The sequence below is a fragment of the Flavobacterium zepuense genome, assembly GCF_007097145.1.
Classification (GTDB): domain Bacteria; phylum Bacteroidota; class Bacteroidia; order Flavobacteriales; family Flavobacteriaceae; genus Flavobacterium; species Flavobacterium zepuense.
This window is the reverse complement of record NZ_VJVZ01000010.1, coordinates 1-57,671: the sequence shown is the minus strand read 5'-3', so window position 1 is coordinate 57,671 and position 57,671 is coordinate 1. Positions and strand designations below refer to the sequence as shown.

44 protein-coding genes (1 of these 44 running past the window's edge) are annotated in these 57,671 nt (G+C 41.5%); 35 read left to right on the top strand and 9 right to left on the bottom strand.

The annotated features are described in order from the left end of the window. On the bottom strand, positions 1-851 hold the start of the coding sequence (locus FMM05_RS14910) for a T9SS type B sorting domain-containing protein (RefSeq protein ID WP_143374200.1). The gene continues 2,239 nt to the left of window position 1, outside the view; the window shows 851 of its 3,090 coding nt (coding positions 1-851); the start codon lies at positions 849-851; the stop codon falls past the left edge of the window. 145 nt (positions 852-996) lie between these two features. Between FMM05_RS14910 and FMM05_RS14905 the strand changes: the two genes are divergently transcribed. The 7 genes from FMM05_RS14905 to FMM05_RS14875 all read left to right on the top strand — a co-directional run bounded on the left by FMM05_RS14905 (position 997) and on the right by FMM05_RS14875 (position 8,650). After that, a complete protein-coding gene (locus tag FMM05_RS14905; RefSeq protein ID WP_143374199.1) occupies positions 997-1,197 on the top strand; it encodes a hypothetical protein in 201 nt (66 codons plus the stop codon). Beyond that, positions 1,178-2,560, top strand: a complete 1,383-nt coding sequence (locus FMM05_RS14900; RefSeq protein ID WP_143374198.1) for a methyltransferase domain-containing protein — start codon at positions 1,178-1,180, stop codon at positions 2,558-2,560. The genes FMM05_RS14905 and FMM05_RS14900 overlap by 20 nt, the downstream gene beginning before the upstream one ends. A gap of 3 nt (positions 2,561-2,563) precedes the next feature. Continuing rightward, entirely contained in the window at positions 2,564-4,036 is a 1,473-nt protein-coding gene (locus FMM05_RS14895) for a hypothetical protein (RefSeq protein ID WP_143374197.1), read from the top strand. 18 nt (positions 4,037-4,054) lie between these two features. Then, complete coding sequence (locus FMM05_RS14890) at positions 4,055-5,026, top strand: GNAT family N-acetyltransferase (RefSeq protein WP_143374196.1); 972 nt, start codon at positions 4,055-4,057, stop codon at positions 5,024-5,026. Positions 5,027-5,049: 23 nt separating this feature from the next. Next, complete coding sequence (locus FMM05_RS14885; protein WP_143374195.1) at positions 5,050-6,321, top strand: O-antigen translocase; 1,272 nt, start codon at positions 5,050-5,052, stop codon at positions 6,319-6,321. 319 nt (positions 6,322-6,640) lie between these two features. Beyond that, positions 6,641-7,729, top strand: coding sequence for an MBOAT family O-acyltransferase (locus FMM05_RS14880; RefSeq protein WP_235894417.1), 1,089 nt, complete (start codon positions 6,641-6,643; stop codon positions 7,727-7,729). Beyond that, entirely contained in the window at positions 7,730-8,650 is a 921-nt protein-coding gene (locus tag FMM05_RS14875) for a hypothetical protein (protein ID WP_143374193.1), read from the top strand. Here FMM05_RS14875 and FMM05_RS14870 read toward each other — a convergent pair. Next, the gene (locus tag FMM05_RS14870) at positions 8,647-9,798 is read right to left on the bottom strand and encodes a glycosyltransferase family protein (protein WP_143374192.1); all 1,152 of its coding nucleotides are present in this window, start codon (positions 9,796-9,798) and stop codon (positions 8,647-8,649) included. The two genes, FMM05_RS14875 and FMM05_RS14870, sit on opposite strands and share 4 nt — an antisense overlap. Before the next feature lie 47 nt (positions 9,799-9,845). Between FMM05_RS14870 and FMM05_RS14865 the strand changes: the two genes are divergently transcribed. Genes FMM05_RS14865 through FMM05_RS14855 form a run of 3 tightly spaced genes read left to right on the top strand, consistent with a single transcriptional unit; the run spans position 9,846 to position 12,162 of the window. Beyond that, complete coding sequence (locus tag FMM05_RS14865; RefSeq protein ID WP_143374191.1) at positions 9,846-10,667, top strand: glycosyltransferase family 2 protein; 822 nt, start codon at positions 9,846-9,848, stop codon at positions 10,665-10,667. Further along, the gene (locus FMM05_RS14860) at positions 10,664-11,071 is read left to right on the top strand and encodes a sugar 3,4-ketoisomerase (RefSeq protein WP_143374190.1); all 408 of its coding nucleotides are present in this window, start codon (positions 10,664-10,666) and stop codon (positions 11,069-11,071) included. The genes FMM05_RS14865 and FMM05_RS14860 overlap by 4 nt, the downstream gene beginning before the upstream one ends. Further along, positions 11,068-12,162 (top strand): glycosyltransferase family 4 protein, encoded by a 1,095-nt coding sequence (locus tag FMM05_RS14855; RefSeq protein WP_143374189.1) that lies wholly within the window; start codon positions 11,068-11,070, stop codon positions 12,160-12,162. Before FMM05_RS14860 ends, FMM05_RS14855 begins: the two co-directional genes overlap by 4 nt. Here FMM05_RS14855 and FMM05_RS14850 read toward each other — a convergent pair. Genes FMM05_RS14850 through FMM05_RS14840 form a run of 3 tightly spaced genes read right to left on the bottom strand, consistent with a single transcriptional unit; the run spans position 12,154 to position 15,074 of the window. Further along, entirely contained in the window at positions 12,154-13,032 is an 879-nt protein-coding gene (locus FMM05_RS14850; RefSeq protein ID WP_143374188.1) for a glycosyltransferase family 2 protein, read from the bottom strand. The two genes, FMM05_RS14855 and FMM05_RS14850, sit on opposite strands and share 9 nt — an antisense overlap. A 29-nt stretch (positions 13,033-13,061) precedes the next feature. Beyond that, the gene (locus tag FMM05_RS14845; RefSeq protein ID WP_143374187.1) at positions 13,062-14,378 is read right to left on the bottom strand and encodes a phospholipid carrier-dependent glycosyltransferase; all 1,317 of its coding nucleotides are present in this window, start codon (positions 14,376-14,378) and stop codon (positions 13,062-13,064) included. Positions 14,379-14,390: 12 nt separating this feature from the next. Continuing rightward, positions 14,391-15,074, bottom strand: a complete 684-nt coding sequence (locus tag FMM05_RS14840) for a cell division ATP-binding protein FtsE (RefSeq protein WP_143374186.1) — start codon at positions 15,072-15,074, stop codon at positions 14,391-14,393. 261 nt (positions 15,075-15,335) lie between these two features. Here FMM05_RS14840 and FMM05_RS14835 point away from each other — a divergent pair, with 261 nt between their 5' ends. The 12 genes from FMM05_RS14835 (at position 15,336) to FMM05_RS14780 (ending at position 33,838) form a co-directional block, all read left to right on the top strand. Beyond that, entirely contained in the window at positions 15,336-18,350 is a 3,015-nt protein-coding gene (locus tag FMM05_RS14835) for a tetratricopeptide repeat protein (protein ID WP_143374185.1), read from the top strand. Between the two features lie 14 nt (positions 18,351-18,364). Further along, positions 18,365-20,104: a porin family protein gene (locus FMM05_RS14830; RefSeq protein ID WP_143374184.1), complete on the top strand. Its 1,740-nt coding sequence runs from the start codon at positions 18,365-18,367 to the stop codon at positions 20,102-20,104. A 146-nt stretch (positions 20,105-20,250) separates the two neighbouring features. After that, positions 20,251-20,703 carry a hypothetical protein gene (locus tag FMM05_RS14825; protein WP_143374183.1) on the top strand — a complete coding sequence of 151 codons (453 nt, stop codon included), beginning with the start codon at positions 20,251-20,253 and terminating at the stop codon, positions 20,701-20,703. Positions 20,704-20,729: 26 nt separating this feature from the next. After that, positions 20,730-22,217 carry a hypothetical protein gene (locus tag FMM05_RS14820; RefSeq protein ID WP_143374182.1) on the top strand — a complete coding sequence of 496 codons (1,488 nt, stop codon included), beginning with the start codon at positions 20,730-20,732 and terminating at the stop codon, positions 22,215-22,217. Positions 22,218-22,624: 407 nt separating this feature from the next. Beyond that, entirely contained in the window at positions 22,625-24,244 is a 1,620-nt protein-coding gene (asnB, locus tag FMM05_RS14815) for an asparagine synthase B (protein WP_143374181.1), read from the top strand. 235 nt (positions 24,245-24,479) lie between these two features. Beyond that, positions 24,480-26,420 carry a DNA topoisomerase (ATP-hydrolyzing) subunit B gene (gyrB, locus tag FMM05_RS14810; RefSeq protein WP_143374180.1) on the top strand — a complete coding sequence of 647 codons (1,941 nt, stop codon included), beginning with the start codon at positions 24,480-24,482 and terminating at the stop codon, positions 26,418-26,420. Further along, a complete protein-coding gene (locus FMM05_RS14805) occupies positions 26,401-27,420 on the top strand; it encodes a DUF6588 family protein (RefSeq protein WP_143374179.1) in 1,020 nt (339 codons plus the stop codon). Before gyrB ends, FMM05_RS14805 begins: the two co-directional genes overlap by 20 nt. 18 nt (positions 27,421-27,438) lie before the next feature. Then, positions 27,439-28,374, top strand: coding sequence for a malate dehydrogenase (locus FMM05_RS14800; RefSeq protein WP_143374178.1), 936 nt, complete (start codon positions 27,439-27,441; stop codon positions 28,372-28,374). A gap of 351 nt (positions 28,375-28,725) precedes the next feature. Then, a complete protein-coding gene (gene secDF / locus FMM05_RS14795; RefSeq protein WP_143374177.1) occupies positions 28,726-31,680 on the top strand; it encodes a protein translocase subunit SecDF in 2,955 nt (984 codons plus the stop codon). Between the two features lie 136 nt (positions 31,681-31,816). Then, on the top strand, positions 31,817-32,524 hold the full coding sequence (locus FMM05_RS14790) for a MotA/TolQ/ExbB proton channel family protein (RefSeq protein WP_143374176.1): 708 nt from the start codon (positions 31,817-31,819) through the stop codon (positions 32,522-32,524). After that, complete coding sequence (locus tag FMM05_RS14785) at positions 32,524-32,934, top strand: ExbD/TolR family protein (protein ID WP_143374175.1); 411 nt, start codon at positions 32,524-32,526, stop codon at positions 32,932-32,934. The genes FMM05_RS14790 and FMM05_RS14785 overlap by 1 nt, the downstream gene beginning before the upstream one ends. Before the next feature lies 1 nt (position 32,935). Further along, positions 32,936-33,838 (top strand): energy transducer TonB, encoded by a 903-nt coding sequence (locus tag FMM05_RS14780; protein ID WP_143374174.1) that lies wholly within the window; start codon positions 32,936-32,938, stop codon positions 33,836-33,838. Positions 33,839-33,890: 52 nt separating this feature from the next. On the opposite strand, the gene FMM05_RS14775 is transcribed toward FMM05_RS14780, so the two are convergent. After that, positions 33,891-34,889, bottom strand: coding sequence for a GntR family transcriptional regulator (locus tag FMM05_RS14775; RefSeq protein WP_143374173.1), 999 nt, complete (start codon positions 34,887-34,889; stop codon positions 33,891-33,893). A gap of 290 nt (positions 34,890-35,179) precedes the next feature. On the opposite strand from FMM05_RS14775, the gene FMM05_RS14770 reads away from it, so the two are divergent. From FMM05_RS14770 to FMM05_RS14730, 9 genes are all read left to right on the top strand, one after another. Next, a complete protein-coding gene (locus tag FMM05_RS14770) occupies positions 35,180-36,451 on the top strand; it encodes a DUF2264 domain-containing protein (protein ID WP_143374172.1) in 1,272 nt (423 codons plus the stop codon). Between the two features lie 8 nt (positions 36,452-36,459). Next, positions 36,460-37,767: a BNR repeat-containing protein gene (locus tag FMM05_RS14765; RefSeq protein WP_143374171.1), complete on the top strand. Its 1,308-nt coding sequence runs from the start codon at positions 36,460-36,462 to the stop codon at positions 37,765-37,767. A 28-nt stretch (positions 37,768-37,795) separates the two neighbouring features. Then, the gene (locus tag FMM05_RS14760) at positions 37,796-39,010 is read left to right on the top strand and encodes a glycoside hydrolase family 88 protein (RefSeq protein WP_143374170.1); all 1,215 of its coding nucleotides are present in this window, start codon (positions 37,796-37,798) and stop codon (positions 39,008-39,010) included. Positions 39,011-39,028: 18 nt separating this feature from the next. Beyond that, entirely contained in the window at positions 39,029-42,139 is a 3,111-nt protein-coding gene (locus FMM05_RS14755) for a glycoside hydrolase family 2 TIM barrel-domain containing protein (RefSeq protein ID WP_143374169.1), read from the top strand. 35 nt (positions 42,140-42,174) lie between these two features. Next, a complete protein-coding gene (locus FMM05_RS14750) occupies positions 42,175-44,043 on the top strand; it encodes a glycoside hydrolase family 2 protein (RefSeq protein ID WP_143374168.1) in 1,869 nt (622 codons plus the stop codon). Positions 44,044-44,207: 164 nt separating this feature from the next. Further along, positions 44,208-45,578 carry a glycoside hydrolase family 27 protein gene (locus FMM05_RS14745; RefSeq protein WP_221932281.1) on the top strand — a complete coding sequence of 457 codons (1,371 nt, stop codon included), beginning with the start codon at positions 44,208-44,210 and terminating at the stop codon, positions 45,576-45,578. A 2-nt stretch (positions 45,579-45,580) separates the two neighbouring features. After that, positions 45,581-48,163, top strand: a complete 2,583-nt coding sequence (locus FMM05_RS14740; protein WP_221932280.1) for an alpha-L-arabinofuranosidase C-terminal domain-containing protein — start codon at positions 45,581-45,583, stop codon at positions 48,161-48,163. Positions 48,164-48,172: 9 nt separating this feature from the next. Then, complete coding sequence (locus FMM05_RS14735) at positions 48,173-50,110, top strand: family 43 glycosylhydrolase (RefSeq protein ID WP_143374167.1); 1,938 nt, start codon at positions 48,173-48,175, stop codon at positions 50,108-50,110. Positions 50,111-50,252: 142 nt separating this feature from the next. Further along, positions 50,253-51,257: a sugar kinase gene (locus FMM05_RS14730; protein WP_143374166.1), complete on the top strand. Its 1,005-nt coding sequence runs from the start codon at positions 50,253-50,255 to the stop codon at positions 51,255-51,257. A gap of 69 nt (positions 51,258-51,326) precedes the next feature. Here FMM05_RS14730 and rplS read toward each other — a convergent pair whose 3' ends face one another. The 3 genes from rplS to FMM05_RS14715 form a co-directional block, all read right to left on the bottom strand. Continuing rightward, positions 51,327-51,680, bottom strand: a complete 354-nt coding sequence (gene rplS, locus FMM05_RS14725) for a 50S ribosomal protein L19 (RefSeq protein WP_143374165.1) — start codon at positions 51,678-51,680, stop codon at positions 51,327-51,329. A gap of 203 nt (positions 51,681-51,883) precedes the next feature. Continuing rightward, complete coding sequence (gene trmD, locus FMM05_RS14720; RefSeq protein ID WP_143374164.1) at positions 51,884-52,558, bottom strand: tRNA (guanosine(37)-N1)-methyltransferase TrmD; 675 nt, start codon at positions 52,556-52,558, stop codon at positions 51,884-51,886. Between the two features lie 155 nt (positions 52,559-52,713). Next, a complete protein-coding gene (locus tag FMM05_RS14715; protein WP_143374163.1) occupies positions 52,714-53,163 on the bottom strand; it encodes a DUF1569 domain-containing protein in 450 nt (149 codons plus the stop codon). Positions 53,164-53,407: 244 nt separating this feature from the next. On the opposite strand from FMM05_RS14715, the gene FMM05_RS14710 reads away from it, so the two are divergent. From FMM05_RS14710 to FMM05_RS14695, 4 genes are all read left to right on the top strand, one after another. Then, positions 53,408-54,340, top strand: a complete 933-nt coding sequence (locus tag FMM05_RS14710; protein WP_143374162.1) for a peptidylprolyl isomerase — start codon at positions 53,408-53,410, stop codon at positions 54,338-54,340. A gap of 156 nt (positions 54,341-54,496) precedes the next feature. After that, a complete protein-coding gene (locus tag FMM05_RS14705) occupies positions 54,497-55,780 on the top strand; it encodes an MFS transporter (protein ID WP_143374161.1) in 1,284 nt (427 codons plus the stop codon). Between the two features lie 56 nt (positions 55,781-55,836). Then, positions 55,837-56,619 carry a hypothetical protein gene (locus FMM05_RS14700; protein ID WP_143374160.1) on the top strand — a complete coding sequence of 261 codons (783 nt, stop codon included), beginning with the start codon at positions 55,837-55,839 and terminating at the stop codon, positions 56,617-56,619. 98 nt (positions 56,620-56,717) lie between these two features. Continuing rightward, complete coding sequence (locus FMM05_RS14695) at positions 56,718-57,614, top strand: DUF6252 family protein (RefSeq protein ID WP_143374159.1); 897 nt, start codon at positions 56,718-56,720, stop codon at positions 57,612-57,614. The last annotated feature ends 57 nt before the right edge of the window (positions 57,615-57,671 follow it).

Here is a 57,671-nt window from a genome sequence, read left to right as displayed (position 1 = left end):
ATCTCGGCGGTGTCATCGCCCACCTGAATGAAATTCTGAATGTCGTATACATCCACATCCATGTTATACAGTTGGTTAGAACCCGTCTCGGTATTGGTACCGTTAAAAGCATTATTCGCAGGGTTTAACGTATTACTAAGCACCGACCCATTAATGGTAAGGCTTTCATTAACCTGAATAACAGCATCGCCTTCCCATGCTAAAAACCCTATTTTCGCCCCTAAATTATCTACCACATTAAGGCTGGGCAGTGTAATGTTTATAAACGAAGGCACAAACTGTAGCCCATCATATAAATTTAGCTGGTTTAGCGGCAGCGAAGGTTTTTCGTATACCACAATTATAGCCCATCCGCCAAAGTTAGTGGCTATCTGGCAATACAGGTTTTCTTCGTTAGGAACATCATCGTTTATAAGGTCGGTAAGGTCAAGGTCGGCAAGAGTATAGGTTCCGTTCCCTGTAGTTTGCAGTATGGATGTAACATCGGCAAAAGCGCTAAAATAGGGGCGCGTGTTGCCATCGGTATTACTGGCCTGTACGTTAAAAGTACGCTCGGCAGCAATAGCATTTCCGTTAAGGGTAACGTTAAAATCGCCGGTACCGCTACCGGCCCAGTACATATAGGCCTTTATAAGGGTTTCATCAGGATCTAAATTTAAAGTAGCCGATGATGAGGTTAGTATTTCGCAGGGCGTGGTAGTACCATTGTTGCCTATAGTGTTTAAGGTATTGCCTACAAAAGTAAAATCGTACTTACCGTTAAACTGCTCATATAAGGTAACATCTATCTGGCTGTGCGCTGCAAAGCAACAAAATAGCAGTAAGGTAAGGCATTGTAATTTTTGTTTCACGGCAATTTAATTTTTCCTAAAATTAACAAAAATAAGGTTATAGCAAATTTTTTATGCAAAAACAACATCAAAGCATGCTAAAGTTATTAATAAACAGCATTAGCGAATATTTTTTTTTATTTTTACCGATTAAAATTAACGCGTTATGAAACTTCCGTTTTTATATTTCGATCCGGGTACAGGGGCACTTATTGTGCAGCTGGTTGTAGCAGGAGCAGCATCGGTAGCTTTATTCTATAAAAAGATCACTACAAAGGTAAAATCTATGTTTGGAAAAAAAGAAGAGCAGGACCTGATGGGCAACATTGATATAGAAGATAAAACAGATGGCGGAGACAACAAATAGGCATGCATCGTCTTTTCGTGACCCATCGGGTTATATACAGGTTAACGACGGGCAGTTATACAGGATAATTAACCCTGTTTATTTTAGCCAGTACCAATCGTTAACCAACAGCGGCTTTTACAAAAAGCTTTTTGATAGCGGCCTTTTAATTAAGCACGAAGAGGTTGCGGCAACCGAAAGCCACATACAGATAAAGCCGGAAAATATACCGTTTTTTTCTTACCCTTACGAGTGGAGTTTTACGCAATACAAGCACGCCGCGCTCCATACCCTAAAATTACAAAAGTACTGCCTGCAACACGATTATACCCTTAAGGATGCCACGGCTTTTAATATTACATTTCATAACGGGGCACCTGTATTTGTAGATACCCTGTCGTTTGATGCCTACACCCCCGGCGAACCCTGGAGGGCATATAAGCAGTTCCTAATGCACTTTTTTGGGCCATTATTACTTGCCAAATATTATGGCAACGATATGCTTAAAACACTGCAACAATACATAGATGGCATGCCGTTGCAAAAAGTGGCAAAGCTGTTGCCGTTTTCGGCACGTTTTAGCCCAACGGTGTACACCAATATATTTTTAACGGCAAAGTATGATGCTAAATACAGCAGCGACGAAAATACTACCGAGAAAAAGGTAAATGTGCCCAAAGAGAGCCAGATAAAAATTATCGACTCACTTTACAATTTTATAAAAGACCTTACCCTTAACGAAAAAACCGAGTGGAAAGACTACTACGCCATTACCAATTATGATGACGCTGCCTTTGAGCATAAAAAGCAACTGGTAAAAAAATGGTCGGGTACAATTAACGCACAAAAGGTGGTAGACCTGGGAGGTAATGATGGCACATTTTCGCGCGTTTTAAAAGATAGCGCCAAAGAAATACTGGTTACCGATATAGACCCTAACGCGGTTGATTACAACTACAAACAGGTACTTAAAAACAAAGAGCACAACATACTGCCGCTGGTTAGCGATTTGCTTAATCCTGCACCCGGCATTGGCTTTAATAATAAGGAGCGCGCACCATTGCAGGAGCGTATTGCCAATAATAGTTTTGATGTTGCACTGGCGCTGGCGCTAATACACCACATATCATTATCGGGCAATGTACCGTTTGCAATGTCGGCACAAATGTTTGCTTCGCTAACGCCATACCTTATTATAGAGTTCCCCGACAGGGAAGACTCCTGGGTTAGTTTTCTGCTAAAAAGCAAACGCGAATTTGCCGGATACTTTGACTACTATAACCGTGACAATTTTGAGAGAGACTATTCAGACTTTTATACTGTTATAGAAAAAGAAAAGATACCTAATACTCACCGTACCCTGTACTTGCTAAAAAGAAAGTAAACCATGATAGAAAGGCTAAGGCAAAGGATAATGCACTTTATAAATTCGCCAAAAGATGTGCCGTTACTGGCGGGCTTTAGCATTGGTGTTTATATGGTCTTATTTTATTATGCCCAAAACTACAGTCTTGCAAATTCATGGCCGCAATTGCTTTTTTTAATAGGCTATTATGCGCTTATACCTGCGTTAACATTGTTTGTGGCTTATAAGCTGGCAGCCCTTGTAAAGCTTAAGCCGTTGCAAAGAAACATCCTTATGGGTGGCATGGTTATGTTTTTAGGTTTTTATATTGTTCAGATAATAAGTGTACCCCTATCTAAAAAAATAGTGCTGGCAGGCGTTGTTCTGCTAAGTATTGGTGCAGCTTTTTCAGTTAAAAAATACTATAAGCTACTGGTGTTGCTGCTTTTATTTTTATCGGTATTTAATTTATATACGCTGGCGGGTATTGTTGTTATGACACAAACTGCCCCCACAGCATGGCACAAACTGCCCGATGAGATAGAGAAAGCTGCCTTTAAGCAAAGGCCAAATATTTATTACATTCAGCCCGATGGCTATACCAATCCGGACAATCTTAAGAGCGAGCAGTATACCTTTAACAATACCGCTTTTGAAACATATCTAAAAAAAACAGATTTTAAAGTATACAACAGCTTTAGGTCTAATTACTATTCTACACTGCTTTCTAATTCGTCTCTGTTTGCTATGCAGCACCATTACAGCCAGCCGGATATGGATCCTTATAACGCACGTAGTGTAATTATTAGCAAAAACCCTGTACTTACTACGTTAAAAAGTAACGGTTATAAAACACATTTTATAACAGAGCGGCCTTACCTTATAATTAACAGGCCTGCAATGGGTTATGATTACTGTAATTTTGACTATAGTAAACTGCCGTATTTTATGGATGGATGGGATGCGGAACGTAATGTTTTGGAAGATCTAAAAGCTAAAGTTGCACAGAACGGAAAATCTGGTAATTTTTACTTTGTTGAGAAAATGACACCCGGGCATATATCTAATAATCCGTCGTCCAGGAGTATTAAAGGGGAGAGGGATTCGTATATAAGGCGTATTGGCGAAGCTAATGAGTGGCTAACCGCCACAATAAATTTTATTACCCTGCAAGACCCCAATGCTATTGTAATTATTGGCGCCGATCATGGCGGGTTTGCCGGTTTTAAATATTTGGGACAAACAGAGAATGTTTTAAAAGATACCAGGCTTATCAAATCTATGTATGGGGCTATGCTGGCCATAAAGTGGAATAACCCTGCTTATAAAGAATACGATGCTGACTTAAAATCATCGGTAAACCTCTTTAGGACCGTATTTTCTTTTCTTTCTCAGGATAAAGCCTATCTTAATAATTATCAAAAAGATGAGAGTTATATGAGAACTTTAAGGCCAGCCGGGGTTTATAAATATATTAATGATAAGGGAGAGCCTGTTATAGAGGCTGTAAAGTAACCACAGCGGTAACAAACTATGTATACAATTGAACGCTATAGTGTTTCTTATTACAATGAGTGGAATAATTTTGTAAGCCGGTCTAAAAACGGCACATTTTTATTTCATAGGGACTTTATGGAATATCATAGCGACCGCTTTACCGATTTTTCGTTGCTGGTATTTGAGGGTCAAAAAATAGTTGCCCAGTTACCTGCCAACAGGGTAGGAAATACAGTTTTTTCGCACAAGGGGCTAACCTATGGCGGATTAATCCTCAATCAAAAAATAAAGCTATCTGCTGTTTTAGAAGTGTTTAAAGCAGTATTGCAGTATTTAGATGCAGAGGGTGTCGTGACACTCAACATCAAAACCATACCTGTAGTTTATCATTTACAACCCGCCCAGGAGATGGAGTATGCCCTTTTTTTAGCAAATGCTAAACTTACCCGCAGGGATTCCCTTGCCGTGATAGATAATTCGTTACCTATAAAAATTGCCGCTAACCGTATGGAAGGCGTAAAAAAAGGCATAGCAAACGGCTTTACAGTAATACAGTCACACGATTTTGAGGCTTTTTGGCAGCAGGTCTTAATTCCGAACCTACAAAACAGGCATGGTGCTGCTCCGGTGCATTCGGCAGAAGAGATAACCAAACTCGCAGCCCGCTTTCCTGATAATATTAAACTGTTTATTGTAAATAACAATGGACATATTGCTGCCGGGACGGTTATTTTTGAGACCGAAACGGTTGCCCACGCCCAATACATATCGGCAGGAGATGATAAAGGCCTTACCGGCAGCCTTGATTTTTTATACCATTACCTTGTAACAGAGCATTACGCCAATAAAAAATATTTCGACTTTGGAATTTCTAATGAAGAGCAAGGCCGTAAGCTTAACAATGGCCTTGCTTTTTGGAAAGAAAGTTTTGGCGCCCGAACCATGGTCCAGGACTTTTATGAAGTACAAACCGTTAACTATATACTTTTAGATAATGTTCTTGTCTAATTTTACAACACAACTACTGCCTTTTGGATTTTATAAAGAACATAGTTAAAAGCCAGCTTTTTCGGCTGTCATCCCTTAATACGCTAAGCATATTGGTTAGGGTGGCAGGCGGGCTTGTAGGATCTAAAATGATTGCCCTTTTTATTGGTCCTGCGGGTATGGCCGTAACGGGTAATCTGCGTAGCATGATGACATCTTTAGATGCGTTTTGTACGCTTGGTATGCAAAACGGTATTATTAAGTACACGGCAGAAAATGAGAAGAATTCCGATAAACTTAATAACGTACTTGCCACTACCTTTATAACTATACTTACTACTCTGGGTGTTATAATGCTTGTCTTATTTATACCTGCGGGTTATTGGAGTACCAAAGTGTTTGGATCTATAGATTATACATGGGCTATAAGAACATTAGCAGTTACGCTGCCTTTATATGCGGGCAATCTTGTTTTTATGGCAATTTTAAACGGGCTGGGTAATTTTAAGCGTGTTATTTACCTTAATATTTGGGGTAATATTGCCGGTGTGGCTTCTACAAGTATATTGATATGGCAACTTGGGTTAACAGGTGCATTAATCGGCCTCATTGCATATCCATCTATATTGTTCTTCTTTTCGGTATATCAAATACATCGCCTTTTTCCCGGTTTTACATTTGTAAAGATGCGTTATTTTAATAAAAGCATACTAAAAGGGCTCTTATCATACAGTGTTATGATGTTGCTTTCGGCGGTATTAGGATCGGTGGTATACATAGGCATACGTAATTTTATTATTGAGCGCTATAGCGCTGACGATGCAGGCTTTTATGAAGCGGTAAACCGTATAGCGGGTTTTTACCTAATGTTTGCCTCAACCATGCTCACCGTCTATTTTTTACCAAAACTCTCGTCGGCAGTTAGCAATGATGATACTAAGGGTGTAATTAGGAGCTACTATAAAATCATGGTTCCTGTATTTGCAGGGGGGCTTGTGTTGGTGTACTTTTTACGTGTAGTGATAATAAAAGTGCTGTTCGCTAAAGATTTCCTGCCTATGGAAACCTTATTTTTATGGCAACTTACGGGCGATTTTTTTAAAGTGTGCTCGCTTATACTGGGCTTTGAATTTTTTGCAAAAAAAATGACCAGAGCTTACATAGTATCCGAAGTGCTTTCGTTTACCATTTTATACACATCCAGCCATTTGCTTATTCCACAATACGGGGCAGAAGGCGCTGTTATGGCACATGCCATTACTTATGCTTGTTATTTTTTAGTTTTGGCGGTCTATTTTAGAAAGAAAATTATTTAACATGCTGTTTAACTCTTTAGATTTTGCAATATTTTTTCCGATAGTATTTATATGCTATTGGTTTGTTTTTAATAAAAATTTACAGTTGCAAAATCTATTTTTATTGGCGGCAAGTTATTTTTTTTATTCCTGTTGGGACTGGCGATTTTTGTTCCTTTTACTATTTAGTACTGTTGTAAATTATTGCTTTGGCATAGCGATAAACAAACGGGATGCTATTAAAAAGAGAAAACTGCTCTTAGTAATTGCAATACTAATCAATGCGGGGATTCTTGCTTATTTTAAATATTTTAATTTTTTTATCGAAAATCTGGTAGATGTGGTTTCTATTTTCGGTACGAAATTAAATGCTTCCACTTTTACAATTTTACTTCCTATAGGTATAAGTTTTTATACCTTTCAGAATATTGCGTATGTTACCGATGTTTACAGGAAGCACACAATACCTATAAGCGATTTTCTTAGTTTCTCATTATTTATCGCCTTTTTTCCACAGGTAACTTCCGGGCCTATAGAACGGGCTAACCACCTTATGCCGCAAATTAACCATAACCGCATCTTTAATTATCCACTTGCGGTAGATGGTATGCGTATGATACTATTGGGACTATTTGAAAAAGTAGTTATCGCTGATAACTGCGGTGCTGTTGTTACTTTGATTTATGATAATTTTGAGCAACAATCCGGCAGTACTTTATTTTGGAACGCGGTTATTTACAGCTTTCAGATATACGGAGATTTTTCCGGCTATACCCACATGGCACTTGGAGCCGCGGCATTGCTTGGTTTTAGACTGTTTCATAATTTCAATTATCCTTACCTGGCTATAAACATTGCCGATTTTTGGCGAAGATGGCATATATCTTTTTCCGGATGGCTGCGCGACTATATTTATTTCCCGTTAGGCGGCAGTAAAAAGGGGCGATTAATACAAGTAAGAAATCTTGCCATAGTATTTGTTTTTAGCGGAATATGGCACGGCGCAAACTGGACGTTTGTAATTTACGGATGCATACATGCAACCCTTTATATATTATACATATTTTACAAAAAATGGGATACATCGCCACCTACTATTATTGGCAATTGTATAGCTATGGCTGGTACATTTACAGTACTAACATTAGCAAGGGTATTTTTTAAAGCAGAATCTGTTGATAAAGCATTGGAGTATTTCAGTATTATTTTTTCCACTTCGTTATTTACAAAGCCAGACCTCTCAAGATTAATGTTATTGTTATTGTTTGGCTATCTGTTTTTAGAATGGCTGCAAAGAGATAAAAAACACTTGTTAGATATATCATTTATTAAACAGGCCTCTGCCAGATATTTAATTTATATAGCCATTTTTTTAAGTATTTTGTATTTTTCCGGCCAGTCGCAATCCTTTGTATATTTTAAATTTTAAATGAGAAAGTTTTTAATAAAGCTCAATTACTTTTTAATCCCTGTTGTTTTGGGATGGCTACTGCTGGAAATTTTTTACCGCGCGGTACCGAATAACTATACTGAAAAGAATAAACATATAAGGGGAAGTTATAATGACTGCCAAACGCTTATTTTGGGTAACTCGCATACTTTTTACGGATTAAATCCGGATGATTTTACAGCCCCGGCGTTTAATATTTCTAACGTGAGTCAGACGTTGTTTTATGATAAGTTACTGTTTGAAAAGCATGTTGACAGTTTTGCAGTTTTAAAAAATATCATTATACCAATAGAGTACAGTAGCCTTAGCCATAGTGATTTTCATCCGGAATTAGAGTGGCGAAAGTATTTTTATGAGGACCAGATGGATTTAGATACTCAAACTATCTCTGATTTTGATGTTAAGAAATACAGCCTGGCACTTGTGCCGCGATTTAGTCTTACCATTTTTAGCCTTAGAGAATATCTTAAATCGGGTACGTTAGTAGAATGTTCTACCAAAGGTTGGCGTAGGCAGAACGGGGTAAACGAGTTATACAATAATCCTAAAATGGCTAAGATTATTGCTGATAAACACGAAGATGGATCGGTAGATTTTAGAAAAAATGTACAACGTTTAAAAAATATTATTGCCGCCTGCAATAAAAGAGGTATTACGGTTGTATTGGTAACAATGCCGGTAACAAGTAATTATGCAGCTAATGTAAACCAACAAAAATTGGCGCTTATTACTAAAGAATGCTCACAATTAGCTAAAATTAAAAATGTTTATTATTTAAACCTTTTTCAGGACAGCCTTTTTCAGGATACTGATTTTTATGATACCGATCATTTAAATAGCGGCGGTGCTAAAAAATGCTCGCAACTATTAGATAGGTTTATAAAATCTATAAATAATTAGCTGTTGCTTAATCTCCAAGCTTCTAAATACTTCTTTGCCACCTCAATATAGTTGTGTTCCTTTTCTATAAAAGATCTGGCACGGGTACCTATAGCTACAATTTCCTGTGGGTTTTCTATTAAAAAACTTAGGTCGGCTACAAGGGCATCAACATCGGGGAGTGCGTTAATGGCAACTTTTTGAGTAAGGTTGTAATATTGGGTAAATTCGGTTTCAGCACCTGTAAAAACCACTTTGCCTTTGGCCATAGCTTCCAGCGCGTTGTAACCCTGGTCGTAAGCATATACCTGGTCTAAAACAATATGGGCGCTGTTGTAGAGCGTAATATATTTGGCATACGGAATATTCTCGGTAACAATTACCTCTACGGTATCAGGGTATTTTTTTGCTATTTCGGCAAGGGCATCTTCAAAATACGTGATACCTTTCTTAATATAGCTCATGCGGTTGATGCCTAAAAAGATAATGACTTTATTTCCTACTACAGGCGGAATAAACGATATGACAGCACTATTAATAGGGTTGGGTATAAAAATAGTATTGTGTCCCATTGCTTTCATAGGTACCTCATAATCAAGGTCGGATGTTATAAGGCATATGGCATTGGCTTTAATCCACTCAAAAAGATTACGATAGGGCTTATTTATATATTTAAGCGGATAGCTAAAGTAAGACTTTAGGCTGTTGTCTTTTAGATAAGGGGTTAATACCGAGTATTTTAATTTTCCCGTAAGGTAATAGTCTATTATAGGGGTTTCGTCGCCGCAAATTAAAAGGCTTAAACTACTGTTATTATGCTGTAAGAGTTTTTTATAAAGCCTTTTTGCCAGCGTGGGGTGTGTTTCGAGCGCATCTGAGTTGATGAGCTGAATATGGTCAAACCCCTTTAACTTAGGTAACAGATTGTAAAACCGCAGGCCTTTTTCGGTTAAAAACAGGTTTATGCCCGTTACTTTTAGCAATGCCCCGGCAGTTTTTTTAAGAAACCACGACCTCTCAAAAAAACGGGCTGCGATAGAATAATCAGTAGCAAAATTTTTAAAGCTGTCGCCGGTTGATACAATGACAACATCATGGCCCAAATGGGTAAGCCCTTCTTTTAAGGAGTTGTGCAGCCTGCTGTATTCGCCAACCAAAAGTATTTTCATAGGGGAGCCCTAAAGTTTTTATATTTGCGAATGTAAATATAAAACAATTGGCAGAAGCGTTTAAACAATCGGATATCGAAATTTTAGTGGCTACCATGAACCGGCAGTCGCTTGATTTTTTAGAACCCATGTTTCCTTTTGGCCATTTTTATAATTATAACCTGCTTGTAGTTAACCAAACAGATGAGTCTGCGTTACTTACATCGCCTTATCCAACGGTACGTGTTATTAATGCTTTTGAAAAAGGCCTCGCCAAAAGCAGGAACCTTGCGCTGCAAAATGCAGAAGGTGCTTTATGTGTTATTACCGATGATGATATTGTTTTCAAACCCACTTTTGCCGATGCTGTATGTAATGCTTTTAACCTCAACCCCGATGCAACGCTGATAACCTTTAGGATATTAAATGTTGTCGGGCAACTCTATAAAAAATACCCCAATAGCAGGCAGGTTACTACAACACCTCTACAACGGCTGGGTATAATGTCAGTTGAAATGGTGGTTAACCTAAAAAAAATAAAAGAAAGCGGGATTTTATTTAATGAAAATTTTGGGCTCGGCACACAATTTACAATGGGCGAGGAGGCTGTTTTTACCCATGAACTTCATGAAAAAAATTCCACTATCGTGATGGAACCGGCTGTTATAGCACGGCATTGCGGTACAGATACCCATGCAAGGGTAAGTGTTAAGCAAAAATATTATGTACAGGGGGCACTTTTTACAGCTATTTTTAAAAACAAGTATTTTATATGGGTACTTTTGAAACTGCTTTACGAACTTAAATCGGGCAAGGTATTGTTTTGGCAAGTGCCTAAAGCTGTAAAAGCAGCCCTTAAAGGAAGAAAAGAATTTAATACAATTACATGAAAACCACTCTTAACGATATACGATTTATAGATTTACCGGTTATAGAAGACGCGAGGGGCAACCTTGCTTTTATACAGGAGGGCATTGTACCATACAATTTTAAGCGTGTGTATTATTTGTTTGATGTGCCCAGCGGTGCTGAGCGTGGCGGGCACTCCCACATAGCCCAAAAACAAATGCTTATTGCGCTTAGCGGTAGTTTTGATGTGGTGCTTAATGATGGGGCAGAAAAACGCACCTACACCCTTAACAGGCCTAACAAGGGCCTTTTTGTAGTGGAAGGCGTTTGGCGTGAACTTCAAAATTTTTCCTCGGGGGCAGTATGCCTTGTTATAGCGGAGGATGTTTTTGATGAGAATGACTACATAAGGGAGTTTGATGATTTTCTCGAATCTAAACGATGAAACTCCTTTACATTACAACTAAAATAAGCGGGGCAGGTGGCGTGCAGCGTGTGCTGTTGCTTAAAGCTGCCTACCTTGCCGAAAACTTAGGCTACACGGTTACTGTTCTTATTACAAATCCTGTAGAGGAGGCCATACTGTATCCTGTAAGCCCGGCTGTAACTATAGCTTCTATACAACCTGACACATCGGGGAGGCTGCCGTATTTTAAATCGTATAAAAAACTGCTTAACCAAAGCATTGAGGGCATTAACCCTGATGTGGTTGTAATGTGCGATAACGGCCTTAAGAGTTTTTTACTGCCATTCATCTTATATAAAAAACTCCCGCTGGTTTATGAAAGGCACGTAACAAAACACATTAATGAACAAGAGATGCCCGGTGTTTTTAATTATATTAAAAATAAGCTGGTTTACGGCTATATGAACTTTTTTGCTGCACATTATACTAAAGTAGTTGCGCTAACACAGGCGGGCGCTAAAGAATGGCCTGCCAATAATACAGTCATAATACCCAACCCGTTATGGTTTAGTACAAATACAACAAGCATCCTTAGTAATAAAAGAGCAATAGCGGTTGGGCGGCATACATATCAAAAAGGATATGATCGCATGTTTGCTGCCTGGAAAGAAATAGTTAAACTGCACCCGGACTGGCAACTGGACATTTACGGAGACGATAACCCCGATTACAACGTACCCCGGCTTGCCCTTGATAACGGAGTTAGCAACAGTGTAAATTTTTTAAAGCCTACAAAAGATATTATAGATGCTTACCTAAATGCATCGGTGTATGTAATGACATCGCGGCATGAGGGCTTTGGTATGGTACTGTTAGAGGCTATGGCCTGCGGTGTGCCCTGTGTGGCTTTTAACTGCCCTACAGGCCCCGAGGGTATTATTAATGATGGTGTTGATGGCTTTTTAATTAAAGACGGTGATAACGCTGCCTTAATAGACGCGATTACTAAATTGATGGAAGATGATAACCTGCGTGCAGAGATGGGGGCTAAAGCCAAAGAAAATTCTGAGAAATTTGCCATAGGGCCTATTATGCAGCAGTGGGATGCACTGTTTAAATCGTTACTTTAAAGTACACAGGTACCCCAGGCGGTAGAGGTCTAAACAAAAAAGGTTATGATTGTTTAAGATTAGTTTTTTTAAAACAGGTTCGGTGATTTTAAATGCAAGGGCGGCCGCTTTATCAAGATTTAGTTTTTTAAGCTTTTTGTAGTGCCTTAACAGCGAGTTAATATCCTCTATACCTTCTTTATCGGCCAACAGGTCTTTTCGTACCCTGACAGATTCCAGGCACTTATTAAAAAATACGGTATCGCTCTCAAGCCCCAGATGGTATATTGGGTTATCTATATGCACAATATCTACAGTGCTTTTATACAGGCTGTAGCTAAAATACATATCAAGCCCATAAAAGTTGTGGTTGTACGGGTAGTTATGCTCTAAAAATACTGCCTTTTGGGTAAGGAAATTTCCCGAAAATATGCTCCCGTACGGATGTTGGTTTCTTTCGGTAGCTGTTTTTTGTTCGCGGCTAATGCCGTAGTGCCACCGCAATAATGGCTTGCTGTTCCCGGGTGCAGGCAGGTAAGCATAGCCACCTACAACCAGTTCATTTTTTTTGCCAATAAAAGGCAGGTACCTGTTTATAAAATTGTCATCGGCAGGCAATACATCGGCATCCAAAAAAAGCAGGGTGCCATACAATGCCTCGTTAGCCAGTTGTTTACGGGTTAAGGTACGCCCCATATTTGCAGTATGCTGTATAAGGCGGCAATGCTGCAATTGTAATATTTCTTTATTGGTAATGCTAAATTCCGGGGCAGAGGCATCATCAGCCACAATAATTTCAAACACCACGCCACTTTGCAGGCATTGGCTGTGCAGCGCCTTTACCAGTGCGGTTATGTTATAATTATAAACAGGAATTAAAATAGAAAGCATTGCAACAGGGTTTAGGGCAAAGTTACTAATTAAAAAATGGCTGCAACGGCCTGTTTAATGGGCTTTTTAAAAGTAAGCAGCACCGTTATAATCATTAAAAGCTCAAAAGGGTAGCTAAACCTGGAGTTGGTGCCATAAGTAGCCATAGCCTGCAATAAAGAGGCGGTAAACACCACCACAACAATTACCAGCATGGGTGTTATTTTACGGTTCACTATAAACCTGTAGCAATAATAGGGTATAAGCGCAATAAAGGTTATTTTAAAAACAAGCAATATATAGCGTTGTATGATCCAGATAAGCGCAAAAGCCTTATTTACATAAGGGAAATAAAACTCCGAATAATTCCAGTAAATAACGGTTTGCCAAAAATCTTTCCAGGATAGGGTAACCACCTGTTTTGCATAGTCAACAGGGTTTTTTGCTATGGTAACTTTGCTGTACTTGCTAAGTCGGTTAGAAAGGTCTGGCAGCGATACGCCTGTTGTTTCCATCATTTCGGGCACTAATAGCCATATGGTCATGGCCATATCTTTGCCGGTGTTTAGCCTTGCTTCCCTGAGTTTTGCATAAAGGGCGCCTATTTCGGCATATTCAGGCGATGTTTTCTCGGCAAAATAAACGCAGTTTTGCGCTATATTGATGCCAAAATAGGTGGTAGATACAAAATACCCAGTATTAACCTTATTTACGTAGGACCATCCTAAAAAAGAGATCAGGGGAAAAACAGTTATAAGCAATACTTTGTTGATGATCCTTGAAAAAGTAAAATCTTTTATCGTATAAATGCCATAGATAAGAAAAGGCAAAAAAATGTAAAAGGGCTTTATAAGGATAAACCAGCCTAAGATAAGCCCAAAAACAAGAATATCTTTAAATTTAAACGTACTGTAAAGCAATTTAAATGTGTAGTAAAAACTCAGGGTCATAAAAAGCAGCGTAACCGACTCGGTTAATATGGCCGCTTCATAAAAAATTACGTGTATAAAGCTATTAAGCAGTAGGGTAAGGTAAAGTGCAGCTTTTTTATTTACATGAATGAGGCAAAGCGTTTTATAAAGATATACGGCTGTAACAAGGCCCAGCAGCATTTGGTATACAATAGCCAATGGCAGGTAATTGCCTGCAAGGGTTAAAAGCAGGGGGTAACCGGGGCTGCGTGTACCATCATAACCCATAAGGTTAAAGTTGGCTAAACGTTTACCCAGCAATTGATATCCTTCCGAATCTTTAAAAATGGTAACATGCCCGTACAGGAGCATAACAAATAAACGGGTAATGATGCCAAAAAGCACAATTGCAGTAATGGGCTTTTGCAGCATAAAGGCGTGTAACCTGTTTATCATAAAGCAGGGCTGTTATACCGTTCTCTGTACTACTTCAAACAGGGTGCCGTTATCGCATTTAAGGGTTTTGGCAGGAAACTTCATGATCAGGGCATAATCGTGCGTGGCCATAATAATGGTTTTGCCGTTCTGGTTAATTTCCCTAAGCAGTTGCATAACCTCTACACTGGTTTGCGGGTCCAGGTTACCTGTTGGTTCATCGGCAAGGATAACCTCAGGGTCGTTAAGCAGGGCGCGTGCCACGGCAATACGCTGCTGCTCGCCACCGCTTATTTGGTGGGGCATTTTGTGTGCGGCGCTTTTCATACCTACTTTATCAAGCACCTGGTTTATTTTAACTTCCATTTCCTGCTTGTCTTTCCAGCCGGTAGCCCTGAGTACAAACTGAAGGTTATCATAAACACTCCTGTCCGGCAGTAGCTTAAAGTCCTGAAAAACAATGCCTATTTTACGGCGCAGGTAAGGTATATCCCTTTCGCGCAGCTTTGCAAGGTTATAATTTACAAATTCGCCTTCGCCCTCGCGCAGCTTAAGGTCGCCGTAAAGTGTTTTCATAAGGCTGCTTTTCCCGGAACCGGTCTTACCGATTATGTACAGGAATTCACCATGGTTCACTTCAAGGTCAATACCGTTAAGTACAGCATTATTGTCCTGGTAAACGTTTACATTTTTTAGAGATAATACAGGCTGAGGCATAAGGTTATTTGTTAGGAATGGTAAAAGTAATAAGTTAACATGGGTAATCAAAATTTTATTTAAGGCATTACCCCCGCCGGGGTTGAGGTATGGTTAATTTTGGGTTAAAATTTTACAGGTATTTGCGCATATTTGTAGGTTTGGCGGGGCAAAACACCAGTATTAGCAATAGGTGTAGTATACTAAAAGGCAAAATACATCCGTTAAATAATAATAAGAAGTACTATATTTGGCTTACCATAAAATAAACAAATTTTAACTATGCGCAAACTCAACAGGGCACTGCTGTTTACCATACCATTTTGGGGTTTAAGCCTTTCGGCACAGCAATCTACAATTTACACACACCAGCTTAAAGACTATGATAAGGCGGTAGCGTTGTATAACGACAAGCAGTACCAGGCCGCACAAATACTATTTGAAAAGACAAAAAACGATAACAAGGATACCGATGTACAGGCAGAATGCGCTTATTACATTGCTACCTGTGCTGTTCGCCTTAACCAAAAGGATGCCGGCGCACTTATAGAAGATTTTGTGGAAGATTACCCTACCAGCACCAAGCAAAACCAGGCGTATGTAGAGGTGGCGGGCTATAACTTTAGCCAGGGCCACTACAAAGAGGCTATAGAATGGTACGATAAGGTAGATGAAAGCAGCCTTGGCGATACCGACAGGGACCGTTACAACTTCCAGAAGGGGTATAGCTACTTTAATGCCGGCGACAAGAAAGAGGCCGATAAGTATCTTACCAAAGTAAAAGACTCTAAACAATACGGCTCCCAGGCCAAATACTACCTTGGCTTTATTGCCTATGAAGGCGACGATTACAAAAAAGCCACGCAGTTGTTTGAAGCCGTAGAGGATAAAGATAAGTACAGCGAAAAGATGTCGTACTTTCAGGCTGATATGAACTTTAAGCAGGGTAACTTTCAGAAGGCGATAGATGTGGGCGTGCCGCAACTTCCTAAAAGCGATGCCAACGAGAAGTCGGAGCTATCCAAGATCATCGGCGAAAGCTACTTTAACTTAGGGCAGTACGATAAGGCTATCCCGTACCTTAAAGCCTACCGTGGCAACAAAGGCAAGTGGAGCAATACCGATTTTTACCAATTGGGTTACGCGTATTACAAACAGGGCGATTATGAGAGCGCCATTGCCGAATTTAACAAAATCATCGGCGGTAAAGATGCCATTGCCCAAAATGCGTACTACCATTTAGGCGAAAGCTACCTAAAAACCAACAAAAAACAGCAGGCGTTGAATGCGTTTAAAAATGCATCGGAAATGGAATTTGACCTTAAAATTCAGGAAGATGCCTATTTAAACTATGCCAAGCTAAGCTACGAGATAGGCAACCCGTACCAGAGTACGCCGGAGGTGTTAAGCGCCTTTATGGAAAAATATCCTGCCACGCCATTTAAGCAGGAAATCCAGAATTTGCTTATCAACTCTTACATAACCTCTAAAAACTACAAAGAGGCACTTACGTTGTTAGAGAAGAATAAATCGCCGGAAAACAGGCTGGCCTACCAAAAAGTAACTTTTTACCGCGGTATGGAACTGTATACCGATGGTAATTACCAGGAGGCGCTTGCCATGTTTAAAAAATCGCTTTCAGAGCAGCGCGATCCCCGTTTTACGGCGCGTGCCACCTTTTGGAAAGGCGAAACCGAGTATGTGTTAGACCAGTTTAGCGAGGCGTTGATAAGCTTTAAGCAGTTTGCGGGTTCGGCGGAGGCCAAAACCACACCCGAGTATAAAAACATCAATTACAATATAGCGTACACTTACTTTAAACTTAAGGAGTATGACCAGGCTGCCAAATTCTTTAATGACTACGTAGCTACTGCCAAAGACGATAAGGTAAGGCTTAACGATGCGCTGCTTCGCCTGGGCGACAGCCAGTTTGTAAGCGGTAAATACTGGCCGGCTATGGAGGCCTACAACAAGGCTATTGATATGAAAGGTATTGATGCGGATTATGCCTTGTTTCAAAAAGCAATAAGCTACGGCTTTGTGGCAAGGAACGAGAAGAAAATTGAAGACCTGACTAAGTTCGTTCAAACGTACCCGAAATCTAAATATGCCGATGATGCCCTGTATGAATTAGGTAACACGTACGTAACTGAAAAACAGACCGATAAGGCTATTGTGGCGTATGACAGGCTTATTGCCGAATACAAAACCAGCTCTTATGTAAGTCGTGCCATTATGCGCCAGGCGCTTATTTACTACAATGCCGAGAATGATGAAAAGGCGTTGGTAAAATTTAAAAAAGTGGTGGCAGAGTTCCCTAACACGCCGGAGGCTATGGAGGCGGTACAAACCGCACGCCTTATTTATGTAGATAACGGCCGTACTGATGAGTATGCGGCATGGGTTAAGACACTGGGCTTCGTAGATATTAGCGATGCCGACCTTGATAACACCGCTTTTGAGGCTGCCGAGAAGCAGTACCTTCAAAATAATACCAAGCAGGCTATATCTGCGCTAAGCGGTTATGTGGCTAAATTCCCCAACGGGATATCGGCCCTTAAAGCTAACTTTTACCTGGCACAGTCGTACTACGCCGAAGGCCTGGAAACCAATGCCGTACCGCACTACGAGTTTGTTATTGGCAAATCAAGGAGCGAGTTTACAGAGCAGGCGCTGGCAAGGCTGTCGTCTATCCACCTAAAGAAAAACGATTATGCCAAAGCCATCCCGGTGCTTAAGCGTTTAGAGACGGAGGCCGACTTCCCGCAGAACATTACGTTTGCGCAGTCTAACCTTATGAAGAGCTACTACGACCAGCAGGATTACGCCAATGCAGTAGTATATGCCGATAAGGTTTTGGCCAACAACAAAACCGAAGATCGCGTTAAGAGCGATGCGCAAATTATCGTGGCACGATCGGCCGTTAAAACCAACAACGAGCCTAAAGCCCGTGAGGCGTACGCCAAATTGCTAACCATTGCAAAAGGCGAGCTGGCAGCAGAGGCGTTATATTATGATGCGTATTTTAAAAACAAAGACGGTAAATATGAGGCCAGTAACACTGCGGTGCAAAAGCTCTCTAAAGATTATTCAGGCTACAAATATTTTGGTGCCAAAGGCCTTATAGTAATGGCTAAAAACTTCTATGGCTTAAAAGACAGTTTCCAGGCTACGTACATACTGGAGAGTGTAATTAAGAACTTTACGGCCTATCCTGATGTTATTGAGGAAGCCCAAAAAGAACTTGATACCATTAAAGGCCAGGAGGCAACACGCAATTCATCTATCCAAAATTAATTTTAAGACGAGCCATGAAGATCAAATTTCAATATAAAATAGCAGCTATTGTTGCATTTGCAGGCCTGCAGGGCGCATTTGCACAAAAAAAGGACGAGAATATAGGCACTGAGGTGGTAAACGTTGTAAAGCCGTATACCCCAACCATATCGGATGCATTTAAGGTTAAGGAAACCCCTGTAATTGAAGACGAAAAGGAAATTCAGAAAGAAGAGATAAAGTACAACATCTTCTCATTCCCCGTAGCCTCTACCTTTGCACCCGCAAAGGGTAAGGCCGCCGCGGTAGATAAAGAAGCGCGTGAAAAGCTGTTTAACAACTACGCTACCTTAGGCATGGGTAACTACGGTACCATTAACGCAGAGCTTTTTGTAACCGAGAACCTAAGCAGTACCTCTTATGTGGGCGGTATGTTGCGCCATGTATCATCTCAGGGTGGTATAGAAGGTGTAGTGCTGGATGATAAATACAGCAACACGGGGATTGACCTTACCTATGGCAACCGCCAGAAAGACTTTTCATGGAGTACCGATTTGGGCTACCAGATGCAAAAGTACAACTGGTATGGGCTTCCGCTGGAGTACACCACGTTTGATGAAGCAACCATTCGCAGTATAGACCCGGCACATACCTACAACACGGCCTATGTGGGCGGTAGGGTAAGTACTAAAGACAGCTTTTTTCATGACGCGCAAATACAGTACAAACGCTTTTGGGATGATTACGGGTCGGCAGAGAACCGATTTTTCGTAACCCCGTCTTTTGATGTGGATGTTGCGGAAGAAAAGATAAAAGTAGACCTTGTGGCCGATTATGTGGGCGGTACCCTGGGCGATGATACCCTATTGCCGGTTGAATACAGCAACTTTAACCTGGGCATACAGCCGAGTTTACTGTATCAAAAAGAAGACCTTTCGGTACAGCTTGGCGCAGGCCTGTTCTATACCATGAGCAAGCTGTATGAAGAAAAAGACAATAAACTGAACATTTACCCACAGGTAAAAGCATCTTACAAACTGGTGGGCGACCTTATGGTAGCTTATGCCGGTGCCGAGGGTGCCATGAAACAAAACTCGTATGCTGATTTTGTAACCCAAAACCCATTTGTATCGCCAAACCTTGCAGTAACACCAACCAGCCAGCAGTATGATGTATACGTGGGCTTAAAAGGTAAGCTGGCAAGCGCAGTGTCTTACAACATTCGCGGGTCGTACATGAAAGAAGATAACCGTGCGCTGTTTGTAAATTACAGTGGTATCTATGATAATCTTATCGTTCAGGACAATTATGCCTACGGCAACTCATTCAACGTAATTTACGACGACCTTAAAACAGTAAGCTTTTTTGGAGAGTTAAAGGCTGATTTTTCGCAGGACATTGCCTTTGGCATCAACGGTACGTTCAGCAGCTATACTACAGATCAGCTTGAGGCGTGGAACCTTCCGCAAATTAAAGTAGGCGCTAACCTTGATGTGAACATTACAGAGAAATGGAGTGCCGGTACTAACGTGTTCTTCATTGGCGAACGTATGGATATCATACAGCCTAACTTTACAGCACTAACCGAGCCTCAGGTTGTTACCCTTGATAGCTATTTTGATGTTAATGCCCACGTGGGGTACAAATATAACGAGCGCCTTAGCGGATTTTTAAGGCTTAACAACATAACCAACCAGGACTACCAAAAATGGGTAAACTACCCGGTGCAGGGCTTTCAGTTTGTGTTGGGCGCAGCGTATAAGTTTAATTTTTAATACACAACCTGCAAGGTTTTAAAAACCTTGTAGGTTTTATTGTAACCTGCAATGCTGTTTATATGGCTTGCAGGTTTATTTTTGTACATATTTTACACCTACAAGGTTTTTAAAACCTTGCAGGAAACTAACAAAACCGCATACAATTGGACACACTAAAACATAAAATCCTAACCTACTACCGCCAGCAGGTAGACGACCGCATAGATGCCTTTAAGGATATGATAGCCGCCCTTACGGAGGACGCATCTAACGATGCCAAGGGGTCGGCGGGGGATAAGCACGAAACGGCGCTCTCTATGATGCACCTGGAGCAGGAAAAGCTCAACCACAAAATAGGGGAGTTTATAGAGCAAAAGGCCGTGCTGGAAAAGATAAACCCCGATGTTACAGCAACCAAAATAGCCCTGGGTAGCCTGGTAACGGCAAACGGCCTGCTGCTGTTTGTAAGCGCGGCACTGCCCAAAATAAGCATAGACGGTAAAAGTGTTATCGCGCTCTCGCCAAAATCGCCCTTAGGCGAAAAAATGATGGGCATGCTGGTGGGCGATACTTTTGAGGTAAACGGAACGAAATATTTGGTGCAGGAGATAGTGTAACAATTGATTTTCTTACATTTGGAAGTATGAAAAAGATTTGTGCGCTTTTACTGCTTCTTATAGGTCAAACCGCGTTGGCACAATCTGGAACTGTTGGGCATAACCCAAACGGGCTCCTTTATACCGATGCCGTACTTTCAAAATTAAAACATATTGCCGACTCGCTGCATGTGCAGTTTCAACACATGCCTACAGCCGTGTATAATAGTGTACCACAGGCGTATTATGCACATCATATTTCGGCTAATCAAAAGGAGGCATTAAACATTAAACAGGATATAGATGCAGGTTTGGACTATAACCAGATCATGAAAAAGTATCCCGGTCTATATGTGCTGGATAGCCTTCATGCAATATGCGATACTTACTTAAATTATGAGCAGGAGCAGGAGCTTAGCCTTAGTATACATGCCCAGGGCAGGTCGTCTAACCTTACCATGCGGTTTGAAAAGGAAGCTTACAACCGTTATAAAAATGTTACAAACGGCTGGTTTTACAACTACAACACACGGGAGAATAATACCTCTGAATCTATCTTCGCCTGCTACATTACCAATTTTCTTACGATCATCCCTTTAAAGAAAGAATATGCACGGCTGGTGCAGTATTCTGAGCTGTTTGTAAGTGATGATAATGTATTTTATGACGATGCGAAAAATTATGATATAGAATTTCCTGATGCACCCGGTGCTGAGATGACCGCATTTTTAGACTACGCCAATGCTAAACTGGGCGAGCCTTATGAAGAGAAGGATGAAGATTACGCGCAGTATTATAACAAGTGGTGCGAATGGCAAAGTAATAAATGGGTACAGGCCGACAGGCTGTATGCAACCGACTGGAAATTTAAAAAGCTTCTTGCCGAAGCCTATACTAATACACCTAAAGGTACTACCAATACTGATTTTGAAGATTATTTGTGGCGCTACTACTCCGAGGCAATTGCTCTTGATTGTAAACGGAGCCGCCGTATTGTTGGCACTACCCGCGTAAGCCTACTATCCCGCCTGCACATGAGGAATATTGCAGTACTGGCAGCAGAAACTACCCAATGGGATGTTTTTATGTGTGCCCATCTTACCATTGTTGATACTGATTTTGAGGATGCTGCCACTACCGGTACCGGCGAGGTGCGCAGGCATACCTATATTAAAGAGCTGGAAAAGCTGGGTATTAATATTGGTGATTTACTTATAGGTATCAGCCTCAAAATAGATAACGCTCCAGAAAGTCATTATTATGGCGACATAAACGATACAGGCAAGCTAATATATGAGGCTAAAGACAGGGATAAAATTGCTGCCAGGCTTTTAGCCATGATACAGGATACCGATTTAGATGTACATAACCGTATACGCATGTGTTATGTGTACCAAAAGTACAATTATTACCTTAAAGATGTTGCAAAACGTAATGAGAACAAAGCTCAGTTTAACCTCGCCGTGTCGACTTTACCCGAAGGGCTCTATGAAGGATTTATCAATAAGGAGAATCCTCGCTATTCAAAAAATTAATTAGATGGAATTTCAGGAATTTTATAAGATGAAAATTCAATTGTAATTTTTAAAACGCGAATTAATTTTCCGCTAAAAAAATCCAAACCCATAAATTAAAATTATACCAATCGGTATATTTCCAATTTGAAGGGTTTTTCTGTTTTAAAAAATATACCGATCGGTATATTACAGTGGTTAATCGCCTATAAAGGGCTATCAGGAGAGTGCCGAATTTACAAACTGTAAGCAGGCTAACTCAAAATCCAAAAGTGAAATATCAAACCATTTAAAATCGCAGTTTTAAGTTTTAAATTGTAAGCATATTGTTAAATTATGTTTTATAATTGAAAGGTAAAATGCAATTTTGTCTTGTTGAAAATAACCAAATAAGTGTTTTTGACATCCAACTTTAAATATAAGACAGTATGTGTGGCATTTTAGCAATAATAGGTAAAGGAAAAGACGAAGCATTAGTAAAGCAACTTAGCAAAAGGATGTCGCACCGCGGCCCCGATGAAAGCGACTTGCATATAACCCAAAACGGGCATATTTTAAGCCATGAGCGCCTGTCTATTGTAGACTTACATACTGGTAAACAGCCTATTCAGGGTTCTGCAGCTGCCTGGATGATACACAATGGTGAGATCTATAACCACCAAAAGCTTCGAGATACCGTGCTAAAACACCATACGTTCAGGACAATGTCTGATTCTGAGGTAATTGTACACCTATATGAGGAGTATGGCTATGAGTTTTGCGATATGCTGGATGGTATCTTTGCCTTTGTGGTTATAGATGGCGATGACTTTATTGCCGGACGCGACCCGCTGGGTGTCAAGCCATTATATTATGGATTGGACGAGAGGGGCAGGGTGTACTTTGCTTCTGAAATGAAAGCCATTACAGACCAATGCAAGTCGTTCTCAACCTTCCCCCCGGGGCATTACTATACGCCTAAAACGGGCTTTGTAAAATACTACAGGCCGCGGTGGGAAGATGCCTCTAAAGGTGTGGAAGAGGTTGATTATGAGGCTATACGCCAGTCGCTTACACAAGCAGTAGAGAAACGTTTAATGAGTGATGTGCCCGTTGGGGTGCTGCTTTCGGGCGGGCTGGATTCGTCGTTAACGTCGTCTATCGCTGCAAGGCTTTTAAAGGGCAGCAGCCACAAACTTCACTCATTTTCAATAGGTTTGGATGCCATGGCGCCCGATGCCGTAGCTGCACGCAAGGTTGCCGAATTTTTAGGCACAGAGCATTACGAAGTGCATTTTACTATAGATCAGGGTATTGAGATACTCGATAAGCTTATCTGGCACCTTGAAACGTACGATGTTACATCAATAAGGGCCAGTACACCCATGTATTTTTTAAGTAAAGCCATCACAGACAGGGGAATAAAGGTAGTGCTATCAGGCGAAGGTGCCGATGAGATCTTTGGCGGATACCTGTATTTTAGGAACGCACCGTCATCGGAAGAGTTTCATAAAGAGACGATCGAGAGGGTTCAGAAACTGTTTACGGCCGACCTGCTAAGGGCAGACAAAAGTACTATGGCTCACGGACTTGAGGCGCGCGTACCCTTTTTAGACAAGGCTTTTTTAGAGCTCGCTATTACAATCAAACCCGAGGAAAAGCAGCCAAAAACTTATGGTGGGGTAGAGAAATACATACTCCGTAAGGCATTTGATATGCCCGATAGTCCGTACCTGCCCGATGAGGTATTGTGGAGGCAAAAAGAGCAATTTAGCGATGGGGTGGGGTACAACTGGATAGATACTTTAATTGAGTATTGCTCTTCGCAAGTAGCTGATGATGAGATGGAAGCGGCAGAAGAGCGCTTTCCGTACAACACCCCGGCAACTAAAGAGGCTTACTTTTACAGGAGTATTTTCCATAAGCATTTTCCGCAGGTTAGTGCTGCCCAAACCGTTAGAAAATGGATACCCAAATGGCAGGCCAACACCGACCCGAGCGGGCGTGCCAATGCAGCCCACGTGCAGGCCGATACTGCTATCGCACAGGTAGTTAAGATAGAGGTTTAGTAGTAGGATTATAGTTTATAAAATTTAGTTTGTTTGTTTGTAAAAGAGCGTCCCGCCGTAAGCGGGGCGTTTTTTGTTTTATGCTTTTAACAGTATTTAGATATATCTTTAAAATATGGCAAGTTTTAATAAATTGTTAATAACTTAGGTGCTAAAAGAGGCTGTTTAGTAGCATTATCGCCTGTGTTTTTATATATTTGTTCGTTAACTTAAAATTTCGTTAAGATAAAATTTTATGAGTGAAGAGGTAAAGAAAAACAATTATTCAGCAGATAGTATTCAGGCCCTTGAGGGGATGGAGCACGTAAGGATGCGCCCTTCTATGTATATTGGCGATGTGGGTGTTAGGGGTTTGCACCATTTGGTTTACGAAGTTGTAGATAACTCTATAGATGAGGCCATGGGCGGCCATTGCGATACCATAGGTGTTGCCATAAACGAGGACGGATCTGTTACTGTTGAGGATAACGGCCGTGGTATCCCGGTAGACATGCACAAAAAAGAAGGTGTTAGCGCACTGGAGGTTGTAATGACCAAGATTGGTGCCGGTGGTAAATTCGATAAAGATTCTTATAAAGTATCGGGTGGCCTTCACGGTGTGGGTGTTTCGGTTGTAAATGCGCTGTCTAACCACATGAAATCCACTGTTTTCAGGGATGGCAAGATATACGAGCAGGAATACGAAAAGGGTAAATCTATGTATCCGGTTAAGCAAATTGGCGAGACGGAGAAAAGGGGTACCATGCAAACTTTTCACCCGGATGATACCATTTTTACCCAAACCACAGAGTTTTCTTATGATACCCTTGCGGCACGTATGCGCGAGCTATCATTCTTAAATAAAGGCATTACCATTACCCTTACCGATAAAAGGGAAAAAGATGATAAAGGCGAGTTCGTGTCGGAAGTTTTCCACTCGGATGAAGGCCTTAAAGAGTATATCCGTTTTCTTGATGGTAACCGTGAGCCTATTATCTCTCATGTTATCAGCATGGAAAGCGAAAAAGGCGAAGTGCCTGTGGAGGTTGCGCTTATATACAACACCAGCTATACCGAGAATATTTTCTCTTACGTAAATAACATTAATACCCACGAGGGTGGTACGCACCTTTCGGGTTTTAGGAGGGGTTTAACCAACACCCTTAAAAAATATGCCGATAGCTCAGGGCTCTTAGATAAGCTTAAATTTGAGATATCCGGCGATGACTTCCGTGAGGGCCTTACGGCTATCATATCGGTTAAAGTTGCTGAGCCTCAGTTTGAAGGGCAAACCAAAACCAAGCTGGGTAACCGCGAGGTGGTAGCTCCTGTAAGCCAGGCGGTAAGCGAAATGCTTGAGAATTACCTTGAGGAAAACCCTAACGATGCGCGTATAATCGTGCAAAAGGTTATACTTGCTGCACAGGCACGCCACGCTGCTAAAAAAGCGCGCGAAATGGTTCAGCGTAAAACTGTTATGGGCGGCGGCGGATTGCCGGGTAAACTTAGCGACTGTTCTGAACAGGATCCTGCAAAATGTGAGGTGTTCCTTGTAGAGGGCGACTCGGCAGGTGGTACTGCAAAACAAGGGCGCGACAGGGCGTTTCAGGCTATACTTCCGTTAAGGGGTAAAATCCTTAATGTGGAAAAAGCTATGCACCACAAAGTGTTTGAAAATGAGGAGATTCGTAACATATTTACTGCATTAGGTGTTACTATTGGTACGGCCGAAGACAGTAAAGCGCTTAACCTTGAAAAACTGCGTTACCATAAAGTAGTTATTATGTGTGATGCCGACGTTGACGGCTCGCACATTTCTACCCTTATATTAACGTTCTTCTTCCGTTTTATGAAAGAACTTATAGAGAACGGGCACGTATATATTGCTACCCCGCCTTTATACCTTGTAAAAAAAGGGACTAAAAAAGAATATGCATGGACGGAGAACCAACGCGACCAGATCACTGAGCGTATGGGTGGCGGTACTGCTATTCAGCGTTATAAAGGTCTTGGAGAGATGAATGCAGAGCAGCTTTGGGATACTACTATGGATCCTGAATTCCGCACGCTGCGCCAGGTAGGTATAGACAGCCTGCCGGAAGCCGACAGAATATTCTCTATGCTTATGGGCGATGAGGTTCCGCCAAGGAGGGAATTTATCGAGAAAAACGCCGTGTATGCGAAAATTGACGCATAGGTCATTTATAAAGACAATTGCTGTTGCTGCCTTGTTGATAACGGGCGGCGCTACAGCGCAAACACAAGAACTTGAACAGGTAGGGCGTCTCATTAGTGACGCCCTATTTTTTTCTGACCAGTACATAACCCCGGCTGCCGATGCAGCGGTATACCAGGCGGCTTCCGGATGGATAAGCAGCCCTAAAAAGCCTGAGCTGTGGGATGTTAACCTGGCATTCCATGTCAATGTGTTCGTTACACCTCAAAGCGACCGCAGGTTTACCATTTATAACAGCGATTTTACTTTTTTCCAGTTGGAGGAAGGCACGCAGGCAAGTGTACCAACGGCATTGGGTAATAAAGATCAGGTATATCTTAGTGGTGAATTGGGCGACAGCCCGTTACGGTTAGAAACGCCACAGGGCATGAATATGGAAGTAGTGGCCTATCCGTACCTACAGGGCTCGTTAGGGCTTTGTTATGGCGCAGAGCTGGTGGTTAAATATTCGCCGCAGGTAAACCTTAAAAAGAGCAACTACCAGGTATATGGCTTTGGCTTAAAGCATAATTTTAGTCAGTATTTTAAAAGTCTGGAAGATAAAAAGATACATTTTGCATTATTAGCGGCATGGTCTAAAGAAGATGTGTCATTCGACTTTTTAAATGTGCAGACTGACTATGGTTCACTGGGTATTAACCAAATAAACGGTTTGGTAGATACGTGGCAGTTTCAGGTAAGCGGATCTAAAGAATTTGGCAAATGGGAGGCTATGGGCAGCTTTATGGTAAGTACCAGCGACATTAAATATAAGGTTACCGGCGAGACCGGAACCATAGAAGAAACCATACCATTGCAGCAAATTCTTAACGAACGTTTAAAAAGTATATATAAAACGAGAATAAATTACATAGGAGAGGCGGCTATTACATATAATATTGGTAATTTTAAGGTGCAAACGATACTTGCTTTTGGTAAATTTATAAATAGTAACGTGTCTTTGCAGTATTTATTCAATTAACCAACCAAATAATAGAGTATGAAAGTAACGATCGTAGGCGCCGGAAATGTAGGCGCAACCTGTGCCGATGTAATTTCTTATCGGGGTATTGCAAGCGAAGTTGTATTGCTGGATATAAAAGAGGGTTTTGCCGAAGGTAAAGCTATGGATATTATGCAATGCGCACCTAATACCGGTTTTAACACAAGGGTATCTGGCATAACAGGCGATTATAGCAAAACAGCAAATAGTAATGTAGTAGTAATAACTTCGGGCATACCCAGGAAACCGGGCATGACACGCGAAGAACTTATAGGTATAAATGCGGGTATTGTAAAAGGCGTGGCAGAGAATGTATTGAAACATTCGCCGGATGCTATCATTGTAGTGGTATCTAACCCTATGGACACCATGACATACCTTACCCTAAAAGCTACAGGCCTGCCTAAGCACAGGGTAATAGGTATGGGCGGCGCGCTGGATAGCTCGCGATTTAAGTACTTTTTATCTAAGGCTTTAGATAAGCCAATTGGCGATATAGATGGTATGGTAATAGGCGGACATGGCGATACAACCATGATACCGCTTACAAGGCTGGCATCATATAACGGTATGCCGGTTTCTAATTTCCTTCAGCAGGATGTGCTGGATAAGGTAGCTGCCGATACTATGGTGGGTGGGGCTACACTTACTGGCCTTTTAGGTACATCGGCATGGTATGCACCGGGAGCATCGGTTGCGTACCTTGTAGACAGTATTTTAAACGACCAAAAGAAAATGATTGCCTGCTCTGTGTTTTTAGAAGGAGAGTATGGCCAGAATGACATTTGTATGGGTGTGCCGTGTATTATTGGCGCTAATGGTCTTGAAGAAATTGTTGATATACACCTAAGCGACGACGAAAAGGCAAAATTTGCCAAAAGTGCCGATGCTGTAAGGAATATGAATGCCGACCTTAAAGAGGTGTTGGCATAAGCTGATTCGTAAAATTATATAAGAGTCCGGGAAGAGTAATCTTTCCGGACTCTTTTTTGTTGATTGCAAGCAGCTACAGCATATTGTGCGGCTTGTAAAACCGGTATCGATGTAAATGGATGATTAATTGCCAATTATAATAAATGAGGCAATATAACGTTTACGCCGCAGCATTGCCGCTAAACACAAGCCCTGTGCGGGATGGCGGGGTATCTGCAAATAATAATAGGGGAGGGCTGCCCAAGGGTGGCTTTTTTTTATGATATAATTTGTAAATAAATTGGTTAATCTTATCGTAAATTATATATTTGCTCGTTTTTAAAAAATTGAACAAATTAATTTTTACAAATAATGCAGAATAAGGGACTCATTAAATTTTTCGCAATATTATTTGCGATAGTATGTATTTACCAGCTTTCCTTCACGTTCATTGCGGGCGGGATAGAAGATGATGCCAAGGCATTTGCAAATGGCAACTCTGAAAAAGAACTTAAATACCTGGATTCGATAGGTAAAGAGAAAGTTCATTTTTTTGGTTATACCTACAATGAAGTAAGGGATAAGCAAATCAACAAAGGTCTTGACCTTGAAGGAGGTATTAACGTTATGCTTGAAATTTCTGTAAAAGAGATTTTAAAAGGCTTAGCTAATAACTCTAAAAATCCTGTCTTTAATAAAGCTTTAGAAAGAGCTACTAAAGAGAGGGAGGGTAATGAAGACTATCTTGATGCTTTTTTCAAAGCTTTTGATAAAGAGTCTAACGGAAGTGTAAAATTAGCGTCGCCGGAACTGTTTACCAACAGGATAATGGGTAGCGAAGCTGTTAACATAGATATGACTGATGCTCAGGTTAAAACCGTTATCAGGAAAAAAGTTAGCGAGTCTATTGATAGTGCATTTGGTGTACTAACAGAGCGTATCGATAAATTTGGTGTGGTTCAGCCTAACATCCAGAAGCTGGGTGAAACAGGCCGTATCATGGTAGAGTTACCGGGTGCAAAAGATATAGACCGTGTTAAAAAACTATTGCAAAGTACTGCACAGTTAGAGTTTTGGGAAGCTTACAAAGCGCAAGACCTTCAAAACTTTTTCTTTACTGCAAACGAAACCCTTAAGAAAACGGAGACCGCTACTGCTGCTACACCGGAAACTGCAACAGCATCTAACGATTCTATAGAAAAACTTTTAGGAGCTAATAACGATTCTGCTGCTGCAAAAAAAGGCAACAATCCACTTTTAGACAAGCTTCAAATGAGTCAGGGTGGCCCTGTTTTAGCGGTTGTATCTACAAAAGATACTGCTAAAGTAAACAGCTACCTTAAGAGGTCTGACATCCGCAGCCTTTTACCTGCCGAACTTCGTAATGCACGTTTTGCATGGGGTAAAGAAGATGTGCGTAAAGCAGCAGGTATCCTTGAACTTTATGCCCTTAAAGGAAATAAAGAAAATATTGCACCACTTGGCGGTAACGTAATTACCGATGCAAGTGCAACGTTTGACCAGATGAACAAGCCTGCGGTAAGCATGCAAATGAACACTGTTGGTGCCCAGAAATGGGAAGAAATGACAGGTAAAGCATACAGGGAGCAAGGTTATATTGCTATTGTTCTTGATAATGTTGTTTACTCTGCTCCGGGTGTAACTACAGGCCCAATTGCCGGTGGTAACTCTCAAATATCAGGTGCATTTGATGTAACTGAAACAAAAGATTTAGCTAACATCCTTAGGGCTGGTAAATTACCGGCTAAGGCTGATATCGTACAGAGTGAAGTAGTAGGTCCGTCCCTTGGTCAGGAAGCTATTGATAACGGTATTAACTCATCTATAGTAGGTTTATTGCTTGTATCACTTTGGATGGTGGTTTATTACGGTAAAGCAGGCTGGTATGCAAATGCTGCACTACTTGTAAACATACTTTTCCTTTTTGGTTTCCTTGCAAGTTTAGGCGCAGTGCTTACACTTCCCGGTATTGCGGGTATCGTACTTACAATTGGTACAGCAGTAGATGCTAATATTATCATCTATGAGCGTGCCAAAGAAGAAATCCGCCACGGCAAAACGCTTGATGAGGCTGTTAAAACATCATTTAGCTGGAGGGGTGCAATGTCATCTATTACCGATGCTAACGTAACACACGTACTTACAGGTTTGGTACTATTAATATTTGGTACAGGGCCGGTTAAAGGTTTCGCAACTACACTATTGATAGGTATATTTACGTCATTATTTACTTCTATCTTCATTACAAGGATTTTCCTCGACTGGAGTATCAGGAGGGGCGATAAACTAACTTTTGTAACCGGTATGTCAAGAAACTGGTTTACTAATGTACACTTCAACTTCCTTGGAGCTAAGAAATTTACATACATATTCTCATCAGCAGTAGTTATCTTAAGCTGTGTGTCGTTCTATGTTAACGGCCTTGATGAAGGTATCGATTTTGCAGGTGGCCGTACGTTCCAGATCAAATTTGAGAAACCGGTATCTGTAGAAACAGTAAGGGATGAACTTGGTGAAGTATTTGACGGTGGTGTAGATGCTAAAGTATTTGGTAACGATTCTCAGTTAAGGATCACTACTAAATATAAAATTGCTGAAAACACAGTTGAGGCCGATGCCGAAGTAAACAGAATGCTTTATGAAGGCCTTAAAAAGTACTACACAAACATGTCTTACGAGCAGTTTGTAAACGCTAATGAAGGTAAAAACCTTGGTATTGTACAGGCATCTAAGGTAAGTGCAGTAGTTGCAGATGATATTAAAACCAACTCATACTATGCAGTATTAGGTGCAATGGCAATCGTGTTTATTTACCTAATGGTAAGTTTCAGGAAATGGCAGTACAGCCTTGGTGCGATTGCAGCGGTGGCGCACGACGTTATCTTTGTATTGGGCCTTTACTCTGCGCTTTACAAGTTTATGCCTTTCCATATGGAAATGGATCAGCACTTTATTGCTGCTATCCTTACCGTAATTGGTTACTCCATGAATGATACGGTAATTGTGTTTGACAGGGTTCGTGAGTACCTTGCCGGTAACACAAAAGGTAGCTTTAAACAAATAGTAAACGATTCAATTAATACAACATTGTCGAGAACGGTTAATACATCATTAACCATGATCCTTGTATTACTTATCATGTTCATCTTTGGTGGTGAGTCTATCCGCGGATTTATATTTGCAATGCTTGTGGGTATTATAGTAGGAACATATTCTTCACTATTTATTGCAACACCGGTACTTGTAGATACAATGTCTAAAGAAGATAAAGAAGCAATTGAGAAACGCCACAACGAGGTAGCTTAAGCTTTTTTGTTAAAATAAATGAAACCTGCCTATGCCAATAGGCAGGTTTTTTATTTATTTGCATACGTAATAAACAATATATTCGTTATAATCATAAAACGGGAAAACTTTTTTTAGAAGCAACTAACAATAACAGATGACAAATTTAATTTTCTTACTACAGGATACTATTCCTGCAGCGGCACAAGATACAGCTGCTGCCGCTACAAAGGCCGCAAAAAACGCAGAACCTATTCGATTATTTGAAATGTTGATGAATGGGGGTGTAATGGTAATTCCCATTATGCTTTTGCTGTTTCTTACCGTGTACGTGATTATTGAAAGGGCCATTTATTACAATAAGGTAATGAAACAAAACGATGCGATTATAAATGAAATTCGCTTTCAGCTGAGTTCAGGAAAAATTGAGTTAGCGCAAATGACAGCCGGCAAAGCCGGTACGGCAGAAGGTTATATACTTGAGGCAGGTATAAGCCTTATAGGCCGCCCATTAAGCGAAATTGAAGGCATGATGGAGAAGCAAACCAATGTAGAAATAGGAATGATGGAGAAAAAACTGGGCTGGCTGGGTCTTGTGGCGGGTATAGCGCCTATTCTTGGATTTATTGGTACTATAGGGGGTGTAATTGTTATTTTTCAAAAAATATCGGTAGATGGGGAGATAACCATAGATACCATATCTGAAGGTTTATACCAAAAGATGATCAGCTCCGGCCTTGGCCTTGTTGTTGGGGTTATAGCGTATTCGGGTTACCACTATTTTAATATGATGATAGATAACTTTTCGCTTCGTTTACAAAGGCAGGCTATACAATTTGTAACTATTATAACTACAGGTAAATAATGAGGGTTAAAAGAAATAAACGTTTTCATGCAGAGATCGCGGCTTCATCGCTTAGCGATATCATGTTCTTTTTGTTCCTGTTCTTCCTTATTGTGTCTACGCTGGCTAACCCTAATGTAATAAAGCTGAGCCTGCCCAAAGCACGCAGTACGGCGCAAACCACTAAAAGCCATATAAGCCTTTCTATACAGGTAGAAGAAGGAAAGGAAAACAGATATTATCTCGATCAGGCCCCTGTGGCGTTTGATTCGCTGGCGGGTAGGTTGGCGCAACATGTAGAACAAACAAAAGACAGCACGGTTATTGTAAGGTTTCCGTACGACCTTAGAGTTCAGGAGATGGTAAATATCCTTGAAATTGGGGAGAGCCAAAAACTAAAATTTGTTATAGCCACAACTAAAAAGCCTTAATATGCTACAGCTAAAAAGAGAGGAAAAAGAATCGGGGGTAATTACAGCCGCTATTTTTGCAGTGGTAATGCTCCTGTTGTTTGTCCTGAAGTTTGATGTGGACAAGACTGATGTAAAGAAAGAAGAGGTAGTTGTAATGCTTGAAGAAGGTGGTGGAGGCGGTGGCGGTGTTGCTGTAAACTTTGGTGACAGCGATAACGGCCTTGGTGCCAAATATCAAAGTGAGGCTGTAGCAAAAACAGCCCCAACACAATCTGCCCCAGCTGAAGAAGTTGTGGGCAGCGATGATGATAAAGCTGAGGCAGTAGCCAATACCCAACCCGTAAAAAACAGGGCTCCGGAAGTGCAAACCCCCAAGCCTGTAGTAGAGACGAAACCAAAGGCACCACCTAAACCCAGTAATTCGGCACTTGATGCAATTATAGGAGGCAGTAATAGCGGCGGTAGCGGCAATACTACTCAGGGTGGCAACCAGGGTTCTAACAATGGCCTAAGTAACGGTAATTATGGTACAGGAGGTAGCGGAGGCGGCTCTGGTGGAGGAACAGGCAGCGGCAATGGTACAGGTACCGGGCCGGGCTCAGGAAGTGGTTCCGGCGGTGGTAGCGGAGCAGGGCATGGTACAGGTGTTGGTAATTACAACATGAATGGAAGAAAACCGCTTAGCACACCTAAACCGGGTTACACGTGTAACGAAGAAGGTGTGGTTGTAGTACAGGTTTATGCAAATCCTGCGGGAAAGGTTATCAGTGCAACTGCAGGTGTAAGGGGAACAACCAACTCGGCAACCTGCCTTTTAACGCAGGCGAAAGCGGCGGCTATGCAAACTACATGGACACCGGCGCCTAATGCACCGGACAAGCAAAGTGGAACTATCATTTACAACTTTAAGCTTACAGACTAATATATAGATCAAAATAAACAGCAAGTCCAATGAATTTCATTGGGCTTCCTGTTTATAAGGATCCGCGCTCTATGAGCCTGCTTACATTTTCTACCTGTATCTTTTTTTGCTGTAATATCATCTCACCTAATATTCTGCCCATAGCTTTAAAGTCGGTAGATATGGTGGTTATGCCATTCTCAATAACTTTTTTAAGCGGCGTATCGTTATACGATATAATGCCAATATCAGTGCCAATCTTCAATTGCTGCACCTTTGCCTGTTCAATTACCTTTACCAAGTGCCTGTCATTAGGTATTATGTAAACATCACCTACATCTATACCATGATCTTCAAAATCAGGGATTATTTCATAGGTAAGGCTGTGCTCTTCGCAAAATTTAATAAAACCCTCCTGCATACCGGGCGGCTGTTTAAAGGCGGGGAAAATAAGTATTAGTTTTTTGTATTTGCCAAGTTTGCTGTACCCGGTCTCCAAAGCATTGTAAATATCATTTACAAAATTTTGATGTATCGAGGGGTATTCTGCCAGTTCAGTGTTAGTTTGGTCTAATATGTATACATCATTTTTAGGTAATGTGTTGATAATCTCAGCTGCGCCCTTAAGTGTAGTAGGCATAATGATGTACTTAGAATAATCACCGTTATTTTCGTTAACCAGTTTTTTAAAGACATCAATACTAAAGTAATGGAAAAATATATCCGTCTGCGCTATGCTGCCCACAGTTTCTATAAACGAGTTGTAAAGATCTTCTTTAAACGAATTAAATTCATCAAATAATAAAAAGATACGCTGCTCAAGGGTGTATTCCTCGCTTTTTATGTAATATCCTTTTCCTAATCGGGAATAAATGATGCCGCGCTTTTTAAGTTCTTCATAAGCCAGTAATATCGTATCGCGCGATAGTGAAAATTCTAACGCTACTTTATTTACAGACGGAAGCTTATCGCCGCGCTTTAGCCTTTTATCGGCTATTGCAGTCTCAATAGAGAGCACGATCTGCTTGTATTTAGGAAGACTTTTACGGGTATCAATCTCAATTATTTTCATAAAATAGAGCTACAAAGCAATAAGTGTAATAATAACAATTAACTGGTGGGCTAATATACAAAAACTGGTGGGGACTGGTATGATAACAAAGTTAATGTTTATAAATTTGAAAATATGTAAAAAAAAGGCAGTAAAAAAGGGTAGGATACATTTAATTTACGAGAGTATTGCGGAATTGATATAAGAGGTGCTTAACCAATTTTTTTTGCCTGATTAAAGAAATCGTTTTCGTTTTAGGGATAATCTAAACAGAAAACTTAATGATTTATTTGCATCATGAATTTAAACTTATGGCAGGAATTAAATATTTTTTCGGATTGATGTTACTTATAGCCACCGGTGCAGTTGCACAGCAGGCAAATAGTGGTAAAGAGTCCCGAAAGTATTTTGTTACAACCCTTACTAAAATAGCCCATCCTGTGCTGGATGCCCTCAGCAAAAACCGCTTAAAGCTTGATATGCCTGTTGAAACCTCTCCCAATGCTTACGGCGACAGGGATAAAGTAACGTATCTTGAGGCTTTTGGCCGTACGCTAAGCGGGATGGCCCCGTGGCTGGAATTAGGCGCTGATACTACCGATGAAGGTAAACTTAGGCAGCAATATATAAAGCTGGCCTTACAATGTATTGATAATGCTACCAACCCCAAGGCGGCAGATTTTATGAATTTTATCGATGGTGGGCAACCCCTTGTTGATGCTGCTTTTTTAGCCCAGGCACTTATAAGGGCACCGCATCAGTTGTGGGATCCTTTAGAGCCACGTGTAAAACAAAATGTGCTTATGGCTTTAAAATCCACACGGGGTATCTCTCCTGCGTATACCAACTGGCTCTTGTTTACGGGAATGATAGAGGCGGCTATATTAAAATTTGATGCAGAGGGCCTGGCCGATATGGTTCGGTTAGAATATGCACTTAATAAGCATAACGAATGGTATTTAGGCGACGGCGTGTATGGCGACGGACCCGACTTTCATTATGATTATTACAACAGTTTTGTAATTCAGCCTATGATACTGGATATCTTATTGGTACTTAAGGATAAGGAAGAAACGCTTAAAAACTGGCGTTATAAAACCGATTATATAGATAATTACGGTACTTTTTTAGAGCGTTCCCGCCGTTATGCCAGCATACAGGAACGTTTAATTTCACCGGAAGGCACTTATCCAGCTATAGGGCGGTCATTAGCATACAGGGTGGGAGCGTTTCAGGCATTATCGCAAATGGCATTGTTGCAGGAGCTTCCTTATGGGGTAAGCCCGGCGCAGGTGCGTTGTGCTTTGCAGGCTATTATAAAAAAACAAATGGAAGCCCCCGGCACGTTTGATGCTAAGGGCTGGCTTACCATAGGTTTTTACGGCCACCAGCCGGAAATTGGAGAACCCTACATTTCTACGGGTAGCCTTTATTTGTGTACTGAAGCTTTTTTGGTATTGGGATTACCGCAGGAAGCAGCATTTTGGTCGGCGCCCGATGCACTTTACACCCAACAGCAAATTTGGGGTGGTAAAAAAGCACAAATAGACCATGCCTATTATCCAACCGATAAAAAAAAGTAAACCTTAAGATGGTACGTACCAAACAACATAGCATCACAGAAGCTTTTAGCCTATGCCTCTGTATCGTGCTAACAGGCTGTGCATCGCTTAAAGTTAAGGAAACTACTGTTGGCGAGGGGTGGAGCAACAATTCGGTTAATACGGTTGTATTCAGGAATAGTGCGTTAACTACTCATAAAGACTATCAGTATACAGCCTATTATGATAATGACAGTACGATGGTTTTAGGTAAGCGCAAACTTGGGGGCAGCAAATGGCAGGTGTTAAAAACGGCGTATAAAGGCAATGTAAAAGATGCCCACAACAGCATAAGCATAGCGGTTGATGCTAAAGGTTATCTGCACGTAAGCTGGGACCACCACGATACCCGATTGCGCTACGTAAAAGGTAAAGAGCCACTAAGTTTGGAATTAGGCGCTGAAGAGCTTATGACAGGCGATCAGGAGCTAAAGGTTACCTATCCGGAGTTTCATAACCTGCCTGATGGTAAAATGCTATTTTGCTACAGGTCGGGCGCATCGGGAAGGGGCAATGTGGTAATTAACAATTATGATCCAGAGACGGGTAAGTGGACACGCCTGCAAAACAACCTCCTTAATGGCGAAGAAGCCCGCAGTGCCTACTGGCAAATGTGTGTAGATAGGCAGGGCTATGTTCACCTATCGTGGGTTTGGCGGGAGAGTTGGGATGTAGCTACCAACCATGATATTTGCTATGCAATATCTAAAGATAGCGGTGTAACCTGGCAAAAATCAACAGGCGAAATATATGCACTGCCTATTACCGTTGCCACTGCTGAGATAGCATGGAACGTTCCACAAAATAGCAGCCTAATTAATCAAACGTCTATGACTACTGATGAAGATGGCAACCCATACATTGCAACCTACTGGAACAGCGACAGCATTCCACAATACAAAGTTGTGTACAAGGCTAACGGAAAGTGGCAACTGCTGAATACAAATTTTCATAAAAATACCTTTACTTTAGGTGGCGGCGGGACAAAAAATATAACGATTTCGCGGCCAAAAGTTTTAATAAATAAGGCTATCTTGTATCTCCTTTTCAGGGATGCAGAGCGGGGGGGCAAAATTACCCTTGCTTATGCAGACATCGAGAAGAAGGTATGGGAAATTAAAGACCTTACAGAAGAATCTGTAGGGGATTGGGAGCCGAATTATGATACAGCGTTATGGGATGGGAAAAGGCAACTCCATATTTTTTCTCAAAAAGTTACACAGGCTGATGGTGAAGGGCTTAACCACACAGCACCGCAGCCGGTAAACATTTTAGAAGTTAAAAATTTGCCTCATTAAATTACAAATATCCAATTCCAAAAACATCATGAAAAAACAATTAGTATCACTTTTTACGCTGCTTATTTTGGCATCATGCAGCCAAAAAGAAAAACAAAAAGAGCAGGCAGCTGATGACAGCCTGGATAAAAAAATAGAAACAACACTGCAAACTGCGGCTTCGCAATACAAATATTTGGGTAGTATAACCCCACAGGGGCGTTTTCCTAAAACCTATCATGCCGATAAAGATTCGTTAGAAACAAGCGATTCAGGCTGGTGGTGCAGCGGCTTTTACCCCGGTACACTTTTATACCTTAACGAAGACCATAAAGATGCCGACCTGAAAAAAAAGGCGGAAACGGTTTTGCAGGATCTTAAAAAAGAGCAGTTTAATAAATCAACGCACGATCTTGGCTTTATGATGTATTGCAGCTTTGGCAATGCGCAGCGCCTTTCTCCAAGTAAAGAATACGAAGAAATACTTATGAACAGTGCCAAATCGTTATCATCACGCTACAACGAAAAGGCAAAATGCATAAAATCCTGGGATAGCGCGCCGTGGAACCATGCATCGGCTAATGAGATGCCGGTTATTATTGATAACATGATGAACCTTGAGTTGTTGTTTTGGGCTACAAAACACAGTGGCGACAGCACGTACTACAAAATTGCGGTAAACCACGCCAATACTACCATGAAGAACCATTTTCGTAAAGATTTCAGTTCGTATCATGAAGTAGTTTACGATATCAATACGGGGGCTGTTACCAAACAAATTACCAACCAGGGCGCAGCCGATGATTCGGCGTGGGCACGTGGGCAGGCCTGGGGCCTATACGGCTACGTAGTAATGTACCGCGAAACTAAAGATGCCCAATACCTTAAACAGGCAGAAAATATTGCCAATTTTATCCTGAACAACCCTAATCTGCCAAAGGACATGATACCCTATTGGGATTTTAACGCGCCTGGCATACCCAATGCATTACGTGATTCATCGGCGGCAGCCATAATATCATCAGCCTTGTTTGAACTGAGTAAATATTCTGATAAAACACTGGCAGATAAATTCCGAACCGATGCTGAGACGATACTGGGCAACCTGCTAACCCCTGAATATATAGCCAAACTAAAAGCAAACGGAGGCTTTATACTAATGCACGGCGTGGGCAACATGCCTAATAAAACCGAAATTGATACACCGCTTAGCTACGGCGACTACTACCTTGTAGAGGCCATGCTGCGCCATAAAAACTATTAAATACCTTACCACAACATTATGAAGAAACTATTAGCGCCATTACTTTTGCTTACGTTGCAACTATCTGCACAGCAAAAACAAAACGAATGGGAAAACCCTCAGGTTTTTGAAAGAAACAAACAAAAACCCCATGCTAATTTTATTGTATACGATTCTGAGGCATCGGCAATAGCCTTAAAGCCGGAAGCGTCACCTTATTACCAGAGCCTTAACGGCAACTGGAAATTCAATATTGTAAAAACACCGGCAGAGCGCCCCATGAATTTTTATGAGGCAGGTTTTAATGACAGCAGCTGGAAAACCATTCCGGTACCTTCAAACTGGGAAATGCAGGGGTATGATATTCCTATCTACACCAATATAGTATATCCGTTTCCTAAAAATCCACCTTTTGTAAATGAAAAATACAATCCGGTAGGAACATACAGGCGCACGTTTACCATACCTCAAAATTGGGATAATAAAGCGGTACTATTACATTTTGGATCGATTACCGGTTATGCCAGGATCTATGTAAACGGTAAAGAGGCGGGTATGACCAAAGCTTCTAAAACTGCTGCTGAGTTTGATATTACCTTCCTGCTTAAAAAGGGCGAGAACCAAATTGCAGTACAGGTATTCCGCTGGCATGATGGCAGCTACCTGGAAGACCAGGATTTCTGGAGATTATCGGGTATAGAGCGCGATGTATATTTGCAAGCCATGCCTGCCGTTGCGGTGCAGGACTATGAAGTTGGTGCCAACCTTGATGATAGCTATACAAACGGGATATTATCGGCAAAAGTTAACTTTAAAAAGTATAATTACGCCAACTCAAAAGGTGTGGGTAAATTTACGTTTAAGTTGTTAGACCCATCGGGTAAAGAGGTGTTTAACAAGAGTATGGATCTTAATGCCAACTCTAAAAACCTTGAATTTAGCACAACCCTGCCTAAAGTAGAAAAGTGGAGCGATGAAACGCCTAATCTGTACCGTTATGTCATGACATGGGAAGGCCAAAAAGGTGAAACGGATGTTATTACCGGCCGCACCGGTTTTAGGAGGGTTGAGATTAAAAATGCCCAGCTGTTAGTAAACGGTAAAGCGATAATGGTGAGTGGTGTAAACATACACGAGCACGACCCTATTAACGGCCACGTGCCCAACAGGGAACTGATGATGAAAGACCTTGCCCTTATGAAGCAAAACAACATCAATACCATACGTATGTGCCATTATCCGCACGATACCTATTTTTATGACCTGTGCGACCAATATGGCTTTTATGTGGTAGATGAGGCCAATATAGAAACTCACGGTATGGGAGCAGAGCTTCAGGGTCCGTTTGATAAATCTAAACATCCTGCTTACCTGCCGGAATGGGCTGCCGCACATACCGATCGTATTCAGCGCATGCTGGAAATTGATAAAAACCACCCGTCTGTCATTATATGGTCTATGGGTAATGAGTGCGGTAACGGCCCGGTATTTTATGATAATTACAAGTGGCTTAAGCAACGCGACCCATCGCGCCCTATAATGTTCGAGCAGGCAGGGGAAAATGCAGATACCGATATTGTTGCCCCAATGTACCCTGGAATAGATTATATGAAGGCGTATGCAGCATCAGATAAAGAAAGGCCGTTTATAATGTGTGAATACTCACACGCTATGGGTAACAGTAACGGTAACTTTCAGGAGTATTATAATATTATAGAAAACAGTCCGCGTATGCAAGGTGGCTGTATTTGGGACTGGGTAGACCAGGGAATGACAACCCATGATGCTAAAGGGACTGAGTTTTTAGCCTATGGAGGCGACCTTGGCGGTAAGGATATGCATAATGATGAGAATTTTTGTTCTAACGGCCTTATCAATGCCAACCGTATTCCGCATCCGGGCCTTGCCGAAGTTAAAAAAGTGTACCAGGATATTCGCTTTAGCTACGATACTGCGACATCTAAACTAAGCATTAAAAACCTGTACCAGTATACTAATCTTACGCAATTTAATTTTAAGCTGGAGCTTGTAAAAAATGGTAAAGTAGTAGATACACATACCTTTAACACCGGTGCAGCTCCTGGAAGGACAGGCAGCGATACCCATATTTTTGAATTTGACGGTACATCGGAATATTTTCTTAATGCCTACGCTTATACCCAACAGTCTACAGATCTTGTTCCGGCAGGCTACGAAGTGGCAAGAGAGCAGTTTAATCTTGGTAAAGGCAATTACTTTACGGCTAAAGATACCGCCGCTATTGCCAAAGGCAAACTAAAGTATAAAAAGAAAGGTAACACCCTTACTTTTGAGGCGGGCAATGCAGAAGGCTCTTTTGACCTTGAAAAAGGGGCGCTTATAAGCTACACATCAAAAAAAGAGGATAAAGAGATAATTACCAATTTCCCTATACCATATTTTTGGAGGGCACCAACCGATAATGATTTTGGCAGCAAGGAGCAAATTAAACTGGCCGTGTGGAAAGATGCTCACAAAAACCCTACAGTACAAAACGTTACTGTTGGCGATAAAACCGATGCCGGATTGCCTATAGAGGTTAAATACCAGTTGGCCGGTGTAAATGTACCGTATACGGTTAACTATTTGATTCAGGTTGATGGTAGCATAAAAGTTACAGCATCTATAGATAAAACAGGTAAAGAATTGCCGGAACTTCCGCGTTTTGGTATGCGTTTAGAACTTGACGGAAGCTACGGCGATCTAAGCTACTACGGCCGCGGCCCATGGGAAAATTATTCTGACAGGAATACGGCTTCGTTTGTGGGAGAGTATACTGATAAGGTGGCCAACCAGTTTACATGGACGTACATTCGCCCGCAGGAATGCGGTTACAAGACCGATGTGCGCTGGCTTGCCCTGCAAAACGCAGCAGGCAAAGGTTTAAAAATTACAGGCGACCAGCCACTTAGCTTTAGCGCCATGAATGTTTCTACAGAGAATATAGACCCGGGTAAAACTAAAGACCAGCGCCATACTAACGATATTCACCCTGAAGATAAAGTATATCTTCATGTTGATTACGCGCAGCGTGGTGTAGGTGGCGATAACAGCTGGGGAGCGCTGCCACATGAGCAGTACCTGCTTAAGGCTCCTAAATATACCTACAGCTATACCATTAGCTTACAGTAAAAAATATCCAAAACATCTATCCAACAATTACAATTATGAAAAAATTATTTATCTCAGCCATAGCCATTTTGGGCGTTTTGCTTAGCGCAAACGCCCAGGATGCACTTATTGTGAACACGCAGGGCCGCGAGCATGTATCGCTTAACGGCACCTGGCATTACATTGTAGACCCATATGATACGGGCTTTTACGATTACCGTTTTAAGGAGCGCCCCGAAAAAGATGCCGGGGCTTACTGGAACAACAGCGAGCCTAAAGGCCCTACCCAATGGACGGAACACGGCTACAAAGCGCCCTATAACATACAGGTGCCGGGCGACTGGAACAGCCAGGATCACCAGTTTTTGTATTATGAAGGCACTGTTTGGTACCAACGCAATTTTGATAGGCCATCTGCGGCAGTGGGCAAAGATGTGTATTTGTACTTCGGTGCGGTAAACTACGAGGCGCACGTGTATCTAAACGGTAAAAAACTTGGGATGCACAAAGGCGGGTTTACGGCTTTTAACTTTAAGATACCTAAAGAGCTTTTAAAAGATAAAGACAACTTTTTAGTGGTAAGGGTAGATAACAGGCGCCATGCCGATGAAATACCCACCGTTAACACCGACTGGTGGAACTACGGAGGAATTACCCGCGATGTTGAGCTGGTTATGGTACCGGAACATTTTATTCAGCAGTATAACTTGCAGTTAGACCCGTCTCAGGATATTGTGGCTGCTAAGAAAAAAGGTAAATACAAACTAAGCGGTTGGGCAAAAATGAATGCCCCGGCTGCAGGTGCAAAGGTTTCGGTAGAAATACCGGAACTGAAACTTAAAAAAGAATTTGCCATACAGGGGGATAGCGTAGCCTTTAACTTCGAAGCTAATAAAATAGGGTTATGGTCGCCGGAAAGCCCTAAGCTGTACCAGGTAAAATTTGCTTTAGGTAATGAGTCGGTTTCAGAGAAGATAGGTTTCAGGAAAATCGAGGTTTCGGGTAAAAAGATCATCCTTAACGGTAGCCAGGTATTTTTAAGGGGCATCAGCATCCATGAGGAGATTCCGCAGCAAATACGCCGTGCACACAGCGTTAAAGATGCCAACCAGTTGTTAGGCTGGGCTAAGGAGCTTAACTGTAACATGGTTAGGCTGGCACATTATCCGCACAGCGAGAACATGACCCGCGTAGCCGATTCGCTTGGCCTTATGGTGTGGAGCGAGATACCGGTGTACTGGACGATAGAATTCGGCAACCCGGAAGTATTGGTAAAGGCTAAAAAGCAATTGACCGAGATGGTAACACGCGACCGTAACAGGGCGAGTATCATCATCTGGTCGGTTGGTAACGAAACACCTGTTAGCCCTACACGTACCACGTTTATGAGTACACTGGCCAAGATGGCTAAAAAGCTGGATGGCTCAAGATTGGTATCTGCCGCGCTGGAAGTAGGCTATAACGAGGGCGTAAACCACGTAGACGACCCACTTGGCGAGTATACCGATATTGTTGCCCTGAATGAATACCTGGGCTGGTACAGGGGCACACCTGCCGATTGCCGCACGGCAAAATGGAGCGTGGCGTATGACAAGCCTTTTTTTATAAGCGAGACCGGTGCCGAAGGTAACTTTGGCTTTCATGCAGATAAAACAGCCCGCTTTAGTGAAGAGTACCAGGAATGGTTTTACCAAGAGCAAATAAAAATGTTCGAAAACCAGTTTCCGGATAGTTACAGTGGTATCTCGCCATGGATACTGGCCGATTTCCGTTCGCCTAAGCGTAACAACCCAACCTACCAGGAGGGTTGGAATACCAAGGGGCTTATAAGCAAAGACGGGCAAAAGAAAAAAGCCTTTTATGCAATGCAGGCGTATTATAAAAAGATAGTGGATAAAGAGAAAGCTGCTAACAATAAGCAATAGGCAATAAGCAATAGGTAATAAGCAATGGGCAATAAAGCAATGGGCAATAAAGCAATAGGCAATAAAAGCAATAGGCAATAAAGCAATAGGCAATAAGCAATAGACAATAAGCAAGACTGCCTTGTGGCAGACACAAAATAGTTAACCAATAGATTAAACCACACATGAATTTTAGACAAACAACAGTATTATTTGCAATGGTCTGCCTTGTTATTACAGGGTGTTCTTCTACAAAAAAAACATCGGGTAAAGACGATTTTAAAAGCTGGGCACAAACCCCGCCAATGGGATGGAACAGCTGGGACTGCTATGGGCCTACTGTTACCGAGGCAGAAGTTAAAGCCAATGCCGATTATATGGCCGTCAACCTTAAAAAGCACGGCTGGGAGTACATTGTAACCGATATACGTTGGTATGTAGAAAATGACAAGGCCGGTGGCTATAACCAAACCGACCCGCGTTATGTTATAGACCAGTACGGGCGTTACCAGCCTGCTGTAAACCGTTTTCCATCGGCGGCAAATAACAATGGCTTTAAAAGTCTGGCCGATTATGTACACAGCAAAGGGCTAAAATACGGCATACACATAATGCGCGGCATACCTAAAAAAGCAGTAGAGGAAAAAATGTCTATAAAAGGCACTAACGGCATTACTGCTGATATGATCTATAGTACAGAGCTACAGTGCAAATGGCTGCAGGACAACTACACCATTGTGGCTGATAAGCCGGGCGCACAGGAGTATTACAACTCTATCATAGAAATGTATGCATCATGGGGAGTTGACTTTATTAAGATAGACGACCTTTCTGCACCGTACCATGAGGGCGAAATAAACCTTATCCGTAAAGCGATAGACAACTGCGGTAGGAAAATAGTACTTAGCACATCGCCGGGAGAAACCCCTATTGAAGCTGCTGCACACGTTAGCACCCATGCAAATATGTGGCGTATGGTAGATGACGTTTGGGACACCTGGCCGCACATTACCCACCTTATGGAAGTAAGCCAAAAATGGTACCCCTACATTGCGCCGGGCACATGGCCGGACTGCGATATGATTCCGCTTGGGCGTATATCGGTTAGGGGAGAACGTGGCGAAGACCGCATGACGCGCCTTACCAAGGATGAGCAGTACCTGCTTATGAACTTCTTTACCATATTTAAATCGCCGTTGATGTTTGGTGGCGATATGCCAAGCAACGATGCCTTTACACTATCATTACTTACTAATGATGAGGTACTTAAAATGCACCGCGAAGGCACCGGTGTAAAACAGCTTTTCCAAAAAGACGGCAAAATTGCTATTACCTCTAAAAACGAAAAAGACGGCAGCGTATACCTTGCCCTGTTTAATGTTTCGGATGCTGAAACTGAGGTATCGGTACCGTTATCTGATGTGGGCATTACCGGTAAGGCTAAAATAACTGATATGTGGACAGGCAAAGGCGGATCTGCATCGGGTGAAGCTACAGGTAACGTATCAGCAAAGCTAAGGCCGCATGCTTCAGTTCTGTACAAATTGAATAAATAATTATGAAAAGGTTTACAATAAATACATTAATGTCCGCATGCCTGTTATTGGCTGCGGCATTTATATTGTCGGCTTTCGGCGTTAAGCCAAAACACAAAAGCCCCGATAAGGTGTACCTTTTTGCGTATGCCACGCTTGATAATAAAGGGCAGAACGGGCTGCACTATGCCTGGAGCAACGATAAGGTTAACTGGAGCGCCATAGGGCCTGAGCACAGTTTTTTAAAATGTGATTACGGCCGCTGGGGCAGCCAGAAAAGAATGCTGAGCCCGTTTTTATTTAAAGATGATGCTGGTATGTATCATTGCCTTTGGAGCGTTAACGAAACCGACTTTGTACTGGCACACGCAGCCTCTAACGACCTTGCTACCTGGAACCGCCAAACGTATGTTCCTATAATGAAAGGTATTGGCAGTACTGAGAATTTCTTTAACAATGTAATAGATTTAGAGGTGTTTGCAGATAAAAATGCCTACACCATAAGTTGGCTTAGTGGTTATAGGACTGCTGAATATGCTAATGAGTTTGCAACATCTACAAAAGATTTTAAAACATTTACTACAACGCGTACCGGGCTAAAAGTCGACCGTAAAAACCTCCGCACCACTGTTACACTTGCAGGTGTACAACAGCAGGGGACTATAACAGAAGTGCCGTGGGCTATGGTAGAAAACCTTACCAAAAGCATGCAGGCGGTAAAATACAAAAATGAGCACAACAAGGTAACTCCGGAAACGGATGCTGCCCTGTTTGCCGAGTTAAAGCCTGTTACAGCAAAGATTACAATTGATGCATCGCAAAACAAAAAAATAAGCGATATGCTTATGGGTGTTTTTTTTGAAGACATTAATTACGCTGCTGATGGCGGGCTGTATGCAGAATTAATACAAAACCGTGATTTTGAATACGCCCTTAGCGACAAAGAGGGCCGTGATGAAAAATGGAACCATACAACTTCATGGAGCGGTAGCTTCAGGCTTGATAGCGTTAATGGCATCCATACCAACAATTCACACTATGCAGTTTTAAAAAACGGCGCGATTACCAATAGTGGTTTCGACGGTATTGCGCTAAAAGCAGGAGATAAGTATGACTTTAGCCTATTTGCGAAAGGGGCAAAATGCACGGTAAAACTTAAAGATGCGGCGGGCAATGTGGTTGCAGAAACTACCGTTACACCGGGTAGCTCTTGGAAAAAATATATTGCGGTACTAAAACCTTCTAAAACTATAACTGATGGTTTCTTAGAGATAAGCACATCCGAAGAAACGGCGGTAGATATGGTGTCGCTTTTCCCTCAAAAAACCTACAAAGGCCGCAAGAATGGCCTTCGCGAAGACCTGGCGCAAACCGTTGCCGGGCTTAAGCCACGCTTTATGCGTTTTCCCGGTGGGTGTGTGGCACATGGCGACGGCCTGGGCAACATTTACCGTTGGAAGAACACTATAGGCCCATTAGAGTCTCGCGTGCCCATGCGTAACCTTTGGGGTTACCACCAAACGGTAGGCTTAGGCTATTTTGAATATTTTCAGTACTGCGAAGATATGGGGTCAGAACCTGTGCCGGTACTGGCAGCGGGTGTTCCGTGCCAAAATTCGGGTACCGGTGGGGCAGGGCAGCAGTTCGGCATCCCTATGGAGCACATGGACGAGTACGTTCAGGATGTGCTCGATCTTATAGAATATGCCAATGGCGCAGCTACCACTACCTGGGGTAAGAAACGTGCCGAGGCGGGGCATCCCAAGCCATTTAACCTAAAATATATTGGCATAGGCAACGAAGACCTTATTACCGATGTTTTTGAGGAGCGCTACACCATGATAGTAAATGCCGTTAAGAAAAAATACCCCAACATTATTGTAATAGGTACTGTAGGGCCGTTTTTTGAGGGGGCCGATTACCGTGAAGGCTGGGCAATTGCCGATAAGCTGAACATTAATATGGTAGATGAGCATTACTACGAGCAGCCGGGCTGGTTTATAAACAACCAGGATTTTTACGATAGTTATGACCGTTCAAAATCTAAAGTATACCTTGGCGAATATGCCTCATGGGGCAGCACTATCTATAACGCGCTGGCGGAAGCTTTATATCTCTCGGCTCTAGAACGCAATGGCGATGTAGTTAGCATGGCATCTTACGCGCCGCTTTTAGCCAAGGAGCAGCACACCCAATGGAATCCTGATTTAGTATATTTTAATAATACAGAGGTTATGCCTACTGTAAACTACTATGTGCAGCAACTGTACGGGCAAAATGCAGGCGACAGCTATATTCAGAATACCATCAAACTTTCGGATAACAACAACGATCTGCAAAAACGCATTGGGGTGTCTACGGTTAAAGATTCAAAGTCAGGCGACATAATTGTAAAGCTGGTAAACATGCTGCCGGTTTCCGTTAAGCCAGAAATAGATTTTAAAGGCATAACTGCAAAAGGGGCAGTTAGCTATACTACTTTTAAAGGCAACGCTAAAGAAAAAACGGCAGTGTTGCCTGTTGTAGTATCTATGCCTGTCGCCGAAGCTGTTGCTAAAGGGCTGGCTCCGTACTCGTTTACTATTATCCGTATTAAAACAAAGTAATAAAGATCAATGAAAAAAACACTTACCGCACTTGCATTTTTAGTAGCAGTTGCAATACCTAAAGTTAGTGCCCAGGCACCGGCTTCGCCTGCCAAAAAAGATTTTACAGCCTACCTGTTTACCTATTTTACAGGTAACAAAGATGATGGCGAAGCTATCCGTTTTGCTGTTAGTATGGATGGCTACGATTACAAAGCCCTTAACGACAACAAACCGGTTTTAGATCCTAAAAAGATAAGTTCTACCGGTGGCGTTCGCGACCCTCATATTTTAAGGGGGCAGGATGGCAAAACCTTTTACATGGTTGTAACCGATATGACCGCCGAAAAAGGCTGGGACTCTAACAGGGCTATGGTGTTGTTAAAGTCGACCGATCTGGTTAACTGGTCGTCATCTGTTGTAAATATCCAGAAGCAATATCCCAATAACGAGAACCTAAAACGCGTATGGGCACCACAAACCATTTATGATGAGGCTGCCGGCAAGTACATGATATATTTTTCGCTTCAGCATGGCGCCGACCCGGATAAGATCTATTACGCATATGCCAATAAAGATTTTACAGGCCTTGAGGCAGCGCCTAAGCTGCTGTTCGTGCCAAAATCGGGCAAGGCATGCATAGATGGCGATATCATTATAAAAGATGGTGTGTACCACCTGTTTTATAAAACAGAAACAGAAACTGCCGGTATTAAGGTGGCAACCACAAGCAGCCTCACATCCAACAATTGGAAAGAAAACGATAATTACCTGCAACAAACTCCCGAAAGTGTAGAAGGGGCAGGGGTGTTTAAACTGAACAACTCTAAAGAGTATATTTTGATGTATGATGTGTACAAAAAAGGGCAATATCAGTTTACAAAAAGTGAAGATTTAGAGCATTTTAAAGTTATCGACAGCGATGTAAAAATGGATTTTAAACCGCGCCACGGCACGGTTATGCCAATTACAAGAAGTGAGCTAAAAGTGTTGTTGGCCAAGTGGGGTACTCCAAAAGGGCTTACGGTTATTAACAATAACCCGGCATTGGAAGGTTTTTACGCCGATCCTGAAGTGCTATATTCCAATAAGACAGGTAAATACTACCTGTATCCTACCAGTGATGGCTTTGATGGCTGGGGTGGCTACTACTTTAAAACCTTTTCATCGGATAACCTTGTAGACTGGAAGGATGAGGGCATTATCCTTGACCTTAAAAAGGATGTGCCTTGGGGAAACCGTAACGCCTGGGCACCAACCATTGTAGAGAAAAAGATTAAAGGCAAGTACAAATATTTTTACTACTTTACTGCTGCTCAAAAAGTTGGGGTGGCTGTAGCCGATGATCCTGCGGGTCCGTTTAAGGATAGCGGCAAGGCGTTGCTATCTGCAAATCCTGAAGGCTTGGGCGGGCAGGTAATAGACCCGGATGTATTTACCGATCCTAAAACGGGTAAAACCTACCTGTACTGGGGTAATGGCTATATGGCTGTTGCCGAGCTTAATGAAGATATGATATCTATCAAAGAAAGTACCCTTAAAATAATTACTCCTAATGAAAGCTTTAGGGAAGGTACCGAAGTATTTTACAGAAACGGCAAGTACTACTTCTTATGGTCTGAGGATGATACCCGTAGCGAAAATTACAAGGTGCGTTACGCTACAGCAACAAGCCCGGTTGGGCCGCTAACTATTGGTAAAGACAATTTAGTAATTGCTAAGAACCCTGCAAAAGGTATTTATGGCACAGGGCATAACTCGGTTATACAGGTGCCGGGCAAAGACGAATGGTATATAGTGTACCACCGTTTCGCTATACCTGATGGTATTACAATGGGCGATGCTGCCGGTTACAACCGCGAGCTATGCATAGATAAATTAACGTTTGATGATAAGGGTAACATTGTAACGGTAACCCCTACGTTAGAAGGAATACAGCCACTTACATCTAAAAAGAGATATTTTTAGTGAATAAATAAACTGCTATTTTACCGGCCACTACATGATAGTGGCCGGTTTTATTTATACTAAATTTGTAAAATTGCAGGTTATTAAATGGAAGCACTAAATAACCAAATCAACCAATAACCACATTCACAATTATCCACCTATGGGAAAAATAGTCACTTTTGGCGAAGTCTTAATGCGTTTATCGCCTCCCGAATACCGTAAGATACAGCAATCTACCCAGTTTGATTTCTTTTTTGGCGGTACCGAGATGAACGTCGCGGCATCATTGTCTAAATTCGGGCTGCCGGTACAGCATGTCAGTACAGTATCTAACGATATCGTTGGTGAAGCCGCCCTTGCTGCCATGCGCCAGTACGGTATTGATGTTTCGCAGGTGAAAAAAGTTGACCACCCACTGGGACTGTATTTTATGGAGATAGGATCGGGTATGCGTGCCAGCCAGATAGCTTACAACCGTATGCACGGCGCTTTTGCGCACATAACGCCTGATATGGTTAACTGGGACGAAGCCTTGCAGGATTGCACCTGGCTGCACTGGACGGGTATTTCGCCGGCTATTTCTAACGGTGCTTATGAAACGCTTAAAGCAGGGCTGCAAAAAGCCATGGACAAAGGTATAGACATTACTGCCGACCCCGCCTACCGCAGCAATTTATGGAAGTATGGTAAAGATGGCAAAGAAGTATTGGGCGAACTGGTAGGGCTAAGTACTATTTTTATTGGTGGAATTAACGAGATCAATGAGATTTTAGGTACCGATTATTCGCACTACAAAGATAATTTTATAAGTGCCGCCGAAAGCCTTATGGCTAAATATCCTAATATAATCAAGGTATTTGATAAGGTACGTACGGGTGTAAGTGCCTCGCACCAAAAAGTGTACGGCAGGGCGTGGGTCAACAAGCATTATTTTGAAACCCCTGAAATTGAAATTGTAGATGTGGTAGACCGTATAGGTACGGGTGATGCATATGCAGCCGGGCTTATTTACGGCTTACAGCATTATGATGACCAGCATGCGCTTAATTTTGCTAATGCTGCATGTGCCTTAAAACACACCCTTCCCGGAGATGTAAACCTTGTTAGTGCAGATGAGGTACTGGAAGTAGCCGAGGGTAATATTAGTGGTCGTTTAAAAAGGTAATCAAATCGTCTAAAACAAAAAATCCCCTGATGAGTAATCAGGGGATTTTTATATGCTTTTTGCAGAAGACTATCTTCTTCTTTTTTCTTTGATCTTAGCTTTTTTACCAGTAAGGTCGCGGAAGTAGAATATACGAGCTCTTCTAACTTTACCTCTTTGGTTAACTTCGATTTTTTGTAGTGCAGGCATGTTAAGCGGGAAAATACGCTCTACACCTACAGCACCAGACATTTTACGGATAGTAAATGTTTGAGTGATACCAGCACCTCTTTTTTGGATAACAACTCCTTTAAAGAACTGAGTCCTTGTTTTTTCACCCTCTTTAATTTCGTAGTACACAGTTAGTGTATCACCGGCTCCAAACTCAGGGAAATCTTTTTTTGTAACAAATTCGTTCTCGACAAATTTAACTAAATCAGACATGATTTTTTGTTTTAATTGTTTATATCAGAGCAACATACCACGATTTTCGCCAGAGGTTGACCCGATTGCGGCTGCAAAGATAAAAATATTTTTGAAGTGGCAATAAGTTTGAGTATGAAAGTTTTAATGTTTAATGTTTAAAAGTTCAGTTAGGTACTCAACATTACAACATTTAAAACTTTCAACATTTTAACCTGAATAAGCTATTCAAGTAAATCGGGCCTGCGGGTTTTGGTGTGTTCCATAGCCATGTCTTCGCGCCATTTGTCTATATGTGCAAAGTTGCCACTTAGCAATACATCGGGAACTTTCCATCCTTTATATTCAGCCGGGCGGGTATATATGGGGGGGGATAGCAGGTTATCCTGAAAACTGTCGGTTAACGCCGATGTTTCGTTACTTAATACCCCCGGAATTAATCGTATTATAGAGTCGGCTACAACTGCCGCAGCAAGTTCGCCACCAGAAAGTACAAAATCGCCAATTGATATTTCTTTAGTGATAAATTGATCGCGTACGCGCTGGTCTACACCTTTATAATGGCCGCAAAGTATTATGATATTTTCCAATAACGACATGCGGTTGGCCATTTTCTGGTTCAGCGTATCGCCATCTGGGGTCATGTAAATAACCTCGTCATATTCACGTTCGCTTTTAAGCTTAGTGATGCAGGCATCTATAGGCTCTATCATCATTACCATACCTGCGCCGCCGCCAAACTGGTAGTCGTCTACATTTTTTTGTTTGTTGGTGCTGTAATCCCTAAGGTTATGAAGGTGTACTTGTACAATGCCTTTATCTATAGCACGTTTAAGAATCGAGGCTTCAAAAGGGCTCCGCAGGAGTTCCGGCAATACGGTAATAATATCAATGCGCATTTTTAGAGTTTCAAAGTTTGAAAGTGGCAAAGTTACAAAGTTTAATTGGCAATGAGCAATGTACAATAAGCAATTGGCAATGTGCCATTAGATTTAAAGTAAATCTGCAAATTGTCTATTGCTCATTGTCTATTAAAAATTTGCAAAGCAAATTTTTACACTCCAAACTGTTTTAAGTGGTAATCAAGGTGTTTCCATTGCAAAAGATCCCATTCATCATAGGTCATTTCGCCCATAAGTGGGTGGCGGCTCACTTTAATGGCAGCATGGCCATCTTTAGCAAAAGTGGCAACCAGGTCTTTAAGTCCGGCTTTGGCTTCTTCAAAATTAGGCTCACGCTTAATAATGAATTCTTTAATAGCACTTTGATCCCTGTGGAATAGCTTGGAGCTTGTAAGCTTCTTTTTATATGAACCGGCAAAGAAGTAACTTTTCCAGTGTGGTTTAACGTGAATGATGCCAAACGCCATTTTAATGGGCTCCTGGCAGTGCTGCATCATTTGGCTTACCGTCATTACGCCCCATTGGGAGAGCGTCATAGGGCTAAGCTGGTCTATGCGGTCTATTATATTTTGATTCCCCTTAGGTTTGTATAGGCTTTCCATATTTAAAAAATAAGTTACGCAAAAATAAGAATATTCTGTTATAAATTTTTTACCCCTATAATAGAATATACCAATGGTAGCATTTTGGCAGGTCGTTTAATAATGTGTTCAGCCTTAGCGGTAGGTACTTCAGTTTTTTATAACGCTGGCGATTAACCCTCAAATTTACCTTTTTGTTATGAAACCGTACTTATAAGAGTTAAAATTAATTCGTAAATTTGCGCCTCACAAAACAAATAAAACAATGGAAAACGGAATTTACGCAAAATTCAATACATCCAAAGGAGTTATCCTTGTAAAACTGACATACGATAAAACTCCGGGTACCGTGGGCAACTTTGTAGGCCTGGCTGAAGGTAACCTTGAAAATAATGAGAAACCACAAGGCAAACCATATTATGACGGACTTGCTTTTCACCGTGTTATAGCCGACTTTATGATACAAGGCGGTTGCCCGCAGGGTAAAGGTACAGGCGGACCAGGTTACCAGTTTGATGACGAGTTTCACCCAGACTTAAGGCATGATGCGCCCGGTGTGCTATCTATGGCTAATGCAGGTCCAGGCAGTAACGGTTCTCAGTTTTTTATTACACATGTTGCTACACCTTGGTTAGATAACAAGCATACTGTTTTTGGTAATGTTATTGAAGGCCAGGATGTTGTTGATGCTATTCAGCAAAATGATAAAATTGAGACTTTAGAAATTGTACGCGTTGGCGAAGAATCCCAGAAATGGAATGCTATCGAAGCCTTTCGTACATTTGAAGGATCGCGCGAGAAACGTATTGCAGACGCTAAAAAACAGGCTGATGAGGCTCTTGATAAAATAGCTGCCGGTTTTCAGAAAACTGAAAGCGGCCTGCGTTACCAGATCATCCAGAAAGGTGATGGCAAACAAGCTGAAAAAGGTAAAACTGTATCGGTTCACTACAAAGGTGCTTTAGTAGATGGCCAGGAATTTGACTCGTCTTACAAACGCAAACAGCCTATCGAGTTCCCATTAGGCAGGGGTAATGTTATTGAAGGATGGGACGAAGGTATCGCGTTGCTACAAGTAGGCGATAAAGCCCGTTTTGTTATACCGTCGCACCTGGGCTATGGCTCTCGCGGGGCGGGTGGTGTTATACCTCCTGATGCTACTCTTATTTTTGATGTAGAATTGATGGACGTTAAATAGTATTAAGTACTTAGTATTGAGTATTAAGATAGAAGGCTGCCTGAAAGGGCAGCTTTTTTTATGCTGTGTGCCGGCTTAAAACTTCATAATGGCTTAATAGTACAGTATTTGATATTAAAAAAAATAGAGTAGTTTTGGTACACAAACCAATACTATATGGCACAATTAGAAAAAGGCAGCAAAAAGCTGCTTAACGCCTGGGCATTTTACGACTGGGCAAACTCCGTTTACAGTCTTGTAATTGCTTCGGCAGTATTCCCTATTTTTTATGACCTGATCTTTGAAAAAGGTAGCGAGGTAGCAATTTTTGGCACCTCCATGAAAAGCACGGCACTTATAAGCTTTACAACAGCCTTTGCTTTTTTAATCGTAGCATTTATATCGCCGTTACTGTCTGGTATTGCAGATTATGCCGGTAACAAAAAATCATTCCTTCAATTATTTTGTTACATAGGTGCGGCCTCATGCATTGGGCTGTACTGGTTTAATAAGGACACTATTTACTTTGGTTTGGTATGCTATCTTTTCGGCCTTATAGGCTTTTGGGGCAGCCTGGTGTTTTATAACTCCTACCTGCCTGATGTTGCCTATCCTGACCAGCAGGATAGCGTTAGTGCCCGTGGTTATTCAATGGGTTACATAGGTAGTGTGATACTTTTGGTAGCAGTACTTGCCGTGCTTTTAAGCGTGCCCGATGAGAAAAAGATGGATGTTATGCGCTGGTCGTTCGTATCGGTAGGTGTGTGGTGGGTTATATTTAGTCAATACACCTATTACTATCTGCCTAAAGGAGCAAAGAAAAATAAAGTAACCGGCGATGTTATGCTTAATGGTTTTAAAGAACTGCGCAAGGTTTGGGTACAACTAAGCCAGAACATAGTTCTTAAGCGCTATCTGGGTTCTTTTTTTGTATATAGTATGGCGGTACAAACCGTTATGCTTGCTGCCACCTATTTTGGTGCCGAAGAAATTGCCTGGCCAGATTCCGGAGCTAAAAGCATGGGACTAATTATAAGCATATTACTTATACAGTTGGTGGCGGTAGTGGGAGCAATAATCACATCTAAGCTATCGGCTAAATTTGGTAATATTAAAACCCTAATTGGTATTAACTGCATTTGGGCAGTAATTTGTGTGTGTGCTTATTTTGTAACGCTGCCTATACATTTTTATGTAACTGCGGCATTTGTAGGTTTGGTTATGGGAGGTATACAGTCGCTTTCAAGGAGTACATATTCTAAATTTTTACCCGAAACAACCGATACCGCCTCCTACTTTAGTTTTTATGATGTTACCGAGAAAATAGGTATTGTAATAGGGATGATTTTATACGGCGCTATAGACCAGGCTTTTGGCAGTATGCGCTATTCAGTAGTGTTTTTAACGGTGTTTTTTGTAATTGGTGTTTTTTTATTAGTGAGGGTATTAAAAAAATTATAAATCATTTGCTTATTTGTATATATTTGCCAAAAACCTTATCATTACTCTTAACCATTATGAAAAAAATTACTTTAATTGCCTCACTCTTACTTCTGATATCTTTATCTCTTACCTCGTGTGAGGCAGATGGTATCGATCCGGTTTATTATATAAACAATAATAACAACCCCGGTCCTGTTAATAACAACCCTCCCGGTGGTGATAATGACGATGATGATGATCCAGTAGCAAGCGAAGGCGATTACTTCCCGATGGCTCTTAATAATGAGTGGGACTTTATATATACCGGCGACTTTGATGAAGATCCGGCTCCAATGAAAATTATTGGCACAGAAGTTATTGGTGGCGTAACCTATTATAAAATAAACCACTATTTTCAGGAATCAGGAACTGATGATCTTACAGGCGAGGCAGATATACATTTAAGGAAAAATGGCGGCACCTACTACGAAAGGGTGAGTGTTGATATACCTGCTGCGAACGGACTACCTTCCATTACAATTGCACCTTATGAAATAATAGTTTTAAAAGACAATCTTGAAGTGGGTGAGAGTTGGACGCAAACGGTTACACAAACCACGACCTATGGTATGTCGGGCTTTCCGCCAGTTACAATGACGCTAAACTTTAAGGGTACGATTATGCAAAAAGATTTAACTGTTACTGTTGAAGGAGAAACGTTTACCGATGTTATTAAAGAGAAAATGGTTCAGACCATAATGGGGGCTGACTATACAACTTACATTTGGTTCGCTAAAAATGTAGGCCCTATAAAATCAGAATCAACCGGCGAGGGACTGTCTTATCAAATGGCATTAACTTCATATATAATTAACTAATACTTAATTTTAAAAACTTCGCCACTTTTAGCCAGGCAATTTATTTTTTAACGCTTTTGTTTCAAATATTGGTTATATTTGGCGGAAAATTATTATTTATGAACAGGATAAAATTACTTTCAGCCTTTATGGTGCTGTTTACGGCAATAGGTTTTATGTCGTGTGATGTTGAACCGATAGATCCCGTACTTCTTGATTATGAACCACCGGTAGAAGAGCCTATAGACTCTACAGATATACCTGAAGTTGCTTTGTTTCAGGTTGATTTTAATGATACCACGTATGTTGCAACCAGTACCGCTGCAAGTGTTGGTAATGGTTTAACCCTTATTAGTGGTATGAGGGGCACTAACGGCGAGATGATAGGCATTATAATCGATGGTACAACATCGGGTACATATACAGATGCTATTATGTCTTACACGGCAAGCGGAGCGGCTGAATCTACCTATTCTAATTTTTTATTGCCGGAGGGTTCAAGTACTGTAACCATTTCAATAAACACCTTATCACATACAATGTCGGGTACCTTTAGCTTTACAGGCCAGGGTGCAAATGCCGAGGATACTAAGCAATTTACACAAGGTGTATTTACAGATGTACCGTATATAACGGCACCGGTTTTGCCTAATGGAGATTCTATGACAGCTACCGTAAATGGTACTGCTGTAAATTATGCAAACGATCTTGCGATTGGTTACACTAATATTATAAGCATAAATGCTATAGGGGCAGATCATCAGATAAACCTGTTTATTAATGGCGAAGTTACTCCGGGTACTTATGCGTTTAGCACTGAACCTCTCGCTGATTACCAAGCGGATTATATAGATGATGCCGGCGTAGAATATGGTATAACGGGTGGTACATTAGTTATAACAGCTATTGATAACGGCTGGATTACCGGTACATTTACCTTTAATGTATTAAACGGGCAGGGTGAAACCATACACACGGTTACTAATGGAGCGTTTCATGTTGAATACGACTGGTAATTAATTACCGATATATATTAATACAAAATCCCGCGAAAGCGGGATTTTTTGTTTTAT

Bases quoted from the DNA above. Each gene is read 5' to 3' on its own strand.
- FMM05_RS14905 (WP_143374199.1), top strand. From the start codon at position 997: ATGAAACTTCCGTTTTTATATTTCGATCCGGGTACAGGGGCACTTATT.
- FMM05_RS14900 (WP_143374198.1), top strand. From the start codon at position 1,178: ATGGCGGAGACAACAAATAGGCATGCATCGTCTTTTCGTGACCCATCG.
- FMM05_RS14895 (WP_143374197.1), top strand. From the start codon at position 2,564: ATGATAGAAAGGCTAAGGCAAAGGATAATGCACTTTATAAATTCGCCA.
- FMM05_RS14890 (WP_143374196.1), top strand. From the start codon at position 4,055: ATGTATACAATTGAACGCTATAGTGTTTCTTATTACAATGAGTGGAAT.
- FMM05_RS14875 (WP_143374193.1), top strand. From the start codon at position 7,730: ATGAGAAAGTTTTTAATAAAGCTCAATTACTTTTTAATCCCTGTTGTT.
- FMM05_RS14870 (WP_143374192.1), bottom strand. From the start codon at position 9,798: ATGAAAATACTTTTGGTTGGCGAATACAGCAGGCTGCACAACTCCTTA.
- FMM05_RS14860 (WP_143374190.1), top strand. From the start codon at position 10,664: ATGAAAACCACTCTTAACGATATACGATTTATAGATTTACCGGTTATA.
- FMM05_RS14855 (WP_143374189.1), top strand. From the start codon at position 11,068: ATGAAACTCCTTTACATTACAACTAAAATAAGCGGGGCAGGTGGCGTG.
- FMM05_RS14850 (WP_143374188.1), bottom strand. From the start codon at position 13,032: ATGCTTTCTATTTTAATTCCTGTTTATAATTATAACATAACCGCACTG.
- FMM05_RS14845 (WP_143374187.1), bottom strand. From the start codon at position 14,378: ATGATAAACAGGTTACACGCCTTTATGCTGCAAAAGCCCATTACTGCA.
- FMM05_RS14840 (WP_143374186.1), bottom strand. From the start codon at position 15,074: ATGCCTCAGCCTGTATTATCTCTAAAAAATGTAAACGTTTACCAGGAC.
- FMM05_RS14835 (WP_143374185.1), top strand. From the start codon at position 15,336: ATGCGCAAACTCAACAGGGCACTGCTGTTTACCATACCATTTTGGGGT.
- FMM05_RS14830 (WP_143374184.1), top strand. From the start codon at position 18,365: ATGAAGATCAAATTTCAATATAAAATAGCAGCTATTGTTGCATTTGCA.
- FMM05_RS14820 (WP_143374182.1), top strand. From the start codon at position 20,730: ATGAAAAAGATTTGTGCGCTTTTACTGCTTCTTATAGGTCAAACCGCG.
- asnB (WP_143374181.1), top strand. From the start codon at position 22,625: ATGTGTGGCATTTTAGCAATAATAGGTAAAGGAAAAGACGAAGCATTA.
- gyrB (WP_143374180.1), top strand. From the start codon at position 24,480: ATGAGTGAAGAGGTAAAGAAAAACAATTATTCAGCAGATAGTATTCAG.
- FMM05_RS14805 (WP_143374179.1), top strand. From the start codon at position 26,401: ATGCGAAAATTGACGCATAGGTCATTTATAAAGACAATTGCTGTTGCT.
- FMM05_RS14800 (WP_143374178.1), top strand. From the start codon at position 27,439: ATGAAAGTAACGATCGTAGGCGCCGGAAATGTAGGCGCAACCTGTGCC.
- secDF (WP_143374177.1), top strand. From the start codon at position 28,726: ATGCAGAATAAGGGACTCATTAAATTTTTCGCAATATTATTTGCGATA.
- FMM05_RS14790 (WP_143374176.1), top strand. From the start codon at position 31,817: ATGACAAATTTAATTTTCTTACTACAGGATACTATTCCTGCAGCGGCA.
- FMM05_RS14785 (WP_143374175.1), top strand. From the start codon at position 32,524: ATGAGGGTTAAAAGAAATAAACGTTTTCATGCAGAGATCGCGGCTTCA.
- FMM05_RS14780 (WP_143374174.1), top strand. From the start codon at position 32,936: ATGCTACAGCTAAAAAGAGAGGAAAAAGAATCGGGGGTAATTACAGCC.
- FMM05_RS14775 (WP_143374173.1), bottom strand. From the start codon at position 34,889: ATGAAAATAATTGAGATTGATACCCGTAAAAGTCTTCCTAAATACAAG.
- FMM05_RS14770 (WP_143374172.1), top strand. From the start codon at position 35,180: ATGGCAGGAATTAAATATTTTTTCGGATTGATGTTACTTATAGCCACC.
- FMM05_RS14765 (WP_143374171.1), top strand. From the start codon at position 36,460: ATGGTACGTACCAAACAACATAGCATCACAGAAGCTTTTAGCCTATGC.
- FMM05_RS14760 (WP_143374170.1), top strand. From the start codon at position 37,796: ATGAAAAAACAATTAGTATCACTTTTTACGCTGCTTATTTTGGCATCA.
- FMM05_RS14755 (WP_143374169.1), top strand. From the start codon at position 39,029: ATGAAGAAACTATTAGCGCCATTACTTTTGCTTACGTTGCAACTATCT.
- FMM05_RS14750 (WP_143374168.1), top strand. From the start codon at position 42,175: ATGAAAAAATTATTTATCTCAGCCATAGCCATTTTGGGCGTTTTGCTT.
- FMM05_RS14745 (WP_221932281.1), top strand. From the start codon at position 44,208: ATGAATTTTAGACAAACAACAGTATTATTTGCAATGGTCTGCCTTGTT.
- FMM05_RS14740 (WP_221932280.1), top strand. From the start codon at position 45,581: ATGAAAAGGTTTACAATAAATACATTAATGTCCGCATGCCTGTTATTG.
- FMM05_RS14735 (WP_143374167.1), top strand. From the start codon at position 48,173: ATGAAAAAAACACTTACCGCACTTGCATTTTTAGTAGCAGTTGCAATA.
- FMM05_RS14730 (WP_143374166.1), top strand. From the start codon at position 50,253: ATGGGAAAAATAGTCACTTTTGGCGAAGTCTTAATGCGTTTATCGCCT.
- rplS (WP_143374165.1), bottom strand. From the start codon at position 51,680: ATGTCTGATTTAGTTAAATTTGTCGAGAACGAATTTGTTACAAAAAAA.
- trmD (WP_143374164.1), bottom strand. From the start codon at position 52,558: ATGCGCATTGATATTATTACCGTATTGCCGGAACTCCTGCGGAGCCCT.
- FMM05_RS14715 (WP_143374163.1), bottom strand. From the start codon at position 53,163: ATGGAAAGCCTATACAAACCTAAGGGGAATCAAAATATAATAGACCGC.
- FMM05_RS14710 (WP_143374162.1), top strand. From the start codon at position 53,408: ATGGAAAACGGAATTTACGCAAAATTCAATACATCCAAAGGAGTTATC.
- FMM05_RS14705 (WP_143374161.1), top strand. From the start codon at position 54,497: ATGGCACAATTAGAAAAAGGCAGCAAAAAGCTGCTTAACGCCTGGGCA.
- FMM05_RS14700 (WP_143374160.1), top strand. From the start codon at position 55,837: ATGAAAAAAATTACTTTAATTGCCTCACTCTTACTTCTGATATCTTTA.
- FMM05_RS14695 (WP_143374159.1), top strand. From the start codon at position 56,718: ATGAACAGGATAAAATTACTTTCAGCCTTTATGGTGCTGTTTACGGCA.